Consider the following 54,554-nt stretch of genomic DNA (forward strand, 5'->3'; position numbering starts at 1 on the left):
GAATCAGACACGCTTTCTGCTACTTAGCCCCGGTTTTCTCTTTGCCTTGTAACGCAGACGCTCTACGATTCGTCGCTGTCACCGGTGTCACTGGCGTCGCCGGTGTCCTCGAGTTCGTCAAGCTCGTCGAGGGTGGAAAGCCATACGCGGATATCCGCGCGTACCTTTTCGGCAGTAGGAAGCGGCGGAGTCTGCGTTCCGTTGCCGTCTGTTCGGCTTGTCTCGGCTGCGACATAGACGGTGGACGAGTAGCCAGAAGGAAGGTACTCGTTGGGGCAGTCGAGCCAGTCAACACTGCGGTGGGTCGCGCTGACCGTGGCGCGGAAGTGGTAACCGTCCACGCTCAGCTCGTACGTTTTCCGCTGCAGTGACATGCCGGGGCTCTCCTAGAGCCGGATGGGGTAGTCGCGCTGCTCGATCTGCGGATCGATGCGGTGCTCGACGAAGATGCCGTGCCAGATCATAAACGCCACGACGGTCCAGATGCGGCGCGAGTGATCGGAGACGCCATCGCGGTGCTCCTTGAGCATCTCGAGGACTTCCTTCTTATTGAAGATGTCCTCGGTCTGGGACTCGTTGATGACATCCTGGGCCCAGCCATAGAGTTCATCGCCGGCGAGCCAGTGACGCATGGGCACCGGGAAGCCGAGCTTCTTGCGGTGAAGGACGTGCGCCGGAACGATCTGCTCCATGGCCTTGCGCAGCGCGTACTTCGTGGTGCCGTGTGAAATCTTCATGTCATACGGGATGGTTTCCGCGACCTTGAAGACCTCCTTATCGAGGAAAGGCACGCGCAGCTCGAGCGAGTTCGCCATATTCATCTTGTCAGCCTTGACCAGGATGTCGCCGCGCATCCACGTGAACAGGTCAAGGTGCTGCATGCGGGCGACTGGGTCGAAGCCCTGCGACTGGGCGTAGATGGGTGCCGTGATTTCTTTGTGGTCCCACTCGCGCTTGGCCCACGGGATAACGCGCTGCATCTGCTCAAAGTTAAAGGAGCGTGCGTTGCCGTAGTAGCGCTCCTCCATCGTCATGGAACCGCGGTTGAGCAGCGACTTGCCCTTCATGCCCTCGGGCAAGATCTGGGAGAGCTTGCCTAGGCCGCGACGCAGCGGATCCGGGATCTTCTCGAATGGGGCTAGGGAGAGTGGTTCCTTATAAATGGTGTAGCCGCCGAAGAGCTCGTCTGCGCCCTCGCCGGAGAGCACGACCTTGACGTGCTTGCGGGCCTCCTGTGCCACGAAGTAGAGCGGCACGAGCGAGGGGTCTGCAACCGGGTTGTCGAGGTACCACATGATCTTCGGCACGGCGTCCGCGTATTCCTCGGGGGAGACGATTTTGACGATGTGCTCGACGCCGATGGCCTCCGCAGACTCTGCAGCAACGTCAACCTCGGAGTAGCCCTCGCGCTCGAAGCCAGTGGTGAAAGTGAGCAGGTTCGGGTTGTGGCGCTTGGCCAGCGCCGCGATGGCCGTGGAGTCGATACCGCCGGAAAGAAAGGAGCCGACGGTGACGTCAGCGCGCATGTGCTTTTCCACGGAATCTTCGAGGGCACGGGCGATGCGGTCGAAGAGCTGCTGCTCTTGGCCAGCCGGCACCTGCTGCACCGGGAACTGGGGCTTGAAGTAGCGAGTGTTGAGGACCTCGCCGCCGGGAGTGAGCGTGACAGTAGAGCCCGACTCGACGCGGCGGATATTCGCATGCAGGGACTCCGGCTCCGGGACGTACTGGAGGTCGACGTAGTGTTCGATGGCGCGCGTATCAAGGCTGAGTCCTAGACCGAGGTCCTCGGCCATCTCCAGGATGCACTTCATCTCGGAGGCAAATACGGTGCCCGCCGGAGTGGTGGCGTAGTAGAGCGGCTTGATGCCGAACTGGTCGCGGGCCGCGAACATGGTCTTCGTTTTGGTGTCCCAAATAACGAAGCCGAACATGCCGCGCAGGTGCTCGACGACGTCAGCACCCCAGTGGTGGTAGCCAACGACGATGGGCTCGCCGTCGCCCTCAGTATTAAAGGTGTAACCCAGTTCCTTGAGTTCTGCACGCAGCTCGACGTAGTTGTATATCTCGCCGTTGAACGTGAGGGCGTAGCGGTTCTCCTCGCCCTCCGGGCCCCAACGCAGCGGCTGGTGCGAGTGCTCAATATCGATGATGGACAGACGGTTGAAGCCGAACGCCGCGTCGTCATCGTGCCAGGTGCCGGCGGCATCGGGGCCGCGGTGATGCATGCAGGGCAGAGCGCGCTCGACTGCGTCGACGTAGTCGCCAGCGTTTCCCGAGGCCGATAGCAGGGCCAAAAGTCCGCACATGTAGTGATTGCTCCTTTAATATGGCGAAAACGAAAATATCTGTCCCACAGCTTACGGCCCCGCGTGCTGAGCCGGTGTTTCAGACGCGCGGAAACGACCCGGTGTACAGGTCGCTGCGGGTCGCGGAGGGGTGGGAGAGGGCCGCCTGAGAACCTTCGAATGCGCAGCGTCCCCTTTAGGGTGCAAACTTTCGGATGGTGTAGCGCGGGCTGCTTTGTGAATTAAGGCACACGGCATACTGGACCTGTGGGGGTGGTGGGGAGAGATTGTCGTGGTCGACCTGTAATATCCCTTCCGGACATACTCCTTATGTGTATATACGAGTTTCCTGTCAGCCTCGAACAGGGCTTATGGGGCCTGTCTATGCACTATCCTGTGTTGATAGGAATGCTCTGGGAGTATTCGAGAAGTTTTGTGTGGACAGAAAGGCAGAACACACGTGGGACAGCGTAAGCAGCGCAACTTCGCCCGTAAGGCGGGCCTAGCTGGCGCAATTGCCCTGGGCGGTTTGGCACTGGCGGCCTGTGATGTACAGGCGCCTTCGGCCGTTGAAAACCTCCTGGGATTTGGTTGGCCGAAGGGCATTACGCCTGAGGCTGAGGGAATGTACAACTTCTGGATCTGGGTCTGGGTTGTTGCATGGTTCATCGGTTTCGTCATGTGGGGCCTGTTCCTCACTGCAATCTTCCGTTGGAGCGCAAAGCGCGCCAAGAAGGAAGGCAAGGGCGAGTTCCCGAAGCAGTTACAGTACAACGTGCCGCTCGAGATGGTGCTTACCATCGTCCCGATCCTCATCATCATGGGCCTGTTCTTCTTCACGGTTCAGGCACAGCAGAAGGTTGTCGCCCTTGATAAGGACCCACAGGTAACGGTCGACGTGACGGCTTACCAGTGGAACTGGAAGTTCGGTTATGCCGGCGTTAAGGGTGAGCTTTCCCCGACCGGCTCCGACTATGACGGCACCGACGAGGAGCGCAACAAGCTCGCCGAGGAATCCTCCGTTGACCCGGAGGGTGTGAAGAACCCGAACCCGATTCACGGCAAGTCCATGGGTGACCTTTCCTACCTCAACTACAACGACATCGAGACCGTCGGCACCACCGAAGAGGTTCCGGTTCTGGTTCTCCCGTCGCACACCGCGATTGAGTTCCGTCTCGCTTCCGGTGACGTCTCGCACGCCTTCTGGGTTCCGGAGTTCCTCTTTAAGCGCGACGTGTACGCGCACCCGGAGAACAACCAGCAGGAGCGTCGTTTCCAGATCGAGGAGATCACCAAGGAAGGCGCGTTCGTTGGTCGCTGTGCTGAGATGTGCGGTACCTACCACTCGATGATGAACTTCGAGCTGCGCGTTGTGACCCCAGAGAAGTTCGCGGACTACATGAAGTTCCGCAACGACAACCCGGACGCTCCGAACTCTGAGGCTCTCGCCTCCATCGGTGAGGATCCGTACGCGGTCACCACTCAGCCGTTCAACAGCGTTCGCGACACCAAGACCGGCGACAACTTCGTCGACGAGAACGCCTAAAGGAGAAATACAATGCGCGCAGGTTCTAACGTCTTCTACGCCATCGCGGCATATCTCATCGTCTCCGAGATTGTCTACGTCTTCGGCGTCAACTTCACTCGCGACGACGGCTACCTTTACGGTCCGGAGTGGATCGGTATCGTCGCCATGGCTCTCGCGGCCGTCATGTGTATCATGCTCGCCGTCTACCTTCAGTTCACCGATAACCGCACGGACGTTTCTCCGAGCGATTGGGAAGAGGCTGAAACTGAAGACGGCGCTGGCATCCTCGGCTTCTTCTCGCCGGGCTCCATCTACCCGTTTGCAATGACCATGTCTATCGCCGTTATGGGTCTGGGCATCATCTTCCTGTACTTCTGGATGATTGCTCTCGGCGCCGCCATGCTGGTGTACTTCACCTTCCGTCTGTCGCTGCAGTACGGCATCCCGAAGGAGAAGCACTAAGCTTCCTCGGATGGCCGCCGGCCGCCACGGCCCGCGACTGTCCCCGCCCCACACTTCTCGTGCCCCTGTGCGTAGCTTCCCGCTACGTACAGGGGCATTTGGCGATCGTCGGACCTGACACAAAATAGTTCCCTGGAGTTCCATGATTTTTGCGAAGCCGGGAAATTTGCGCATAGTTTGCGGGCCTAGGGGGAGTTGCTCGCGTGCGCCAGCGACTGTGCTTGGAAAGAAAACTGCACGTGAAGGCCATTTTGAACCGGGGGTCAACCGAAAGTTGCAACCCTGGGAAAAACGCGCCGACATGTAAGTGATTTATCTCTCAGCGAAACTCTAGAAATATTCGTGTATTTCGTTTCAATGTGAACCAGCGGCCAGCTATTAAAACTGGCGGTAGGGGGGATGCCTCCTTTTTGGGCGCTTCTACCTGCAGAGATGCGGCGTCGTATGGGAGCGGAAAAAGTTCCCAACTATTTTTCGACGTTTTTAAGTCGCGAACGGCTGGAAGAAACCTGGCTAAAACCTTGGACGAGCCGGAAAGAAGTGGGGGGTCTCGGGTGACTTATGCCTGTTAAAAGGTCATAATTGACTGCGTGACGAGCACAGTTTCAAATCAAGGTATGACAGCACCACGTGTTGCTGCGCTGAACCGACCGAACATGGTCAGCGTTGGCACCATCGTGTTCCTGTCTCAGGAATTAATGTTCTTCGCCGGACTGTTTGCGATGTGGTTTACTTCGCGAGCTAATGGTCAGGACGGCGACTGGGCGCACTGGACCGAGCACATCAACGTACCGATGGGCTTTGTCATCACTGCGGTCCTGGTCTTGTCTTCCGTGACCTCGCAATTCGGCGTCTTCGCAGCTGAAAGGGGTGACGTATACAAGCTTCGACTGTGGTACTCCGCGACGATCGCACTGGCTGTGGTCTTCATTGGCATCCTCGCCTATGAGTGGACCCACCTGATCATCCACGGCGTGACCATTCAGTCCAGCGTCTTCGGATCGGTCTTCTACATCCTGACCGGTTTCCACGCGGCGCACGTGACGGCAGGCCTTCTGGCCTTCATCGCGATTCTGCTCCGTACGGCTAAGTCGAAGTTCACGCCGGCACAGGCAACCGCCGCAATGGCAGTGTCCTACTACTGGCACTTCGTTGACGTCGTGTGGATCGGCGTCTTCGTCGTTATCTACATCATTCAGTAGGCCGTAGGACACCGAGACAACAATCGGTCCACCGCCATTCATTTCCGAACTCCAGTAACTCAAAGGAAAATGATGGATACCAATCCAATGAACGCCGCACAGGCAGCAGGGGAGACCCCTGATACTGCTGCGGCAACAAAGACGCGTCGCGGCCGCAAGGTCAAGCGCACGCTCGCGGGTGCCTTTGCCCTCACCATCGGTCTTACCGGTGCTGGCGTCCTGGCCTCCGCCCTCTCTCCCGACGCTCAGGTGGCGACGGCGCAGAAGGATGACGCTGCCCTCGTGCAAGAAGGCAAGGACATCTACGACACCGCCTGCATCACCTGCCACGGTGCGAACCTCCAGGGCATCCAGGACCGCGGTCCTTCCCTGGTGGGTATCGGTGCCGGCTCCGTATACTTCCAGGTGCACTCTGGCCGCATGCCGATGATGTCGAACGACGCCCAAGCTGAGCGCAAGACCCCGCGCTACACCGAGCAGCAGACGCTCGCGCTTGCCGCATTCGTCGCTGCCAACGGTGGCGGCCCGGACATCGTGTACAACGAGGACGGCTCCGTCGCACAGGAGTCGCTCCGCGGCGCCAACTACGACGGCAACATCCAGGCAGAAGATGTCGCGAAGGGCTCCGAGCTCTTCCGTATGAACTGCGCATCGTGCCACAACTTCACCGGCCAGGGCGGCGCACTGTCCTCCGGTAAGTACGCACCGCCGCTGGCTCCTGCTTCCGAGCAGGAGATCTACCAGGCGATGCTCACCGGCCCGCAGAACATGCCGAAGTTCTCTGACCGCCAGCTCACTGCTGACGAGAAGAAGGACATCATCGCTTACATCAAGTCCGCGAAGGAGACCCCGTCTCCGGCTGGTTGGGACCTGGGCGGACTTGGCCCGGTCTCTGAAGGCCTTGCAATGTGGATCATCGGCATCACCGCACTGTGTGCTGCCGCTATGTGGATTGGATCGCGCCACTAATGAGCAACGTAAACAAGAACTACACCGAAGCCGAGCTCAAGAACATGTCTGATGCTGAGCTCACCGCCCTGGGTGCTGAGATGGACGGCGTCACCGTGGCGTTCCGCAAGGAGCGTTTCCCGGTCGCTGGCGATCCTGCAGAAAAGCGCGCTGCCGTCAACGTCGGCGTGTGGGCTGCACTGGCCATCGTTATGGGTCTGGCATTCCTTGCCATTTACCTGTTCTGGCCGTGGCACTACAAGTCCCTCGGCGAAGAGGGCCTTGCATGGCACACCCTGTACACCCCGCTGCTGGGTCTTACGTCTGGCCTGTCCATCCTTTCGCTGGGCATCGCCATCGTGCAGTACGTCAAGCGCATTCTGCCGGAGGAAATTTCCGTGCAGCGTCGCCACGACGGTCCGTCGGACGAGATTGATCGCCGCACGCTGACCGCGCTCCTCAACGACTCGTGGAAGACCTCCACCCTTGGTCGCCGCAAGACCCTCCAGGGCCTGCTCGGCGGTGCCGCCGTTCTCTTCGGTCTCACCGTCGTTGCCCCGCTGGGTGGCGCCATCAAGAACCCGTGGAAGGTTCGCCACGAGCTCAACTACGCCGGCGACGGCACGATGTGGACCTCCGGTTGGACGCTGCATGAGAAGGGCGTCAAGCTCTACCTCGCACGCGATACCGGCACGATCGCCGAGCAGCACGAAGGCGAGTCCGGCACGCACTACACGACGCAGGGTGTTACTCGCCTCGTCCGCGTGCGCCCAGAGGACCTGGCCGCCGGCGGCATGGAGACTGTCTTCCCGCTCGCAGAGTCCGACGTCAACGACGGCGATCTCTACGATCCGCAGAAGGATGTCTACGAGAACCACATGCACTCCATCCACGGCAACCGCAACGCGGTCATGCTCATCCGTCTGCGTAACTCTGACGCGCAGAAGGTCATTGAGCGTGAGGGCCAGGAGGACTTCCACTACGGCGATTACTACGCCTTCTCTAAGATTTGTACCCACATTGGTTGCCCGACCTCGCTGTACGAGGCTCAGACCAACCGTATTCTCTGCCCGTGCCACCAGTCGCAGTTCGACGCTCTGCAGTACGGAAAGCCGGTCTTCGGCCCGGCCGCCCGTGCGCTGCCGCAGCTGCCGGTCACGATTGATGAGGACGGCTACCTGGTCGCCAAGGGCAACTTCATTGAGCCTGTCGGCCCGGCATACTGGGAGCGTAAGTCATAATGAGCAATAAACTCGCAAAGATTGGCAACAACGTTGACAGCCGTTTCACGCTGTCCGGTGCGGTTCGCCCGCAGTTGAACAAGGTTTTCCCGACCCACTGGTCCTTCATGCTCGGTGAGATGGCGCTCTACAGCTTCATCATCCTGCTGCTGACTGGTATCTACCTGGCCCTCTTCTTCGACCCGTCGATTACGAAGGTCATCTACGACGGCACCTACGCACCGCTCAACGGTGTCGAGATGTCTTCCGCATACGCATCCGCCCTGGACCTCTCCTTCGAGGTTCGCGGTGGCCTCTTTGTCCGCCAGATGCACCACTGGGCAGCCCTGCTGTTCATGATGTCCATGGTCGCGCACATGCTGCGTATCTTCTTCACGGGTGCGTTCCGCCGCCCGCGTGAGGCTAACTGGATCATCGGTTGCACGCTTATCCTCCTGGGCATGGTCGAGGGCTTCCTCGGCTACTCCCTCCCGGATGACCTGCTCTCCGGTGTCGGCCTCCGTATTATGTCGGCCATCATCCTGACCATCCCGGTCATCGGTACCTGGCTGCACTGGGCCATCTTCGATGGTGACTTCCCGTCCGACCTCATGCTGGATCGTTTCTACATCCTCCACGTGCTGGTTATCCCGGGCATCATCCTCGCCCTCATCGCTGCTCACGTTCTCATCGTCTGGTTCCAGAAGCACACGCAGTTCCCGGGACCGGGCCGCGCAGAGAACAACGTTGTCGGCGTCCGTATTATGCCGGTCTTCGCTACGAAGGCTATCGGCATGGGCCTCATGGTCGCTGGCGTGCTGGCGCTCATGTCGGGTCTGCTCACCATCAACGCCATCTGGCTGCTGGGCCCGTACAACCCGTCGCAGGTCTCCGCTGGTTCCCAGCCTGATATCTACATGCTGTGGACTGACGGTCTCGCCCGTGTCATGCCGGCGTGGGAGCTCTACCTCGGTAAGTACACCATCCCGGGTGCATTCTGGGTCGTCGTGGTCGCCATGATCATGGTTATCCTGCTTATCGCTTACCCGTTCATCGAGAAGAAGATGACTGGCGACGACGCTCACCACAACCTGCTGCAGCGTCCGCGCGACGTGCCGGTGCGTTCCGGCCTCGGCGCGATGGCTATCTCCTTCTTCGTTCTGGTTACCATTTCCGGTGGTAACGACCACGTGGCTCACTTCTTCCAGATTTCGCTGAACGCGATGACCTGGGTTGGTCGAATCGGTCTCATCGTGGTTCCGCCGATTGCTTACTTCCTTACGTACAAGATCTGCGTTGGTCTCCAGCGCTCCGACCGTGAGGTTCTCGAGCACGGTATCGAGACCGGTGTTCTGAAGCAGCTGCCGAACGGTGCCTTCATCGAGGTTCACCAGCCGCTCGGCCCGGTCGACGAGCACGGCCACCCGGTTCCGCTTGAGTACGCCGGTGCGTACGTCCCGAAGCAGCTCAACCACCTTGGTCTGGCTGACTCCGAGACCCAGGGTATCTTTGCCCCGGACGACGAGGGCCTGATGCGCAAGGTTCACGAAATCCACGCAGAGAACGCCGCCGAGGAGGCGGACATGTACCGCGCCCTCAACGAGGCCAATCGCCGCGACGACGAAGAAAACGGCCGCATCTAGCGCCTTCCTTCCTTCGAAACTGTCACCAACCCGCCACAGCCTGGAGCAGGCTGCGGCGGGTTCGTCAGTTTTTCACTCCCTATATATAAGGAAGCGCCCAAGCGCGGAATACTGCGAGATGAAGCCAATAGAAGCGGGAGAGGGTCCCTGAGACGTGGACAGGGGCTGCCACCGCAGACATGAATCACTCGGCGTTCGAGAGTCACCGTTACGCACGTGAATCGGGGTGCGTGCATGGGGTGTGTGGGCGACGCTCACGGTGAAGCCGCGCGGCAACCGTAGCTGAGTCTGCCGGTAGGCCGCTGCGCTTCGCAGCAGGGATTCGTGGGGTGCCTCAGGGCGCCGGTCTTGAGAGACCTTCAGGCGCCCATATGACTGCGTCTTAGAGCCGGCGGCAACGGGCAACGCTACAAGCCGTGGCGGCAGCCTACACGCAGGCGTGGCTGCCGCCTGTGAGCCGACGCAAACGGGGGAGTGCATCGGAATCCCCACGGTGCTGACACAACGAGGGGTGCGGCGCCGCATTCGGGGTCACGATGCGACCAAAACCCGGTAACAGACGCTGTGCACCATGTGCTGTGTGGGGTAAATGCGCCCAATGTTACATGCATGTGACGAAGGTCACGATAGCACTTTGTTTGCGTAGATTTTAGGGTTTAATGCAGAACTTAATAGTTTGTTAAGTTCGGAAATGGTGCAGGTTGTGCAACTGTTTTGGAGTGCTATTGCGCTCGACATTCGGATTAAACCCTGAGAAACCGAAGTTTGATAACGGGACGATAACGGCCTTGTAACGAGCGGATAGTGGCGTTGCGGCTAGACAATTCTCGTAATGGTTTCGTAACCTTATCGAGACATTGCAGCGCTCCCCATGAGTGCTCAATCGAAAAATGAACACTAGCGCCGTATCTGGCCCACTCTCGACAGGGTGAGCCGAGCGGAGGCGCGGGATACAGGAACGCCCGCGCCAACGAACGTTAGGCCCCCACTGGGCCAGAGCTTCCACGCTTCCACATCATCACAGTCCACCGTCACGGTGGTCGGGTGGAACGCGGCCGAAGACGGGACTCGTAGAAGACGAGAAACGCTTTGGCCCGCCGCGGAGGTAGGCGCGACTGAAGATTTGGAGATTTATTCGTGGCTAAGCACCGTCGTCAGGGCACTAACACCACCCGCCGTATCGCGGGCACCGCAGCTCTCGCTGCAACCGCAACCGTGGCGGTTCCGGGTGTTGCCCAGGCAGCCGAGGTTGTCATTCCGAACACCAACTACTCGGTGAACGTCAATGGCATCGAGAACATCCCGGGTATCAAGGATGTCCCGAACATCGGCCAGTACGTGCCGTCCTTCAACCAGGTTCAGGCGCAGGCCAAGACCTACAACGCAACGGCTACTGTCCCGCAGACTGCCGCTGCTCCGGCTCCGGCCCCGCAGCAGTCCACCGGTGACAAGGTCGTCGCCGCTGCCCGCAGCGCCATCGGTTCCCCGTACGGCTGGGGCTCCGCCGGCCCGAGCAGCTTCGACTGCTCTGGTCTGACCTCCTGGGCTTACGCACAGGCTGGTAAGTCCATCCCGCGTACCTCCCAGGCACAGGCTGCCCAGGGCCAGCAGGTGTCCATGTCGGACATCCAGCCGGGCGACATTGTTGTGTACTACGGTGGCGCATCCCACGTCGCCATCTACGCCGGTAACGGCGTCATGATTGACTCGCTCAATTCCGGCACCACCGTGGCCGAGCGTCCGCTCAACTACATGCCGATCCACTCCATCGTGCGTTTCTAGTCTGCACGCCGGTCTCGGCTTACCCCGTCTCGACCCTTGTCGAGATGGGGTTTTTCCTTTTTCGTATGACGATGCTGAGATTGTCCTTAAGTTCTTCTATAGTAGGTGTATTCACTTGCAATTTTTGAGGGGTTCTTCCGTGCGTCTTCCTTACCGCATCAACCTGGCGCTGGTCAGTGTTGCTTTCGCTTCCACCGCCGTCCCGGCTATCGCGCAGGAGCTGCCGGCCGAAGAGTCGGTGCAGGCGCCGGAGAATACTGATATGCAAGCGCTCGTCGACGAGGTCGGTGAGGTCGCCCAGAAGGTCTCCGCGAAGAACGAGGAAGTCAAGCAGCTCGAGGATGACCTCGCCGCCCAGCAGGCGAAGGCCGATGACCTCGCTGCCCAAGCCCAGGCCGCCGCCCAGGCTGCCGATGCCGCCCGCGGCGCCGTCGGCTCCCAGCAGGCCGCCATCAACGGCTTGGCACAGTCCCGTTACCGCGGGGCGCACCGTTCCGCCGCGACGACCGCGCTTGAGTCTGCCAACCCGCAGGAGGCCGTCGAGCGCCTGGGCTACCTCAGCGCCCTGTCGCGTGACGCCCACCGCGAACTCAGCACGATGACGCAGGCCTCGCAGGACGCTGACACTGCCCATGCGAAGGCCGTCGAGACCGCGGATGCTGCCCGCGCGGAGCAGACCCGCCTCGAAGAGCAGCGTGCTCGTGTTGTCAAGGAGAAGGAGGCCCTCGAGGCGCAGCAGCGCGACATCGAGGCGCGTGTCGACGCACTCAACGAGGAGCAGCGCGCGCAGTGGGAGGCTCAGTTCGGTGGTGTGACCCGCGAGATCGATCCGGAGCTGCTCGCACGCCTCGCCGAGTCGGGCGTCGGTGGCAAGGCCGTCGCTGCAGCACTCACCAAGCAGGGAGCTCCCTATGGCTGGGGCGCGACCGGCCCGGATCGCTTCGACTGCTCCGGTCTGATGGTGTGGGCCTACGCGCAGGAGGGCAAGTCCATCCCGCGTACCTCGCAGGCACAGCTGGCTGGCGGCACGCCCGTGCCCATGGATCAGCTCGAGCCGGGCGACGTCATCGGCTACTACCCGGGTGTGACCCACGTGGGCATGTATATCGGCGACGGCCAGGTCGTCCATGCCTCGACGTATGGCGTGCCGGTCCAGGTTGTCCCGGTCGACTCCATGCCGGTACAGGGAGCCGTCCGCTTCTAGACGCGCGCACGCGGTAGGCTCACAGCCATGCCTCGCATTCTGCTTGTGACTAATGATTTCCCGCCGACCATCGGTGGGATTCAGTCGTATTTGCGCGATTTTCTTGCGACCCTGGACCCTGCCGACGTCCTCGTCTTCGCCTCAACCCAGGACGCCGAAGCCGCAGCCGCCTTTGATGCGCAGCTGCCTTACGAGGTCATCCGGTGGCCGCGGCGCATGATGTTGCCCACTCCGGCCACGCGCCGCGAGATGCAGCGCATCATCGCCGAGCGCGGCATCGAGATCGTTTGGTTCGGCGCCGCAGCACCGCTTGCGCTCATGGGCGGCGCCGCCAAGGCCGCCGGCGCCAGGAAAGTGGTGGCCACGACCCATGGCCACGAGGTGGGCTGGTCCATGCTGCCGGGCGCGCGCCAGGCGCTGCGGGGCATCGGCAAGCATGCGGACGTCATCACCTACATCGCGGCCTATACGCTGCGCCGCCTGCGCCCCGCCTTCGGCCCCGGCCCCGAGTGGGTACACTTGCCCAGCGGCGTCAACACGGACATGTTTGAGCCTTACAGCGAGTTGGCTATGCGCCACGGCGAGATTTTTTATGAGCTCGAAGATGCCGATCCTGTCATCGTCTGCGTCTCTCGTTTCGTTCCACGCAAGGGGCAAGACCAGCTGCTGCGGGTCATGCCGCGCATTCGGGAGCGCTATCCTAAGGCGCGCCTGCTGCTCATCGGCCGCGGGCGCTACCGGGCGGCGCTCGAGCAGCTCGCGGAGATGTACGCGCCGGAGACGATTCTCCACGAAGCCGCGGACGAGGAGGAGATTGCCATGGCGCTGGCCGCCGCGGATATCTTCGCCATGCCCGCCCGCACGCGCGGCGGCGGCCTCGACGTCGAGGGCCTGGGCATCGTCTACCTCGAGGCCCAAGCCGCAGGTTTGCCCGTCATTGCGGGCGACTCGGGCGGCGCGCCGGAGACGGTGACGCCAGAGACGGGCATCGTCGTGCGCGGCAACTCGCAGGACGAGCTCGCCCAGGCGATCCTTACGCTGCTTGATGACCCGAAGCGCGCGTGCGCGATGGGCCGAGCCGGCCGGCGCCATGTCGAGGAGAACTGGACGTGGGAGATTATGGGCGCTCGTCTGCGCGCGATTATGGCCTAGCGTGGCCCGCATGATGTGACGCGGACGGGGGAGGGGTATATCCTACTTGCATGCAAAAATTCTCCCCCTCTGACAATCTCACCGTGGGATTCGACATCGGCGGCACCAATCTTCGCGCCGGTGTCGTCACCGCCGAGGGGGAGATCATCGACTCGCGTTCGCTCCCTACGCCCGCGACGGGGGAGGAACTTGACGCTGCCATCCTCGCGCTCATCGCCGAGCTGCGCGCAGAGTATCCGGTGCAGGCTGTGGGCCTAGCGATTGCTGGATTCATCGATCCGGACCGCGAGTTGGTCCGCTTTGCTCCGCACCTGCCGTGGCGTGATGCCGCCGTGCGCGCCAGCCTGCAGGCCCACCTTGACATCCCCGTTGTCATCGAGCATGACGCGAACTCTGCGGCGTGGGGCGAGTGGCGCTTTGGCGCTGGCCGCGGCGCCCACGATTGGGTCTTCTTCGCCGTGGGCACGGGCATCGGCGCGACGCTCATGACGGGCGACGAGATCTTCCGCGGCGCGTTTGGCACCGCCCCTGAATTCGGCCACATCGTGGTCATGCCGGGCGGACGCGAGTGCTCCTGCGGCAAGCGCGGCTGCCTCGAGCGCTACGCCTCGGGCACGGCGCTTCCGGACACGGTGCGCGAACTGCGTGGCTCCTACGAGACCACGCTCCCGGACAACCCCTCCGGCGTGGCCATCGCGCAGGCTGCGCGCGACGGCGACCCGCTGGGCGTTGCGGTCATGGAGGACTTCGCACGCTGGCTCGGCCAGGGCCTGTCCATCGTCGCGGACATCCTCGACCCGGAGCTCATCGTCCTCGGCGGCGGCGTAGCGGGCGACGCGGACGTCTACCTTGATACCGCGCGCGAGACGATGGCGCAGTCCATCGTCGGCGCGGGGCACCGCCCGCTGGCCCGTGTGGCGACGGCGGCTCTGGGCTCGGCCGCGGGTATGATCGGCGTGGCCGATATCGCGCGCCAGGCGCTTACTCGCGCCTAGAATTTTCCGACGAGGGCAGGATAGCAATGCACAACAAGTGGTACTGGGCGTTTAAGCACATCTTCTTCGGTCCCGCCCTGCGTGTGTGGAACCGCCCGTGGTCCGAGGGCATGGACAATATCCCGGCCGAAGGCCCCGCCATCGTGGCGTCCAACCACCAGGCCGTCATGGATTCGTTCTTCTTCCCGCTCATGTGCCCGCGCCAGATCATTTTCCTGGCGAAGTCCGAGTACTTCACAACCCCCGGCCCCGTGGGACGCGCGCAGGCGTGGTTCTTCAGCTCCGTGGGGCAGGTTCCCGTCGTGCGCACCTCGGAGTCCGCGGCGGACGATATGGCAGCCACGGCGAAGGAAATCCTCGACCGTGGCGATGTCTTCGGCATTTATCCCGAGGGCACGCGCTCGCCGGACGGTCGCATCTACAAGGGGCGCACCGGCATGGCGCGTGTCGCCATGGAGACCGGCTATCCCGTCGTCCCCATCGCGATGGTGGGCACACGCGACGCCAACCCCATCGGCACGTGGATTCCGCGCCCAGTGAAGGTGGGCATGCGCGTGGGCGAGCCCATCGATCCCCATGCGTGGGCGGCCGAGCGCGGTCTCGACCCCGCCGAGCATGCCACCCAGCGCGCCTTTACGGACGACTTCATGCACACCCTCGCGCGCCTCGCGGGCAAGCCCTACGTTGATGTCTACGCCTCGGACGTCAAGGCCTCGCTCGCCGCTGGTCACGGCTACCCGGACGGCGCGCAGCCCGGAAAGTCCCAGTAGCGCCCGCTCAAGCATTAGAATCGCGGGATAGACTCTATTTCCCGTGTAAGGACGTGCTTACTATCTCTGCCCCGCATTCGGTACCCGCCGCCCCTCAGAAGCAACGTCTCGCCTGGCCGGATGTCGCTCGCGGCGTGTCGATCCTGGGCGTCGTCCTGCTGCACGTGCGTCTCGCCGTACCCGAGGGCGAGCACACGCTTGCCGCCCAGGCGAATGAGCTCATCGACCCGCTGCGATTGCCCCTGTTCTTCGTCATCTCCGGCTTCTTCTCGCAGAAGGTCCTGAACTTCCGCTTCGGCGAACTCTTCCGCAAGCGCCTGTGGTTTCTGCTCATTCCGTATCTCATATGGTCCCTCGTCGAGCTGCGCATGAGCACGTGGGACTTCCACTATGCCTTCGACACGCCACTCGATACCTGGCGCGAGAGCCTGCACACCGTCATGCTCGGCCACTCCATGGGCTGGTTCCTCCACTCGCTCGTGGTCTACAACATCTTCCTGTGGGCCGTGCGCAAGCTGCCGCCGTGGGCGGGCCTCGCCGCGAGCTTTAGCCCGCTGCTGCTCCTTGGCTACACGCAGGAGTACTTCGTGGTGGGCAAAGCCATCATGTTCCTGCCCGTCTTCATGGCCGGCGTGTACTTACGCCCCGCAATCACCACGTTTGCCGAGTCCATTGACTCGCTGCGCCACCCCACGCGCGCGACGTGGTGGGCCCTGGCACTCACCGTTGCCACGTATGCGGCGAGTGTGACGCTGCGCGGCCGTTTCGACGAGCGCGTCGAACCCATCGACGTTGCCTGGCCACTGCCGGGCGCAGGGAACCTTGGCTTTGAAGAAGCGAAGCTCCTGGTGCGCTTCGCCGAGCAGTCCCTGCAGCTGCCCGCCGGCATCGCGGCCGCAGTCCTGCTGGCCCACGTGCCCTTCGTCTCCGGCTTCTTCCGGTTCATTGGCAGCCACACGCTGCCTATCTACTTAGGCCACCACCTCGGCATCATCGCGCTTTTTGGCTTCCCGAAGACCTACTTCGAGTGGGACATTACGAAGGCCGGCGAGTGGCCGCTCGAGTCCACCGACTTTTGGATTTGGGGCTGTTTTGCCGCCGCGGCCGTGGGCAGCCTAGCGCTGTGGCTCGTGGAGAAGATCCCGGTGCTGCGTTGGACCATGGTCCCGCCGCGCCTGCCGTCGCTCAAAGAACTGTGGAGCCAGCGCCGCGCACAGTGCGAGCACGCCACCCCACGCTAGATAGTCGTTGCCCGGCAGCATCTGCCACCAGGACCACCCGTATTCGAAGTCGTGCGCATGCGGCACGAGCCAGTGCCCGCGCGCGAAGAGCACGATCCACGTTGGCACCGCGAGCCACCAGTTCTGCCGCGCCGTAAAGAAGACCGCGAGGAGTACACACCACACGAAGTGGTGCGACCACGACACCGGCGAGCCCAGCAGGGCCGCGAGCGACGTGACGAGAACGAGCGCCGCTGGCTCGCGCAGCCGGATAAAGAGCGCGACTGCGAGCACAACGCCTAGAACCGCGACCCCCATGAGCCACCAGCCCTCGCCGAGGCCTAGCCGCTCCACGAATCCCCGCAGAGACTGATTGCCCGCATACGCCAAGGCACCAATCCTTTCCGAGTCGCGCAGCGTCGCGGTCCAATACTCCACCGAGTTCTCTGGACGCGGCAGCAGTCCCACCACCGAGCACGCCACGAAGCTTCCGATGCCCCCAGCCACGCCGCGCCAGTCGCGCCTGGCAAAGAAGTAGGCGAGGAAGACCGCCGGAGTGAGCTTGATGGCCATCGCCACGCCGGTGAGCCACCCGCGCCACCGTGCGACGCTGGGGGAGGGATGGACGGAGATAAAGAGGGCATCGGAAAGCACGAGCGCGGCGAGGAACACATTGATCTGCGCGAAGGAGAGGTTCTCGGTGAGTGGCTCGGTCCACGCGGCGGCCGCGGTGAGCAGGAGAGCGGTGCGTGGGTCGCGGACGAGGAGACGAATGCACCACCACAGCGCTGCGAGAGTCGCTGCATTCCACGCCAACGCGGCGAGCTGCCACGGCAGCGGCGCGAGGGGTGTGAAGACAAGCGCGGCGAATGGGGGATAGGTAAACGGCAGCTGCGTGCCGTCCACGGCGAAGACCTGGTCGTAGTAGGTCTCGCCGCTCAGGGCCGCGTGCCCGCCTGCCTGGTAGACGAGGAGATCGATGTGGTGGTGCCACGCGAGGCCCTCGCCGCGCAGCAGCGCCCCGGCGTCGACGGTGGCGAAGAGAAGAGCTGCAGCGAGCGCCAGCCAGGCGAGGACTATCATGAATGGGAATCTTAGCCCCAACGCGGGCGCGGCCGAATTCGCAGGCTAGAGTGGCTAGCGTGCGATACTTCTACGACACCGAGTTTATCGAGGACGGCCAGACCATCGAGTTGGTCTCCATCGGCATCGTGGCCGAGGACGGCCGCGAATACTACGCGGTGTCGACAGACTTTGATCCGGCGCGCGCTAACCCGTGGGTGCGCGAGCACGTGCTGGACAAGCTGCCCAGCCCCTCGGACAAGGTGTGGCGCTCGGCGGCACGCATCCGTGAGGAGGTTCTCGAGTTCCTCACCAGCGCGCCCACCCCGCCGCAGCTGTGGGCGTGGGTGGGCGACTACGACCACGTGCTCGTGGCCCAGCTCTGGGGCGATATGGCGGCGCTGCCGCGCGAGATTCCGCGCTATACCCGCGAGCTCAAGCAGTACTGGGAATTCGCCGGACGCCCCGCGCTGCCGCCGGTACCGGACGGCAACCACGACGCACTCGTGGACGCGCGCCACAACCTCGCGAAGTTCCACGCCTGCATGGAGGCGCTGCCGCTGTCGCCTGGCAACCGCGTGCTCTAGCGAATGTAACTGCCAGTTTATAGTTTCTATTTCCGCACCATGTGTCATAATGGCGGGGTGAGTTGGACAGTAGATATCCCTAAAGAAGCCCTGCCAGATCTCCCGCCGTTGCCTGATGGTATCGAGGAGGCCTTCCAGGACGTCATCTCCCGCGACGCGAAGCAACAGCCCAGCTGGGACCAGGCCCAGGCGGACAACGTCCGCAAGATCCTTGAGTCTGTGCCGCCCATCGTCGTGGCCCCTGAGATCGAAAACCTGAAGAAGCAATTGGCCGATGTCGCCTTGGGCAAGGCCTTCCTGCTCCAGGGCGGCGACTGCGCCGAGACTTTCGAGTCCAACACCGAGCCGCACATCCGCGGCAACATCAAGACCCTGCTGCAGATGGCCGTCGTGCTCACCTACGGCGCCTCGACCCCGGTGGTCAAGCTCGGCCGTATTGCTGGCCAGTACGCGAAGCCGCGTTCCTCGGACATCGACGGCGAGGGCCTGCTCAGCTACCGCGGCGACATCGTCAACGGCGTGGAGAACAACGAAGAGGCCCGCAAGCACGATCCGGCCCGCATGATTCGTGCCTACGCAAACTCCTCGGCCGCGATGAACCTCATCCGCGCGCTCACGTCCTCCGGCACGGCGGATCTCTACCGCCTGCACGAGTGGAACCGCGAGTTCGTCGCCAATTCCTCCGCCGGTGCGCGCTACCAGCAGCTGGCCAACGAGATTGAAAACGGCCTTAACTTCATGACGGCCTGCGGCGTGGACGACACGGTCCTGCGTGCAGCGGACATCTACTGCTCGCACGAGGCGCTCCTGCGCGACTACGAGCGCTCCATGCTGCGCCTGGGCAAGGACGCCAATGGCCAGACCAAGCTCTACGATCTCTCGGCTCACCAGGTTTGGATTGGCGAGCGCACCCGCGGTATCGACGACTTCCACGTTAACTTCGCCGCGCTTATTGGCAACCCAGTCGGCATCAAGCTCGGCCCGGGTGTTACCCCGGAGCAGGCCGTCGACTACGCGGAGAAGCTCGATCCGCTGCGCGAGCCCGGCCGCCTTACGATGATCGTGCGCATGGGCTACGACAAGATTCGTACCGTCCTGCCGCCCGTTGTCAAGGCCGTCGAAGAATCCGGCCACAAGGTCGTCTGGCAGTCCGACCCGATGCACGGCAACACCTTCACCGCCTCCAACGGCTACAAGACGCGCCACTTCGACAAGATCATCGACGAGGTCCAGGGCTTCTTCGAGGTCCACCGCCAGCTGGGCACCCACCCGGGCGGCATCCACCTCGAGTTCACCGGCGAGGACGTCACCGAGTGCCTCGGCGGAGCTGAGGACATCACCGAGGTCGATCTGCCGGGCCGCTACCAGTCCTTCGTGGACCCGCGCCTGAACACGCAGCAGTCCCTCGAGCTCGCCTTCCTCGTCGCGGAGATGCTCCGCCACCAGTAACGGCGCTGTGTGAGCCGGATTTCACGACAACGAAGCACCCAAAACCTGCCAGTTTTGGGTGCTTCGTTGTTCTGAAATCCGGTCCGGTTGCCGACCCCACCAGGCTGGGATAGCGTTGGCTTCATCATTCGGAGGGATCTCATGGGGGAGATATGTTGGAGCCACTATCGGGGTATGACACGAAAGAACTCGTGGGCATGGTCAACTGGGGAGAGGCCATTCGCGTCATGCGCGGGCTTTATCTTCGCGACGAGCCGAGGCCTTATGACCTTGCGGAACTCCTGTGCTTCCGTGACGAGAGGCTGGCGCTCGACGGCTACAGCACGGCACAGCTGTACCTGGGAAGCCCATTGACTTTTCCGCTGCGAGTCATGCGCGCATCCGCGGTAGGGGCGAGTCCCTACTACGAGGCGCGCCGCGCACGACCCAACGCGGCCTTTTCTCTGGGATACGTCCGTGCCTGCAACCCGCTCCAGGCGCTCGAAATTATGCCCGTGGAGCATGGCGTTGACTTTGTGGAGCGATTTTTCCGCGGACGTTCTGCGCGCGAGAACCTCGCGATGTGGGAGCGCTGCCTTGGCCGCATGCCAGCGCGCACACGGGATATCCTTGCCCACGCGTTCATCGGCACGGATAGCGTTCCAGAAAAGCGGCTCACGCAGGGACTACGCGATGCTGGACTGAAGGTCCTCAACAACGTGGATATCGGCCCCTATCGGTGGGATCTCGTGCTCGAGGCCGAGAGGATCGCCATCGAAGTCGACGGCTATCAGTATCACAAGGGCGTGGGCGTGCAGCGCTTCGAGATCGACCGACAGAAGCTCAACGACGCGGTCCACCGCGGTTGGCGCGCGCTGCACTTCACCGCGGCCACTATCGAACACCACTTAAACGTTGCGGTCAATCAAGTGAAGGCCATCGTCGAAGATAAACGCAACTATGTCCCCGGCCCGTGGAAGTGGCACCGCTATTTTCAGAATGATTAGCTGGATTTCAGAACAACGAAGCACCCAAAACCGCGCAGTTTTGGGTGCTTCGTTGTTCTGAAATCCGCTAAGCCAGAGGAGACGTTACATCGGCCACCAGAACACGGGGATGGTGCCGTAGTCGCCGGAGCCAAACCACCATCCGCCGACGCCCACGGCCAGCGCTGCGAGCGCGACCGCAGCGAGCCACAACCCGAACACGACTCCAGAGCGGTTCGAGTAGACCTGCGGCGCGGGTTCTTCCACGGCGGTGGCGACTTCTTCGGGCTCGTGGCGGGCAGTCGCCTCATAGGAGGGCGCGGGTGCGGGCGTGTTAAACGTGGGCTGGGGTAGCGGTGCTTCAACTGGAGCAGCGACCGAGTGCTGCGTGGGCATGTCGAGCTTGGTCTCGAAGCTCAAGCGCGGGTGCTCGTCCTCGGGCAGGGGCTCTGGGGCCATGACCGTCGTGGGATCCTCGGCTGGATTTCCTAGTACTTCGGTCGTGTCAGCAGGCAGGGTGCGGGTTGGCTCGAAGACATCGTCGCTGCGCACGCCCGTGAAGTCCGTGGGCTGCGCCGCCGTGCGCGCCGCCGCCGAGTTCTGGGGGACCGGAACTGTAAAGGCCGGCAACTCCAAGGACGCGGCGACATCGTCGAGTGCGGCGAGGAACTCTGCAGCGTCGGTGAACCGCTCCTCGGGCGCGCGGGCGGTGGCGCTGGCGACGAGGGCATCGAAGAGCGGGGGAATGCCGTCGATACGCGACGACGGCGCCGGGACGTCCGCGTTGAGACGCGAGGTCGCATGCGCGATAGGAGTGTCGCCGGAGAAAGGAACGTCGCCGGTAAGCAGCTCATATGCGACGATGCCGGTGGAGTAGACGTCCGTGGCTGGCGTGATATCTTCGCCCGTCACCTGCTCCGGCGCGAGGTAGGAGACGGTGCCCACGATGTGGTCGTTCGTCGCTTGCGCGTTGGAGGAACGTACTAAGCCGAAGTCGCCGAGTTTTACGCGGTGATCGGCATTAATGAGCACGTTATCAGGCTTGATGTCACGGTGGACGAGCCCGCGCGCATGGACGGCGGACAGCCCCGTGAGGACGGCGCGCAGCACGGCCGTGGCAGCGTGCGGGGGCATGGGGCCACGCTCGGCGAGGAGCTCGCGCAAGGTACCGCCGGTGATGAGCTCCATGATGAGGAAGACAGGATCGCCGTCCGCGGAGAAGTCGTGAATCGCCACGAGGTTGGGGTGAGACAGCTGCGCCATCGCGCGGGCCTCACGGCGGAAACGCTGCTGGAAAATCGGGTCACCAGCAAGGTGCTCGTGCATGACTTTGGCGGCCACCGCACGACCGAGGCGGAGGTCGACGCAGCGGTACACGGTGGACATGCCGCCGCGCGCGATGGGACGGTCAATGCGATAGCGTCCGTCCAGAATGTCGCCTACGGCCAAAGTACTCATGCGTTCCAGTATGGCCGATGTCCCTGCGAACAGTCGAACGCGTTAAGGTAGAGCGCGTGACTAATGACGCAAATTCTCAGCTCGCCGCCCTGCTGGCGGACGAAAAACTGCTCACCATGCCCGAGGTCGCGGACAAGCTTGGCATCGCCGTCACGCGCGTCCATGACCTGCTGCACGCGCACAAGCTTCTGGCGTACCGCGACGCCGAAGGCAAGCGCTGGGTTCCGGAGGCTTTCTTCAATGAGAAGGACGCAGTATCCAAGTACGTTTCGGGCTGCATTACGGTGCTCGCGGACGGTGGCTACACGGATGACGAGATTCTCGTCCACCTCTTCACCGAGGACGAGTCCCTGCCGGGCCGTCCCATCGATGGCCTCCACGGCCACCTTGCGCGCGAAGTCATTCGCCGCGCGCAGGCCTCGGCGTTCTAGCTTGCCGATGCCGCCGGTTCCGGTGCCGCTGTCAGCGCTGCGCCGCGGGGCGTGTCCTGGAAGATCCACTCTGCGCACCACCAGGCCGCGATGGCGGCAGCGATGACCCACCACCAGTTGTAGAGCTGGTGGTTGCCGTCGCCGGAGAAGGACACGGCGACGAAGAAGCTGGCGGCCGTGGCGAGTTTCATCATCCAGCGCGGGGGACGCGCGACGCCGGCTACGGAGATGACGGACGCGTAATACCACGGCAGCGTCACCGAGTTGAAGACGAAGGCCACGCAGTAGGCGGCGGCCATGCCGAGCACGGCCGCGCGGCGGTCCTTGTAGGACAGACACCACACCACGACGAGCCCGAGAAGCATGAGCGCCATGGAGATGGTGCGCGCGACGCCGAGGACCCCGTTGTAGGTGACATCGGGGCTGAAGACCTGCATGATGGGCACGAGGATGTCTGTTGCCAGGGTGGGGGCGGCGAGCGGGTTGATGACCTTTGAGTTGCCGGTGATTTCGGACAGCCAGCCCCATGAGGAACCGGAGGCCCACGTGATGGCGGCGACGACGGCGATGGACTCGACGACGATGAGTACGCCGCCACCGAGGATTGCCGCGATGGGCTTTAACCAGTTGTCACGGGGTCGCGGGGCGAACGCGTGGATGAAGATCCACAGGATGAACGGCATGGCGAAGAACGCCGTGACCTTGAGAGCCGTGGCGCCGGCGACGAGCGCGATGGCCGCGAGGAAGCGCTTGCGCAGCGCGAGGACGAGGCCGACGCTCACGAGGCCCACCATGACGGACTCGTTGTGCATGCCGCCGATGAGGTGGATGAGCATGACGGGATTGGCCACACCCAGCCACAGGGCGAGTGCTGGATTGCCGCCGAGTGCGCGGGCGATGTGAGGGACGGCCCAGGCAATGAGCGCGAAGCCGAGGACGGAGACGACCTTGTAGGCGATGACGCCAGCCGCCACGTTGTCGCCGACGACGGAGGTAATGATGTCGCCGGTCCACAGGTGCAGCGGGCCGTAGGGCGTGGTGGTGTTGCGCCAGTCGTGGGAGACCTCCAGCAAATACGGGCCGGGGTTGGCGGCGGCGCCCTGCTCGTACGGGTTGAAGCCGTCGCGGACCATGGCGCCCTGCATGAGATACGAGTACACGTCGCGTGAGGCGAGGGGCCCGGCGAAGAGAAGCGGGATGACCCAGCACCACAGCAGGCGCTGGACGCGGGGAACGACAGGCTCGGCAAGCTGGCGGTCCTGGGCGCGCAAGGTCGGTGCGACGAGGTGCCGCCCGGCAAGGACCCAGGCGTAGACGAGCGCGAAGATGCCTACCCAGAACAGAAGCATCGAAAGGTTGCGCCCGTGGCCGAACGCGATAAACGACAGGCCGAGGGCCTCGAGCGCGCCGCCGCGACTGCGCACGGCACCGCCGCCGAAGGACGCGGCCCACAGGATGACGGTGGCGGCGATGCCAACCCACAAAGGATTACGCCACCACGGCTGAGATGCGCCGTCGGACGCAGGCATGGGTTCTGCGGCGGACGCGTGTGCGACGCTCATGCGAGGAGACCGCCCTTAGCTCTTACGAGCCGTGGACTTGTGCGCGAGGCGCTCGAGTATCTCGGTGACCTCGGGCGCGACATTCGCCGACTGCAGGTGCTGAAGGCCGGAAGCCGTGAGCCGCGTGATGCGTTCTTCCAGCTGCTCGCGTGCGCCGGAGTCTGCGATGATCTGGGCCATGCGGGCGATATCGTCAGGATCGTCGGTCTGGCCGACGAGGCGGCGGAGGGTGGCTGCGGCGGTGGGATCGGCGGCATCGGCATGCTGGAGCGCGAGCGCGAGGAGGACGGTGCGCTTGCCTTCGCGCAGGTCGTCGCCGGCGGGTTTGCCGGTGACCTTCGGATCACCAAAGACGCCGAGCTCGTCGTCGCGGAGCTGGTACGCGATGCCGATGTCGCGGCCGTAACCGCGGAAAGCGGCGATGAGCTTGTTTGTGGCGCCGGCGATGGCCGCGCCGAGGTGGAGCGGGCGCTCGATGGTATACGCCGCCGTCTTGAAGCGGTTGACGTTTTCGGCAAGCTCGATGGACTCGCTGTTCGTGGCCTCCAAGTTGATGTCGAGGAGCTGGCCACCGATGACCTCGGTGCGCATGCCGCGCCACGGGGCGCGGGCGCGCTGAAGGGCCGCGGCGGAAAGGCCAGAGTCCGTCAACATGTCTTCGGCCCATACGAGCGCCATGTCGCCGGCGAGGATGGCTGCGGACTCGCCGTAGCGCGCGGAGTCGCCGCGCCAGTTGTGGTCGCGGTGCAGCTTCTCCAGCGAGCGGTGGACGGTGGGATTGCCGCGCCGGGTATCGGAGGCGTCCACGATGTCGTCGTGGATGAGCGCGCACGCCTGAATGAACTCGAGGGAGCTCGCCGCGCGCAGCATGGCGGCAGGATCCTCCTCGGCCTTGTCGAGGCCGCCCGCGCCGACAAAGCCAGCCCAGGCGTAGAGCGGGCGAATGCGCTTGCCGCCGTCGAGCACGAAAGACTCGAGGAAGGAGACGGCGTCGACGACCGGCTGGCCGATGGCCGCGATGTCGCTACGGCGACTGGTTAAGAAGGCATCGAGCGCGCCGCGGACGTCATCCGGGACCGATTCGAAAGACGGCGTGGCCGTGCCGCGGCCTGCGCCGTGCGGGGAAGCTGGAGTGGCATGTGCTGCGTTATTCACAGTGAACACCCTACCGTGTGGCCAAGGCCGAATTGGCGATAGTGGCCTAGCGGGCGGGCGCGTCCGGTTCGGGGCCGTCTGTGTTGGTCCCGGGATAGGTCTCGGGCGCTCCCTCGAGCGGGAGCCGGGCAGCGAGGATGGCAAAGGGACGGTCGTCGCCGGGGTAGTGGAAGTTGCGCATGACGTCGTAGAAACCGGCGGCACGGTAGAGCCCGAACGCGCGGTTGGCCTCATCCGGAACCTCGGGCGTGGACAGCAGCGCGTAGCGTGCGGAGACGTCGCGGACGAGTTCATTGAGCATCGTGCGGCCTAATCCTTGACCTTGAGCAGCGGGAAGCACATGGATCTCGGCGACCTCGAAGTAGTGGCGCACGAGGTCCCAATCGTCGTCCGTGAGATCACGCTGGCTTTGCAGCCCCATGCGCAACTGGCGGTCCCACCACGTGCTCGAGTTGCCGAGGAAGCCGTAGGCGAGGCCTACGATAGCGTCCTCGTCTTCTGCGATGACGGCGGTAAAGCCGGGCTGGATGCAGTCGCGCCGCCACGCATCGATGCGATAGGGCATGACGGAGTCGGGGTAGCCCATGGCCTCGACATGGATATTGACGAGTACGGGCACGTATAACGCGAATTCCGTGGCACGCAGACGGCGGATGGTAAAGGTCACGTCTCTATGGAATCAAACTTCCCGCGACGGAGTGAACAAGGGGTGCGGCGGTTCGTCCGCACGGTCGCTGCCGCGGCGGTGTCGCGAGTCCCCAGAATTTCGAACATCGGCGAGCCTAATTCGAAAGTGGCCAGTGGAAACCCTTGATCCATTCGAACATGTGCACTAAAATGTGGAGTAGATGTTCGGACGGTTCGTAGAGTGTGCGTCATACAAGCCCGGATGGTTCGAATGTGGAGAACCGAATAATCAGAAATATCCACGGCGCGTAAGAAAGAGAGGAAGTCGTATCATGGCACAGATCATCTCCGCCGCTACGAGGTTTGCGGATGCTGGAAAGGCTGGTAAGCGTGTGCGCTTCCTGGCCCAGGGCTATGACTTGCTTGACCGTGCCCGTGTCGAGGCTTCCGCCGGAAAGTACGAGGAGGCGCTCGAATTCGTCTATCAGGCGGCACTGCGTACCGCTGGCGCGTGGGTTGCAAGTTCGCGCGTGGCCAAGCGCAAGCGTCTGCCGTCGAGCGCGTGGGAGCGTCTGGCGCTCGTGGGCGAGGATGCTCAGGAGTGGGCGGACAAGCTGAAGGCCTACTCGCGCACACGCTCGCGCGTCATCTCGGGTCTCGATGACTCGGTGGAGCCGGAGGTCGTGCTGGAGCTTATGGCTCTGGTGGGCGAGTTCCTCGCCGTGGTGGATGGAAACGACGCGCTGCCGTTCGCAGCCTAAGGTTGTGTTGCCTGCTGCACGCTCTGTTGAGTTGCGTGGCGGGCGGTCGGGTGCACGTATTATTGCGGTGCCTGACGCTCCATCCTGTGGCGTGGGTGTGAGCTGCTAAACGGAAATGGGGTTTCGGGAACTAACCCGATACTCTGGACGTTGGACTAGGTAGAAACCCACTTTTGGCCCCTAATTTGATCCGCAGGAGGAAGCTGTGTCTCTGTCTGAACAGGAAATGCGCACACTTCGTGAAATCGAGCAGTCGTTGATGGCTGATGATCCAAAGTTTAGTGCTGCAGTCACGGAGGCCTCCGCTACCGAAGGGGCGACGGGCCACGTCACGTTGCGTGGCGTCGCGCTCGTCGTAGTGGGCCTTGTTCTTCTTGTTGGCGGTGTGGCGCTGGCGCAGATGTCGTTGTGGTTCGTCGCGCTGTCTATCGTTGGCTTCCTCGTCATGTTCGGTGCGGGTGTGTGGATGCTCCGCGGCGACGCGAACGTGAGCTCGGTGGCAAAGACCTCGGCGCGCGGCGCATGGCAGAAGGCGCCAAAGCGGAATCCTCAGTCTGGCGGCATGGAAGATAAGTTCCGCAGCCGCTTCGAGCGCTAGTTCCCGCTTCTGGACTTTTCGCCCGGCCCCATCACTTCTGGTGAGGGGCCGGGATTTTTTATGCCGTTTTGTGGTCGGGGCAGGGGGCGGAGGCCACGACGCCCCACTTTCACCCACTGCGCCCCCTGGTGACCACCATTCTCCACTTTGCCCCACCCAGGCCCGTGCACGGCGGAAACTCTATGTGGCGGTGCGCTGTAGAGACGTCGGCGCTGTAGTGAGAGAACAGGAAAGGCGCAGGTGGAGTGGGGGACGGGTGGTATCGGGAAGCTAGTGGGCAAGGTGGTGTGCATGGGGCGTGGGGGAGAGAAGTGGGGGCGATGTGGGTGGGGCACGGGAATTTGCCCCACCGAAAAATTTGCCGTCTGCCTGGGGTTTTTATAATTACAACGATGAAACACGGGGCTTGCGGTGTTGATGGTGGGGGAAAGTGGGGTAGAGTGGGGCGCAGCGGTGGAACGGAGGGTCGCGCACACGGCCTGAAGGACCATCACGAGAGGAACCGGAGTTCTCGAGAATTAGGAAGGTGGGCCCGGGATGTTTCTGGGAACCTACACTCCGAAGCTCGATGACAAAGGGCGGCTCACGCTCCCGGCGAAGTTCCGCGAGGACTTGGCTGGCGGGCTCATGGTGACGAAGGGGCAGGATCACTCTTTGGCGGTCTATCCGCGGGAAGAGTTCGCACAGCGGGCTCGGAAGGCGGCAGCTGTTTCGCGCACCAACCCGGAGGCACGTGCCTTCATTCGTAATCTCGCTGCGAGTGCGGATGAACAGCGTCCCGATGGAAACGGTCGCATCACCCTTTCGGCGGCACATCGCGACTATGCAGGCCTGACCAAGGAATGCGTCGTGATTGGCTCCGTGGATTTCCTTGAGATCTGGGACGCAGCCAAGTGGGCTGAGTATCAGGCCGCAACTGAAGATGCCTACTCGGCAGGCGACGCGGACGATGTCCTTGCTGGCTTGTTGTAAGGCGGATTGCAGAACTTCACAGTGCGTGTAAGGACTCTGCCCGAGGTGGATGCTCTGGTGTACTTCCCCGATATCAGAAACCTGCCTCGGACAGGGCTCTATACGCACTTTCTTTATAACGTCTACAGCTTAAAAATTTCACACAATCTTTTAAGCGGGCTGACGGTCCACACGTCACACGAGACGACGCGGTAGGAAAGGGGGCACGGCCCGAAATGACCGAGAACTACGACATCCTGGCTAATCACGGCCATGTCCCAGTCATGCGCGAACGCATGGCGCAGCTCATCGCGCCGGCTGTCGAAGCCGCGGGGGAGACCGCCGTACTTGTCGACGGCACCCTGGGTGCTGGCGGACACACGGAGTATTTCCTGAAGACGTTCCCGCAGCTGCGCGTTGTGGGCGTCGACCGCGACTCGGCTTCTTTGGCGGCGGCACGGGAGCGGCTGGCCGGTTTCGGCGAGCGTTTCGTGGGCGTGAATGCCCGCTTCGATGACTTGGGCGCGGCCATTGCGGCAGGCGAGGGGCCTGTCTTTGAGACGGCGCGTGAGCACGGTTTGGCGGCCGGCTTTTTTGATCTGGGCGTCTCGTCTATGCAGCTCGACCAGGTGGAGCGCGGCTTTGCGTACCGTACGGACGCACCGCTGGACATGCGCATGGATCCGTCCCAGCCCGTGACGGCCGCGGACGTGCTCAACACGTACTCGCATGGCGAGTTGGCGCGTATTCTCAAGACCTACGGCGACGAGCGCTTCGCTGGCAAGATTGCCTCGGCGGTCCTGCGCGAGCGCGAGAAGGAACCATTCACCACGTCCGCGCGCCTGGTGGAGCTGCTCTACGCCACCATCCCGGCGGCGACGCGTCGCACCGGTGGGCACCCGGCGAAGCGCACGTTCCAGGCGCTGCGCGTGGAGGTCAACCGAGAGCTGGAGGCCATCGAGCAGGTTATTCCCGTCGTGACGGATGCCCTGCGCGTGGGCGGGCGTGCGGTCTTCATGAGCTACCAGTCCCTCGAGGACCGGATTGTGAAGGCAGCGTTCAAGGAGCTGTCCACGTCCACCACGCCGCCGGGGCTGCCCATGGATCTGCCGGGCACCGCGGCCCACTTCACCGTCATCACGCGTGGGTCGGAGAAGGCGAGCGAAGCGGAGATTGCTGAGAACTCCCGCGCAGCTTCCGTCCGCGTGCGGGCGCTGGAACGCCTCGACGGCGAACTTTCCTTCCACGGGCCGGAACCCGTCCGCGAGGGAGGGCGGCGATGAGCCGGACAGACCGACTGCACACCACCGAGACCAACCACATGACCACGAGCACGAGAAAGGCACCGCAGACCATGGGCGCGAGCAGGGACTACACTGCAGCCAACGACCAGCGCTGGGGTCAGACCGCGACCCTGGTTGAAGATCGTGGCGTCTCCACGCGCAGCGAATCCCCGCGGCGCCGTGGTGGCCGCGCGCGTTCTTTGCGCTTCGAGCGCGGAATGACCACTGCGCCGCAACGCACCGAGCGTTTGTCCGCGGAAGATGGCGGTGCGAAGACTGCACTGCTTCCTTCGCGAACGTCGCCGGCGCCGCGCGTGCGCAAGGGCCGTCCGCAGCGCGTGGGCTCCCAGCAGGTGCTCACGCACCGCGGCCGCCGCATTGGCACCGTCCAGCGCGTCAGCCCCTTTGCGAAGACCTCGTTCTACGCGCTCGCGCTGCTGCTCGGCGGCGTGTTTATCGCCATGGGGCTCTCCGGCCTGTCCACAGCGCAGACCTTCAAGATTCAGCAGCTTTCCGTCCAAGAGAACACGCTGGACAATCAACTTGAGACCCTCAATCGTGACCTCGAGGACGTGCGTTCCTCGGCGGACGTGGCGCGCCGCGCCGCGGAAGATTCCATGGGTGTTCCGGCCCAGGCGGGAATCGTTGAGGTCCAAGAAAACGGCGACATTGCCGAGCGCCGCCCGGCAGAACCGGAAACGGACTCTATTATCGATGTCAACGGTGCGCCGGTTCGACCGGGCCAGGCATCGAGCGACCCGAACGAGACCGAGGATGTCAACGGCAACCTCAACGCGGTCCCGCAAGGAACGCAGTCCGTGCAGGCTCCGCAAGGCCAGCAGGCTTACCAGGCGCCCTACGCGGCGCGTCGGACCAACTAATCCGGTTGGCTTAAGGCACGCTAATGCGCGGGTGCATGCCCGCGCGTTTTCTGTATTTACCAAGCAGAACAACGCGGCGCAGACGTTAATGGCAGTTCAGTGATAGACAGGTGGCGAAAGAAACTGGTGACTCCGTCGAATTCGTCGAATTCCCGCGGCGGCGCGGGCCGCGGGTCCCGCCGTACACGCGGTGGACGCCCGTCTGCGCAGCACACCTCGCGCGGTGGTGCGGCACAGCATAGGCCACAACAGGTGCCACAGGGACGTCGCGAGTTTCAACAGGCCCAGTCCCGCCGCGATGCGGCGCGGAGGAAAGCGAATGTCCGCAAGGACCAAGCCACCCTTATGCGCCACCGCGTGCGCCAGGTCATGGCCGTGCTCATTCTCGCCGCGGTGGTTATTGGTGGACGCTTGGGCTGGGTGCAGCTCAAGTGGGGCCCAGCGCTTGCGGATCAGGCAGTCGCGCAGCGCCAGCGCGTGTACATCGATCCTGCCCGGCGTGGCACCATCACGGATCACGAGGGCCAGATGCTCGCGTACACCATGCAAGCCCGGTCGTTGACCGTCTCGCCCACGCGCTTGCGTGAGGAGCTTGCTCAGCAAGAAGAAAACACCATGTACCAGGACGGCTCTGCTGACGGCCTGGACGAGAAGGCGCTGAAGGACAAGGTCGATGACCGCGTCGCTGCGCGCCTGCAGGACATGGCCTCCGGCATTCCGCAGAAGATTAAGGACGCCGGCCGCGAGATTGAGGGCGTCGACGCCAAGGACATTCTGAAAAAGCTCAAGGCGGATACGCAGTATGAGGTCCTCGTGCGCAACGTGGACCCGGACGTTGCCGTTGAGATTGCCAACACGTACCACGGCGTCGCCGCGGACCACCAAGCCATCCGTCAGTACCCGAACGGCTCCATCGCAGAAAACGTGGTGGGCAAGGTGTCCATGGACGGCACCGGCCAGTTTGGTCTGGAGGCTTCGAGCGACGGCAAGCTGGCCGGCCGTGATGGCCGCTCGACGGAGGACGTCTCCGCGGACGGCCAGGCCATCCCGGGCACGTTGCGTGACCAGACGGAGGCGCAGGACGGCATGAGCATCGAGCTCACCCTCGACCTGGACCTTCAGACCTTCGTCCAGCAAAAGCTGGAGAAGGCCGTGGGCAACTCCAAGGCGAAGGGCGGTCAAGCCGTCGTCCTGGATTCGGCGACGGGCGAGGTCCTCGCCATGGCGAATACCGGCACCATCGACCCGAATAAGGACATCGATAAGCAGCTCGAAGAGGGCAAGGACTTTGAAAACAAGTCCATCTCTTACCCCTTCGAGCCGGGGTCGGTAGCCAAGATCATTACCGCCGCGGCCGCCATCCAGGAAAGCCTCACGACCCCGGAGGAAGTCCACCAGGTCCCGGGCAGCATCGACATGGCTGGCGTCACGGTTGCCGACGCGTGGCAGCACGGCGTCGAGCCGTACACCACGACGGGCATCTTCGGTAAGTCCTCCAACGTGGGCACGCTCATGCTCGCGGAGAAGCTCGGCCAGAAAAAATTCGCCGAGTACCTCGAGGCCTTCGGCCTGGGACAGGTCACCGGCGTCGAGCTGCCTAATGAGTCTGCGGGCATCGTCCCAGACCAATCCCAGTGGTCTGGCGGCACCTTCGCCAACCTGCCGATCGGCCAGGGCATGTCGTGGACGGCGCTCCAGCTCGCGAGCGTCTACCAGACCCTCGCGAACGGCGGCGAGCGCATCGAGCCACGCATCGTGGCGAAGATGACCACCGCCGAGGGCGATGAGATCAAGCAAGACGAGCCGAAGCATACGCAGGTCGTGAGCCCGGAGACCGCCAAGACCGTCGTGGACATGTTCCGCGCCGTGTTCCAGTCGGACCCGCAGGGCTACCAAAACGGCACAGCCCAGGGCAATGACATTGAGGGCTACCAGCTCTCCGGCAAGACGGGCACGGCCCAGCAGGTCGACGAGGAGACCGGTGCGTACTCCAATTCGAATTACTGGATTACGTTTGCTGGCATAGCGCCTGCGGATGAGCCGCGCTTCGTCGTGTCCATCATGCTCGACCGCCCGCAGTCGGGCGTCAACGACAACGGCTCGGGCGGACAGTCCGCCGCGCCGGTGTTCAAGGACATCGCCGAGTGGCTCATCGCGCGCGACAATATCCCGCCGTCACCGGAGGCCAAGCCGCTTGTGCTCCGCCAGCAGTAAAGGCAGTACTACAGGCAGCAGGCACGGCAGCGTTTGACGCTGGACGCGACACGCGGCAGGGCCCCGGATGGGGCAGAAAGAGAAGGTACCGTAGGAGTTATGAGCGTTACTGTAGAGCAGCTTTTGGCGCTGCCAGGCCTGGAGAAGGCCACCTTGGAAGGCGACGGCACGACCGTCATTGACTCCGTGAGCCTCGACTCGAGTGCCGTCACCGCTGGCGGTCTCTTCGCCGCGCTGCCGGGCACCCGCACCCATGGAGCCCAGTACGCCGCGCAGGCGCAGGCGTCCGCCATTCTTTCCGATGCCGCCGGTCGCGACATCCTGCAGGCCGCAGGGGAGTCCCGCCCGCTGCTCATCGTCGACGACATCCGTGCTGTCCTCGGCACCATTGCTGCGGAGGTCTACGGACATCCCACGGACGAGCTCACTGTCATCGGTATTACGGGTACCTCGGGAAAGACGACCACGAGCTACCTGCTGGAGACGGGCCTGCTGCATGCGGGCTACTCGGTAGGGCTCATTGGCACGACGGGCACGCGGATTAATCGCGAGTCGGTGCCCACGAAGCTCACCACGCCGGAGGCACCGAAGCTCCAGGAGCTCTTCGCGCTTATGCGCGACAAGGGCGTGACGCACGTCGTCATGGAGGTCTCCTCCCACGCGCTGTCCCTGGGCCGCGTCCAGGGCACGCGCTTTGCGGCAGCTGGCTTTAGCAACCTGAGCCAGGATCACCTCGACTTTCACCCGACGATGGAGGACTACTTCGACGCGAAGGCGCTCCTCTTCGACGGCCCAGGTGCGGCGGAACGCGCCGTCATCTGCGTCGACGACTCGTGGGGTGAGCGCATGGCTGAACGCGCCCGTGCGCACCGTCTGCCCACGGATACGGTGACGACCAAGCAGGCGGGCGAGGAGACCTCGGAAATCACCGCGCGCCAGCTTGGCGTCGAGCCCACGGGCGCACAGCAGGTCCGTTTCGACTTCGCAGCGGGGCTGCGCGAGCGCGCCGACCGTGAGAGCCTCGAGTTCTGCCTGCCCATGCCGGGCGAGTTCAATATCGCCAACGCGGCGCTGGCCACGGGGCTTGCTGCTGCGGTGGGCGTCGAGGTTCCGGCGTTCGTCGAGGGCATGAGCGAGGTTGCCGTGCCAGGGCGCATGGAACGCATCGACCGCGGACAGGACTTCATCGCCGTCGTCGACTACGCCCACAAGCCAGCGGCCATCGCGGCGGTGCTCGACACGCTGCGCACGCAGCTGGGCGAGACCGGCCGCATCGGCGTCGTGGTCGGCGCCGGCGGCGACCGCGACTCAGCCAAGCGCCCCATTATGGGCCGCAACGCCGCTGAGCGCGCGGACCTCGTTGTCGTCACGGACGATAATCCGCGCACCGAAGACCCCGCCATCATCCGCGCGGCGGTGCTCGACGGCGCACGCGAAGGCGCGAATGCTGCCTCGCGCGCGGTCGACGTCCGCGAGGAAGGCTCCCGTGCCGCAGCTATCGACGTTGCCGTTGCGTGGGCCGGACCGGGCGACGCCGTCATCGTCGTAGGCAAGGGCCACGAGGTCGGCCAGATCATCGGGACCGAGACCCACCACTTTGACGACCGCGAGGAGCTCGCACGCGCCCTCGAGGAGAAACAAGCAGGCACGCTCGGAGCTTAAACTATGCAGACGCAGGCACCGCAGAAATTCAGCAGCCACACAGCAGAAGCAGTGAGATCTTGAAAGTCAAGGAAGAGGGACAGAAGTGAGTACGAGGACTGTGACAGCATGATTGAACTAACACTGCAGGAGATCGCGGATATTACGGGCGGACGGCTTGACCGCGTCGAGGATCCGCAGGCCAAGGTCACTGGTTTCGTGGAATTCGACTCGCGCAAGGTTGCCCCAGGCGGGCTCTTCCTTGCCTTCCCCGGCGCCCGCGTGGACGGCCATGACTTTGCCGAGAAAGCCCTTGCCCAAGGCGCCGTCGCGGTGCTCGGCGCACGTCCCGTGGGCGTGCCCGCCATCGTCGTCGAGCCGCATGGCCGCAAGCAGGGCGACGGCGCGAACGCCGATATCTACGCCCATGACGAGGACGGCTCCGCGGCCGCCGTCGTCGAGGCGCTCTCGGCGCTCGCCCGCGCGGTGACGCGTCGCCTCCAGTCGGAAACTGGGCTCACCATCGTGGGTATTACCGGCTCTGCTGGCAAGACCTCCACGAAGGACCTCATCGCCACCGTGCTGCGCGCCGATGGCCCCACCATCGCGCCGCCCGGTTCCTTCAACAATGAGATCGGCCACCCATACACCGCGCTGCGCTGCGATCCACAGACGCAGTACCTCGTTGCGGAGATGTCCGCGCGCGGCATCGGACACATCGCGCATCTGGCCACCATCGCGACGCCGAAGATCGGCGTCGTCCTCAACGTGGGCACCGCGCACCTGGGCGAGTTCGGCTCGCGTGAGAATATCGCGAAGGCCAAGGGCGAACTCGTCGAGTCCCTGCCTGCGGCAGCCGACGGGGGCGTTGCCGTCCTCAACGCGGACGATGACTTCGTGGCGGGCATGGCCCCGCGCACGCAGGCCCGCGTCGTGACCTACTCGGCCGCGACCCCGCCCGCCCCAGGCGCGGACTACGTGGCGACGGATATCGTGCTCGACGACATCGCGCGTCCGACCTTTACACTCCATGCACCGGGTATCGAACCGCGCCGCATTACCCTCCAGGTCTTCGGCCGCCACCAGGTCTCTAACGCGCTCGCGGCCGTCGCCGCGGCCCAAGCCGCCGGCATGGAGATCGAGGACATCGCCTGCGCGCTCGAAGGCCACCGCAACGCCTCGGCCCACCGCATGGACGTGCGCACCCGAGCCGACGGCGTCACCATCATCGACGACGCGTACAACGCGAATCCGGATTCCATGTCCGCCGCCATCGCGGCGCTGGGGTACACGACCTCCTCACGCCCGGACGCCCGTTCCATCGCTGTGCTCGGCGAGATGGGCGAGCTGGGGGAAGAAGCCGAGGCCGCACACAGGGGCATCGTCAGCGATCTGGCCAAGTACCACATTGACCACCTCGTGGTCGTGGGGGAGAGCGCCAACTGCCGGGCGATGGCGGACGCCGCGCGTGAGCAGGGTATAAATACTACTGTGGTCGGTGAAATTGATGAGGCGATCACCGTGGTCGACGCCATCCTGCGCCGCGCGCCCCAGGGCGCGGTGGACTGGGCGGCCCGTACCGCAAAGGATGTGGTCTTGGCCAAGGCCTCCAACGCGCAGGCGTTGTGGCGCGTGGCCGACGGACTGCTTGCCTAACCCCTAGATCCGCCTCATCCTCCGGAAAACGCGGCGTTTCCCTCGCCGCGTGGCGCGAGTCCGCTTGCGCCGCTGTGCCCCTCGCACCGATGCTATTCGTTTGAACAACTAGAAGGACCCCAGAAGACGTGACTCAGATAATGATCGCGGGAGTAGTCAGCTTTCTCGTGGCGATTTTCCTAACGCCGCAGCTGATCCGCTACTTCTCGAATGCGGGCAAGGGACAAGAAATTCGCGAGGACGGCCCCAAGTCGCACCTGCGCAAGCGCGGCACGCCGACGATGGGCGGCATCGCCATCATCGCGGGCATCGTCTTGGGCTACCTCGCCGCGGGCGCCTACGGTGTGGCCACCGGCCATGCTGGTTTCACGGCCTCGGGCCTGCTCGTCCTCGGCCTCACGCTCGGCCTGGGCGCCCTCGGTTTTGCCGATGACTTCATCAAGCTCTTCCAACACCGCAATCTGGGCCTCAATAAGACAGCCAAGCTCGTGGGCCAGGCTGCCCTCGCTCTCGCTTTCGGTCTGTTGGTCCTGCAGTTCCCGGATTCCCACGGCCTCACCCCGGGCTCGACGCACCTGTCGTTCATCCGCGACATCGATACGATCGACGTCGCCTTCGGCCCTGTCATCGTGGGCACCATCATCTTCCTGCTGTTCATGTACATCCTTATTGCCGCGTGGTCGAACGCGGTGAACCTTACGGATGGTCTCGACGGCCTCGCCGCTGGTTCCACCGCGCTGGTCATGGGTGCCTACACCGTCATCACGTTCTGGCAGTTCCGTAACTCCTGCAGCGCCAACTTCACGGCGGGCTGCTATGAGGTCCGTGACCCGCTCGACCTCGCCGTACTCGCCGCCGCGGGCCTGGGCGGCTGCCTGGGCTTCCTGTGGTGGAACGCCGCTCCCGCCAAGATCTTCATGGGGGACACCGGCTCGCTGGCCCTCGGCGGTCTCGTCGCTGGCCTGTCCGTCACCTCAAAGACGGAGCTGCTCATGATCATCATCGGTGCCCTTTTCGTCATTGAGGTCGCCTCCGTGGCCATCCAGATCATCGTCTTCCACTCCACGGGCAAGCGCTTCTTCCGCATGGCGCCTATCCACCACCACTTCGAAAACGGTGGCTGGCCGGAGACTGCCGTGGTCGTGCGCTTCTGGTTGCTCGCCGCCATGGCCGCGATGGCCGGCGTCGGTATCTTCTACGGCGATTGGCTTGTCAAGGCCGGAATGGGCCTCTAACTACTCCTAGACTGAAAAGCACCGCTCGCGCGGTGCTTTTTATGTATCCCCAGAAAGGTTGTCGTTTCTTCATGCTTCCCTCCGAACTCCAAGGCCGCGTCCTCATTGCCGGCGCGGGCGTGTCCGGCCTGGGCTGCGCGCGCTTGCTTCACACTCTGGGCGCCCAGCTCACGGTCGCCGACGACAACGCGGAGCACCTCGCGCAACTGCCTGATGGCGTGGCATCTGTCTCGGTCGCGCAGGCCACGGAGACTGTCGCGGACTTTGACATCGTGGTGACCTCCCCGGGCTGGCGCCCGGACTCGCCACTGCTCGTCGCGGCGGCAGCAGCTGGCCGCGAGGTCATCGGCGACGTAGAGCTGGCCTACCGCCTTGACCATGCGCAGGTCTTTGGCCCGGCCCGCACGTGGCTCGTCGTCACCGGCACCAATGGCAAGACGACGACCACGGGCATGCTCGCTGCCATCATGGCGGCGGACGCCACGCGCACCGGCCACCGCGCCGTCGCCGTGGGCAATATCGGAGTCTCCGTCTTTGACGCGCTCGCGGACGAGGAGCGCGTGGACGTGCTCTGCGCCGAGCTTTCCTCCTTCCAGCTTCATTGGTCGAGCCAACTCACCCCGGACGTGGGCGTTCTCCTTAACCTCGCCGATGATCACCTCGACTGGCACGGTGGCTTCGAGGATTACGCGCTGAGCAAAGCCAAGGTGCTCACCGGCCCCATCGGCGTCGTGGGCCGCGAGGACGCCACCGTCCTCGACTACGCGCAGCGCCTGCGTGCCGAGGGCCGCCTCGCCGAGCGTGTTCTCGCGTTTAGCACAGGCGAGCCCTCGCTCGAGGAGGTTGGCATTCTCGATGGCCGCCTCGTCTCCACGCTCGGTGGGGCACAGGTCGACGTCGCTACCGCAGACGGCATCGAGCCGGCCGGTCATGCAGGGCTTGCCGATGCCGCCGCTGCCGCCGCCGTCGCACTCGCCGCCGGTGCCGCACCCGAGTCCGTCGCCGAGGGCTTGGCCAGCTACCACGTCGCGGGCCACCGCGGCGCCGTCGTGCACTCCGCGGGTGGTATCGACTTCATCGATAACTCGAAGGCGACGAACCCGCATGCGGCCGACGCCGCGCTCGCCGGGCTCGATCACGTCGTGTGGGTCGCTGGCGGCCAGCTCAAAGGCGCTGATATCCACCAGCTCATCCGCGACCACGGCGCGCAGCTCAAGGCGGCGGTGCTCCTCGGCATCGACCGCGCCGAGATCGCTGCGGCCCTGGCCGAGCTTGCCCCGCACGTCACGGTCGACGTCATCGACAAGACCGAGCCTCAGGCCGCGATGCATGCGGCCGTCGCCGCCGCCGTTGCTCGCGCGGAAGTAGGGGACACGGTGCTCCTCGCGCCGGCCGCGGCCTCGCTCGATATGTATGAAGGCATGGGCCAACGCGGCGATATGTTCGCCGCCGCCGCGCGGGAGTTGGCGCTTCCCTGATTTTTGCCGCGCGTAGGGCACAATAGGAACAACAATCACAGCGGGAACTTCAGGCACACCACCGATGTGTCCCTCGCACTCGCCATCAATGCGCCATCGCGGCGGCGCGTGGGGCGCGAGGCCGACACCTGCGACGAAGGAGCACAAGGTATGAGCCGACCAACGGGCGCGACAAATAAGGCACAGGCACGCGGCACGCGCCGCGGCGGACAGGCCAGCGCGACACCCGCCGCCACTCAATCTGCTACTCGGACCGCCGAGCGTCCCCACACCACCGAGCAGCCGCCTCGCACCGCGGCGCAGCCCACCGGCATGCGCGCGGCAATAGGCCGCTGGTTTTCCGCCGCGGGTGCGCGCCCGGGCCTGGACTACCTCATGTTGCGCATCTGCGTGCTCACGCTCGTGGGCATCGGCATGCTCATGGCCTACTCCGCGTCCATGGCAACCTCCGTGGCCGAAGACGGCGTCGTGTGGCAGCAGGCCCTGCGCCAGGCGGTCATGGTCATCGCCGGCCTCTTCTGCTTCTGGTTAGGCCTGCGCATCCCGCCGCGCAAGTGGCGCTCCGCGACGGTGTGGCTGCTCTTGCTCGCCATCGCGCTGCTCCTCCTCGTGTTGACCCCCGTCGGCACTGGCCGCGAGGAGGTTGGCTCTCAGTCGTGGATCGTCGTCGCCGGCATTTCTATCCAGCCTTCGGAAATTGCCCGTATCGCCATCGCCCTCTTCGGCGCGAATCTGCTCGCTGACAAGCGCTTTGGCATGTACCACCCGCGCACCATCTGGGACTACTTCAAGGATCCCTTCGTCCAATACACCGTCGTCGCGCTCGGCATGTTCGGCCTCATTATCGCCCAGGGCGATATGGGCATGGGCATGTCCTTTGCCCTCGTTGCAATTTTCACGCTCTTCTTCGCGGGCATGCACAAGTCGATGTTCGTCTTCATCCTCGTCCTCGCGATCGTCGGCGTGGCGGTGCTCTTTACCGGCGGCGGCTATCGCTCGAACCGTTTCCATACATACTTCGATGCTCTCGTGGGCAATATCCAGGACACGCAGGGCACTGGCTTCCAGACTTACCAAGGCTTCCTCTCGCTTGCGGACGGCGGGCTCACGGGTGTGGGACTGGGCCAGTCGCGCGCCAAGTGGTTCTACCTGCCGGAGGCACGCAACGACTTTGTCTTCGCCATCGTCGGCGAAGAGATGGGCCTGTGGGGCGGTCTCCTCGTCATCACGTTGTTCTTCTTCCTCGGCTTCTTCGGCTTCCGCACCGCCATGCGCGCGCAGAACCAGTTCCAAGGCCTTGCCGCCGGCACGCTCACCGCGGCCGTTGTTTCCCAGGCCTTTTTCAATATCTCGTATGTCATCGGCCTGCTGCCGGTGACCGGTATCCAGCTGCCCATGATTTCCGCCGGCGGTACGGCCGCCATCATTACCATCGGTTCCATGGGCCTGCTGTGCAATATTGCGCGCCACGAGCCGGCGCAGGTCTCCGCTATGCAGAACTACGGCCGCCCGCTCTTTGACCGTCTGCTGTGGATACCGGAGCCCGAGCCATCCGATGCCGCCCCGCGCACCGGCGGCCGCCGCCGCGCCGATGGCTCCGGCGCCCCCCGCGACGCCCGTCCCGAGCGCCCTGCCGTACCCGCTGGCGCCCACGAGCGCCCCGCTCGCGCCCGCGAGCGTGAGCAGTCCCACCGCGCGCGCTTCGGTGCCCCGGTCACGAGCCGCACAACGAGCCGCCGCGCCGGCGAGCAGCCCACCGCACGCGGCGGACGCGGTGCCCGCACCGGTGGCCCCGACGGCCGTGATTCTCGCCGCGGCACGCGCCGCCGCTAGAGACCGGCCCGCGCCCACGCTGGTAGCCTGTAGGACATGAATTCGCAGTCCATTTCCGTAGTTATCGCAGGTGGCGGCACTGCCGGTCACATCGAACCGGCGTTGGCCGTCGGCGAGGCGCTCGCCACCGAGCACGGCGCCCGCATTACCGCCCTCGGCACGGAGAAAGGCCTCGAGCGAGATATCGTGCCCGCCCGCGGCGTGGATCTGCGCATGATTACCCCGGTGCCTATCCCACGCAAGCCCAACGCGGACTTGGCCAAGCTGCCCTTCAAGATCATCAAGGCCGTCGCCCAGACCCGCAAGGTCCTCAAGGACGTCCACGCGGACGCTGTCTTTGGCACCGGCGGCTACGTCGCCGCCCCGGCCTACCTCGCCGCGAAGTCACTCGGCATTCCCTTCTACGTGCTGGAGACCAACGCCCTAGCCGGCATCGCCAACAAGCTGGGTGTGAAACTCGGCGGCATCGGCCTCAACGCGACCGCCGGCTCCGGCATGCCCGGCGAGGTCGTCGGCATCCCCGTGCGCCCCTCACTTGCCGTCGACCGCGAAGGCGCCGCGGCCCTTGCTGCCCGCGCGAAGTGGAACCTCACCGCGGAGAAGCCGGTCATCCTCGTCACCGGTGGCTCCCAGGGCGCAGCGTCTATTAATGCCGCTGTTGAGGGCGCCATCGCGGACCTCACCCAGGATTTCCAGGTGCTTCACGCCTACGGCAAGAAGAACGCCGCGCCCGCCGCGCACGACGGCTACACCGCACTGCCGTATATCGAAGACATGGCCGGGGCGCTCGCCGTCGCCGACCTCGTCATCTGCCGCTCCGGCGCCATGACTGTCGCGGAGGTCTCCGCGGCGCACCTGCCCGCCATCTACATTCCGCTCCCACACGGCAACGGCGAGCAGGCACTCAACTCGCGCCACCTCGTCGACGCCGGCGCCGCCGTGCAGATCGCGGACGCGGATCTCAGCCCCGAGCTCCTCGTGCACCACGTGCGCGAGATTCTCGAGGACCCCATTCGCCTCGACGCCATGCGCACCGCCGTGGCTTCCAACTCCGCGGGCGACGTCGCCCGCACCATCGCTCGCCGCATCGCCGAACAGATCACCGCCGCTGAGGCTTCTGCAGAAAAGGACGTATAAGACCGTGACCACTTCCCAGACTTCCTCCGCGGCTCCGCTCGGTGCGGATCTCTCCCGTGTCCACATGGTGGGCATCGGCGGCTCCGGCATGTCCGGCCTCGCCCGCATTCTCGTCGAGCGCGGCAGCGTCGTCACCGGCTCCGACATGAAGGACTCCACGCCCGTGGAGGTCCTGCGCACCCTCGGTGCACATATCGCGATCGGCCATGCCGCGGAGAACCTCACCCTCGCAGGCTCGCTGCCCACCGTCGTCGTCACCTCGTTCGCGGCCATCCCGCAGGACAACCCGGAGCTCGCCGGTGCGCGTGAACACGGCATCCCCGTCATCCGCCGCTCCGACCTCCTCGCCGAGCTCATGGTGGGCTACGACCAGGTGCTCCTCGCCGGCACCCATGGCAAGACCTCCACGACCTCCATGACCGTCGCCGCGCTGCAGACCGCGGGCCTCGACCCGTCCTTTGCCATCGGCGGCCAGCTCAACCGCGCGGGCACCAACGCCCACCAGGGCACCGGCCAGGCCTTCGTCGCCGAGGCCGACGAGTCCGACGCCTCGCTGCTGCGCTACTCGCCTAAGGTCGCCGTCATTACCAATATCGAGCCGGACCACCTCGACTTCTTCCACACTCCGGAGGCTTACTACCAGGTCTTCGACGACTTCGCCGACCGCGTCGGCGCTGATGGACATCTCGTTGTGTGCCTCGACGACGAACGTGCGGCACAGACCGGACAGCGCGCCGCCGAGCGCGGCATTTCCGTGTTGGGCTACGGCTCCCACGGCGCGGGCGAGACTTACCCGGGCATCACCCAGGCTGCGGAGATTCTCTCCGAGGACATGTCCGGCGAGAACACCGTCGTTCGTACCCGTCTCGAGCTGCCGGGGGAGGAGCCCTTTGAGGCCACCTACGGCCTCCAGATTCCGGGCCACCACATGGTGCTCAACTCGCTCGCCGCGCTCATCGCCGGCCACCTCGTGGGCGGCGACACCGCCAAGCTGGCCGAGGGGCTCAGCGACTTCACCGGCGTGCGCCGCCGCTTCGAGTACCGTGGCGCGCGCGTCATGGCACCGGGGACCAGTCCCGTGCGTGTCTACGACGACTACGCGCACCACCCCACGGAGGTCCGTGCCGTGCTCACCGCCGCCCGCGCCAAGGCGGAGGCTGAGGGCAATGGCGCGCGCGTCATTGCGTGCTTCCAGCCGCACCTTTATTCGCGCACCATGGAATTCCAGGAGGAATTCGCGGACGCTCTCTCGCTTGCCGATGCCGCCGTGGTCCTCGACATCTACGGCGCCCGCGAGCAGCCGGTGGAGGGCATTACCTCCCGCATCATCACCGAGAAGATGGAGGAGGGCCGCGGCGTTTTCGAGCCGGATTTCTCGGCGGCCCCGCGCACTGTGGTCGAGCTTGCGCAGCCGGGCGACATCATCCTCACCGTCGGTGCGGGCTCAGTGACCATGCTCGCCGCGGAAATCCTCGATGAACTCGGTGCTGGCGCGTCGAGCGGTGAGACTACGGGCTCCGGGGAGAGCGCCGGTGAGTAAGAAGGCCATCGCCGTCACCGTCGGCGCCGTGCTCGCTATCCTGGCTATCGCCGTGGGCGTCATCTACGCCACACCGGTGTTCAAGGTGCAGCAGTTCGCCGTCGAGGGGCAGAACCACACGAGCGTCGAAGACATCGAGGCAGCTACGGGCGTGGCGCTCGAGTCGAACCTCGTGCGCGTCGACCCGCAGACGGCGGCCTCCGGCGTCGTCGCGCTGCCGTGGGTGAAGTCCGCGACCGTGGCGCGCCACCTGCCTTCGACGCTCCAGGTCACCGTCGTCGAGCGCGAGGCCGTCGCCTACACCGACGCGCACGACGGTCCGCACCTCATCGACGAGGACGGCGAGGAATTCGTTATCGAAATGCCGCCGCGGGAGGCCGTGAAGATCACCGGCGGCGAGTCCGGCTCGCGCAACTGGGCGGGCGCCGTCGCCGTCATCGCCTCCGTGCCCGCCGAGCTGCGCGTCGAGGCCGACTCCGTCGACGCCGCCGACCCGTTCAACTACGTCTTCCACATGAAGGACGGCCGCACGGTGACGTGGGGTGCGAACAACGGGGACGCGGACAACGCGAACAAGGCGCGCGCCTTTGCCTCCGTGCTCAAGATGGACGGCCAGAACTGGAATATCTCCAACCCGGAGCTCGTGACGAGTTCCTAGCCTGCCACGACTCCCACGCCCTCGCCGCACAGCCGCGGTGAGGGCGAATTTTTTCGAATTCACACCCGTCACACCGAGGCGCCGAAGTGGTGCATGAGCGGGACAAAAGCGCACGTCAGCAACCCTAAAGTAGAGGTTGAGGGTACCGACACGCGGCGAAATCAACACGCAATTACGAGCGTCGTCACCGAAGATGGAAAGCGACTCGCCGCGCATGCACGTTTTACTCGGCGACACCTCGTTAGACATGATCCTGGCGGCCACGCGCGCGTGGCCGCGCTACTTATCCGGTGAAAGGCAAAAACACCTCTCATGACCACCCCGAGCAACAACAACTTGGCAGACATCAAGGTCGTCGGCGTCGGCGGCGGCGGCGTCAACGCCGTCAATCGCATGATTGAAGAAGGCATCAAGGGCGTCGAGTTCGTCGCCATCAACACCGATGCCCAGGCGCTTATCCTGTGCGACGCGGATTCCAAGCTCGACATCGGCCGCGACGCCACCCGTGGCCTCGGCGCCGGCGCTAACCCGGAGGTCGGCCGCCAGGCTGCCGAGGATTCCAAGAGCGAGCTCGAGGAGTACCTGCGCGGCGCAGACATGGTCTTCGTCACCGCCGGCGAGGGCGGCGGCACAGGCACGGGTGCTGCCCCGGTTGTGGCGTCCATCGCGAAGAAGCAGGGATCGCTGACCGTCGGCGTTGTCACCAAGCCGTTCAAGTTCGAGGGCCCGCGCCGCACCCGCCAGGCCGAGGAGGGCATCGCCACCCTCGCCGAGGTCTGCGACACGCTTATCGTTATTCCGAACGACCGCCTGCTCCAGCTCTCCGAGGAAGAGCTGCCCATCGTCGAGGCCTTCCGCCTCGCCGACGAGGTGCTCCACAACGGTGTTCAGGGCATTACGAACCTGATCACCACCCCGGGCATGATCAACGTCGACTTTGCCGACGTCCGCTCCGTCATGACCGACGCCGGTTCTGCTCTCATGGGCATCGGCAACGCCCGCGGCGAGAACCGATCCCTCGTCGCGACCGAGCAGGCCATCAACTCGCCGCTGCTCGAGTCCACCATGCACGGCGCCAAGGGCATCCTGCTCTCTATCGCCGGTGGCTCGGACCTCGGCCTCCACGAGATCAACCAGGCTGCCTCCCTCGTCACCGATTACGCCGACGAGGACGCGAACATCATCTTCGGTACCATCATCGACGACTCGCTCGGTGACGAAATCCGCGTGACCATCATCGCCACCGGCTTCGATGCAGAGAAGAACCGCCACGCAGATGCGCACGACGGCACCATCTCCCACAACGACCCGGCCCCGGCCAAGCAGGTTCCGGCCCAGTCCCAGTCCGCACCGGTCCAGGACCGCGCCTCTCTCTTCGAGGATCGCTCGGCCCCGGCTCGCGAGGAGCGCGAGGCCTACCAGCCGCGCCACGAGTTCCGCGTCGGCGAAGACCGCGCTCCCCGCCAGCCGGAGCGCACCGAGCGTGTCGAGCGCCACGACGACGGCGGCCTGTTTACCACCCGCCAGCGTGCCGAGGAGCGTCCGAACTACGGCCGCGACTCCCGTGAGACCCGCGTCAACGACGATGATGACGACCTCGATGTCCCGGACTTCCTCCGCTAGGAGCCTCTGAGCCAGAAGCCCCACCGAGCCTCCCCGCCGCCTAAGCACGGCCCGCGCTCAGCCCGCGCGCCCCGGCCCGGGCGAGGGGAGTGGGCGCGGTAGTCTGGAGTGCATGCCAGTCAACCCGTCTCAGCCGCAGGCTTCCTCTAACGAGGCCACCTCCGCGACCACGCCAGACGTGCGTCGCCGCCCCGTCCGCATGGTATTTACCTCCCGTGCCGGCGGGGTTTCCTCGTCCCCGTACGGTTCCTTCAATCTAGGCACCCACGTGGGCGATAGCCCCGAGGACGTCGCCGCGAACCGCGCGCGGCTCACCCGAGTTCTGGATCTCCCAGACATCGTCTACATGGAGCAGCTCCACACCAATACCGTCACCGTCATCGACGGACCGCAGGACGGCCCCGTCGAGGCCACCGATGCACTCGTGACCACCACGCCGAACCTCGGACTCGCCGTCCTCGTCGCGGACTGCGTCCCCGTGCTGCTCTCGGACCACGCCGCCGGCGTCGTTGCCGCGGCTCACGCCGGCCGCATGGGTGCCCGCAACGGTATCGTCCGCAACACCGTCTCGACAATGGTCGAGCTTGGCGCTACGCCCGCGAACATTCAGGTCCTCCTTGGCCCCGCCGCGTCGGGCCGGCACTACGAGGTTCCTGCCGATATGGCCGCCGACGTCGAGGCCCACCTGCCCGGCTCCCGCACGAAGACCACGAAGGGCACGCCCGGCATCGACGTGCGCGCCGGCCTCGTGCGTCAGCTCCTCTCGCTCGGCGTCACCAACATCGAGGCAGACCCGCGCTGCACTATCGAGGACGAGGCCTTCTTCTCCTATCGCCGCGAAGGCACTACCGGCCGCCAGGCCGGTGTCATCTGGCTCAACCACCCCAAGGAGTCTTAATCCATGACCGACCGCAAAGCCGAACTTTCCGCCAATCTCGACAAGGTCCGCGCCCAGATCGCCCAGCTTGCCGATGCCGCCTCCCGCCCCGCCCCGCAGCTCCTCCCCGTCACCAAGTTCCACCCAGTCGAGGATGTAGCACTCCTCGCTGAGCTGGGCATCACCGACGTCGCGGAAAACCGCGAGCAGGAAGCCCGCGCCAAGCACGCCGCGCTCGGCACCGTCCGCTTCCATATGATTGGCCAGATTCAGACGAAGAAGGCCAATCATGTCGCGCGCTGGGCGGCGAGCGTCCACTCGCTCGACTCGCTGAAGCTCGCGGCGGCCCTCGATCGCGGCATGGGCAACGCACTCGCGGCGGGGGAGCGCGCCGGATTGCCCGACACGCTGCCGGTTTTTATTCAGATCTCCGCGGACGGCGATGAACACCGCGGCGGGACGCAACTGAGTGACCCAGAGGGCATCGGCAAGCTCGTGGCCGCGGTCGAAGAATCCGAGCATCTTGAGCTTGCCGGTTTTATGGTCGTGCCCCCACTCGATGCCGACGCCGGCGAGGTCTTCCGCGCCGTCCGCGCGCTCACGAATGAGTGGTCCGCGACGCTCGGCCGTGAGCTCAAGCTTTCGGCGGGTATGAGTGCCGATCTGAAGGATGCAATTTCGGCGGGCACGGATATTGTGCGTGTCGGAACCGGGATTATGGGGCCGCGGCCGATAGTTTGAGTAACAACGCAAATGCGCATTTCACAGCGTGGATCTGAAGTCTAAATCAACACTTTAGACCCGCGTGTCCATAGACCACTTCATTGAAGGTTAGAGGGAGACCAACAATGTCTTTTATTGATCGAACCAAGGAGTTCTTCGGCCTGGCCCCGATGGACATCGACGCCGACGACGCGTACTACGCCGACGAGCGTGAGCCTGCCCAGCCGGCGTACGCCACCAACGGCTCCGCGGCGTACGCGCCGCGCACGGCGCCGGCCGCGCACGAATACGAGCCGGCTTCGTCCGTCCCGACGCGTGCCCCGCATGCGTCCTACCAGCCGACCATCGTTCCGGTCTCCCTGGTGAGCTACCGCGAGGCCACCAAGGTCGGTGCTCCGTTCCGCGATGGCGACGCGGTCGTCTTCGAGGTCACCGACGCCAAGCCGGGGCACGACAAGCGACTCATCGACTTCGCCGCTGGCCTGGTCTACGCCTTCGAGGGCTCCCGCATGCTCAAGCTCACCTCGGGCATGGACACTGACCGCCTGGTCTTCGTCATCATCCCGCCGGAGGTCGACATCGACCGCTCCGAGCTCGAGCGCATCGCTGGCCTACGTTAAGCCTTTTCCTCGCCGCACCCGTAAGCGGGCGGCGTACGCCCTGCGCGAACTCACCCCGTGAGTTCGGCGGGGCTTTTCTCATGCTCGGTGTTCCTCGTCTAGGCTCGATGGGCGTGAGTGAAATCGGCATCATCCTGTACGCGCTAATCCGACTGTTTTCTTTCGCGCTTATTATCCGCATCATTGTGGAAATGGTCGCGTCGTTCTCTCGGAATTTCCGCCCGCCGCGGTGGTTTACCCTCGTGGCCGAACCCCTCTTCGCGGTCACTGACCCGCCTGTGAAGGGGCTGCGCAAGATTATCCCGCCGTTGCGCTTGGGAAACGTCTCGCTCGACGTGTCCATTATCGTGCTTTTCCTGCTGCTGGGCTTGCTGTCCACGGTGGTTGTCCGCACCTTGGTCTAGGCCTTTGACCCCTCCTGCGGTGTCGTGTCGTGGGGGTGGATCGCATGGTCGCTATTAGTCTGAACGTGTAGTTAATGTTCACGAACGCGCCCATTTGGCTACAATGAGTGAGACAGTCCGCTTTGTGGACTTATGATTGTTTAAAATAATAGTTTGTAAGGAACCGCGTCGGTTCCTCGTCGCAGTCGTTTCAGGCGGCGCGCGGCGAGCTCGGGCGTAGGCCTGTCACATCTCCGCACTGCCTCGGAACCTCCGGGGCGCACCGACTTGAAGGGGAAGAGAAGTCAATGCCGCTGACACCCGCTGATGTACACAACGTCGCTTTCAGCAAGCCGCCGATTGGCAAGCGTGGCTACAACGAGGACGAGGTCGATCAGTTCCTCGACCTCGTAGAGGACACTCTTGCCCAGCTGCAGGACGAAAACGATGACCTCGCCGCACAGGTTGAGGATCTGAAGTCCGCGGGCTCTGCCGCAGGTGCGGCTGGTGCCAAGGGCGTCGACGAGGCCGCTCTGCGCAAGGAGATTGAGGCCAAGCTCAAGGCTGATTACGAGTCCAAGCTCAAGTCCGCGCAGGACGAGGCTTCTGCTGCCAAGTCCGAGGCCGCCAAGGCCAAGGAAGAGTCCACCAAGGCCGCTGCGGACCTCAAGGCTGCCCGCGCCGAGGCCGAGAAGGCCGCGCACGCTGGCGAGTCCAACAAGGCTGCTGGCGCCGCTGCTGCTTCCGCTGAGCTCAAGGCTGCCCAGGAGCAGGCTGCTAAGGCCAAGTCCGAGGCCGAGTCCCTGAAGAAGGAACTCGAGGCCGCCAAGCGCGACAACGAGCAGCTGAAGAAGTCCGCTGCGAATAGCACGCAGAAGTCCGGCGTTGCCGCCGCGGGTGCTGGCGCTGCCGGTGCCGCCGCAGGCGCTGGCCTGGCCACCGCTGACACGCACATGCAGGCCGCCAAGGTCCTGGGCCTGGCGCAGGAGATGGCAGACCGCCTCACCTCCGAGGCGAAGGCAGAGTCCGAGTCCCTGCTTTCCGAGGCCCGCTCGGCCGCCGAGAAACAGCTCACCGACGCGGACACCCGTTCCAAGTCCCAGCTGGCTGAGGCTCAGAAGAAGTACGACGCTCAGCTGCTCGACGCAGACACCCGCTCCAAGAAACTCGTGTCCGACGCCGAGGCCAAGGCTCAGCAGACCGAGGCCGACGCCAATTCCCGCGCTGAGGCTCAGATTCGCCAGGCCGAGGAGAAGGCTGCAGCCCTGCAGGCTGACGCTGAGAAGAAGCACACCGACATCATGAACACGGTGAAGCAGCAGCAGGCCGCCCTCGAGACGCGCATCGCCGAGCTGCGCACCTTCGAGCGCGAGTACCGCACTCGCCTGAAGACCCTGCTCGAGTCCCAGCTCGAGGAGCTCGAGGCCCGCGGCTCCGCTGCCCCGAACGGCGAGGCTGGCAACAACTAAGCCTGACCCGCTTCCAACCCCCGTCCCTCAGCGCCCACGCGGTGCTGGCGGCGGGGGTTTCGCGTTGTGCGCGGTAGGCTAGAGGCCAATCTGTTCTTACTTTCCGGGAGTGTTCTTTCATGCTCATCGCCGCCCTTGTTTTGGCGCTCGTTGCCTTCGTGGCGCTCGTTTATTACATCTCGACCGGTACGCTGGCGGCGCTCGTCGGTCTCTTCGTTGCAGCAGGCCTGGGGCTCATCCTTTTTACGGCGGACTGGGTGAAGAAACACCGCCAAGACCGCGTACGCATCGTGGACCACGCGGAGCCCACCGCGCGCGACGTCGCCGAAGGGGATAAGTAGCCGCCGTGACGGATTCCGGTGATTTCCTGGGTCTCGAGGAATGGGACGTGCCCACGCATTCCCTTCTGCTCGTCGAGCCCGACCGCGACGCGGATGGCTTCATCCCCGCCGACTCGCTGCCCGTCGCTCAAGCGGCGATCGAGCGTCTTGCGCGACCCATCGGTTCGACGCACACGCTGGAAAACCTGCTTCAGGCCACGGTCCACCGGTATCCACTCGCGCGTGTGGCCGGCGACCGCGTCCTCGTTATCGAGACCGACGGCGCCCATATGGAGCGCCTTCTGCGCGACATGGAACCCGCCGTCGCGCGCTTCGGTTTGCAGATGGTCGCCCAGCCCGGCGCCGTGCCACTTGCCTTCGGCGACGAGACCCGCGACTTCCGCACCCGCACCCTCGACTATGAGGTCCGCTTCGCCTCCCGCCGCGGCGTACCTCAGCTCCTGCGGCGTATGGCTCGTGCACAGGAGACGCTCGACGCACAGGCCGGCACCGGCGGCTCGGGCATGCTGGCGGAGTTCCTCCACATCGCATCCGCCGCAACACCCGGCGTGCAGTACATCCAAAGCCTCTACGACTCCGCCGCGGGTGGCTTCGAAGTCGAGGTGCGTGACGGCGGACCCGAGCGCCATTTCCGTGCAGTTGAACTCGATATCGCCGCGGCAGGGGAGTGCTTCCTTGCCTGGATGGACGGCCACAGGGACTTCTTCGGCGACTGGGAGCGCATGGAGTTCTAACTCCGCTTGACATTCAAGCTATAGTTATTAGATACATGCACTGATCCGGCCATCACCGGGGAGCATTTCGGAAGAACGGCCTTGGGCTCAGTAGAACCGAACGGGTGGGACCGACATCTCCTTCACGAATCAAGCGGGGCCGGGCAACCGGTCCAAGCAGGGTGGTACCGCGAGCCGCGAGGCGCGTCCCTGCAGCAGTCAACGACAGCGTGAAGGATGAATCAATGAGCGACAGCGTAGGCAACGTCTACCCCAAGGTCGATATGACCGGCGGTTCCAGCCGCTTCCCGGACATGGAAGAAATCGTCCAGAAGTACTGGGCCCAGGACGACACGTTTAAGGCAAGCCTTGAACAAACCGAAGGATGCCCCGAGTACGTTTTCTACGACGGCCCGCCGTTTGCCAACGGTCTGCCGCACTACGGCCACCTGCTCACCGGCTACGTCAAGGACATCGTTCCGCGCTACCGCACGATGGCCGGCTTCCACGTCCCGCGCGTCTTCGGTTGGGACACTCACGGCCTGCCGGCCGAGCTCGAGGCCGAGAAGCAGCTGGGCATCACGGACAAGGGCCAGATCGAAGAGATGGGCCTGGAGAAGTTCAACGAGTACTGCGCCAAGTCCGTCCTCGAGTACACGGACGAGTGGGAAGCCTACGTCAACCGCCAGGCTCGCTGGGTCGATTTTGAAAACGGCTACAAGACCATGGACATCGACTACATGGAGTCGGTCATGTGGGCGTTCAAGGAGCTCTACGACAAGGGCCTTATCTACCAGGGCTTCCGCGTCCTGCCGTATTCCTGGGCCGAGCACACCTCGCTGTCTAACCAAGAGACCCGTCTCGACGACTCCTACAAGATGCGCCAGGATCCGACGCTCACCGTGACCTTCCCGGTCACCGGCGCGCGCGAGGGCACCGCGGCCGAGCAGACCCTCGCCGCGCATCCCGAGCTTTCCGATGCCGCCTTCCTCGCCTGGACGACCACCCCCTGGACCCTGCCGTCCAACTCGGCTCTCGCTGTGAACCCGGAGGTCACCTACGCACTCATCAAGGCCACGGACGGCGACTTTGCTGGCCAGACCTTCATCATGGCGCAGGCGCTCACCGGCACCCTGGCTAAAGAGCTGGGCGAGGTTGAGGAGCTGGCGACGTTCAGCGGCGCCGAACTCGCGGGCTTTACGTATCAGCCGATCTTTGACTTCTTCAAGGACCTGCGCAACGGCTTCCAGGTAATCCTGGCGGACTACGTCACCACCGAGGACGGCACCGGCGTCGTCCACCAAGCCCCGGCTTTCGGTGAAGACGATATGAATACGTGCAACAAGTACGACATCGAGCTCGTCATCCCCGTCGACGAGGACGGCGAGTTCACCTCGCAGGTCCCGCCGTACGAGGGCCAGCTCGTCTTCGACGCGAACAAGAGCATCATCAAGGACTTGAAGGCCGCAGGCCGCGTCGTGCGCCACGTGACCATCGAGCACTCCTACCCGCACTCCTGGCGCTCGGGCGAGCCGCTCATCTACAAGGCTCTCCCGGCCTGGTTCGTCAAGGTCACCGAGTTCCGCGACCGCATGGTCGAGCTCAACCACAACGAGATCGAGTGGCTGCCGCAGCACATCCGTGATGGCCAGTTCGGCAAGTGGCTCGAGGGCGCCCGCGACTGGAACATCTCGCGTACCCGTTACTGGGGCGCGCCGATCCCGGCCTGGGTCTCTGACAACCCGGAGTACCCGCGCGTGGACGTCTACGGCTCCCTCGACGAGCTCGAGGCCGACTTCGGCGTGCGCCCGACCAGCCTGCACCGCCCGTACATCGACGAGCTCACCCGCCCGAACCCGGACGACCCGACCGGCAAGTCCATGATGGTCCGCGTCCCGGACGTCCTCGACTGCTGGTTCGAGTCCGGTTCCATGCCGTTCGCGCAGAAGCATTACCCGTTCGAGAACAAGGATTGGTTCGAGACTCACTCGCCGTCCGACTTCATCGTCGAGTACTCCGGCCAGACCCGCGGCTGGTTCTACGTCATGCACGTCCTCTCCGTCGCGCTCTTCGATCGCCCGGCGTACAAGAAGGTCGTCGCCCACGGCATTGTGCTAGGTAACGACGGGTTGAAGATGTCCAAGTCCAAGGGCAACTACCCGAACGTCAACGAGGTCTTCGACCGCGACGGTTCTGATGCCATGCGCTGGTTCCTCATGTCCAGCCCCATCCTGCGTGGCGGCAACCTCATCGTCACCGAGCAAGGCATCCGCGAGGGCGTGCGCCAGGCCATCCTGCCAATCTGGAACGCGTACACCTTCCTCCAGCTCTACGCCGGCCAGGAAGCGAAGTTCGACACCTCGTCGACCAACGTCCTGGACCGCTACATCCTGGCGAAGACCCACGACCTGGTCGCGGGCGTGGCCGATGCCCTCGATAACACGGATATCGCGGCGGCCACCGAGCACGTGCGCCTGTTCGCCGATGCCCTCACCAACTGGTACGTGCGCCGCTCCCGCGACCGTTTCTGGGCCGGCGAGGCTGAGCACCCCGAGGCTTTCAACACCCTCTACACGGTGCTCGAGACCGTCACCCGCGTCGTCGCCCCGCTGCTCCCGCACGTCGCCGAGGTCATCTACCGCGGCCTCACCGGCGAGCGCTCTGTCCACCTCGCGGACTTCCCGAAGGCCGCGGACTACCCGGCGGATGCCGACCTCGTGGCCTCCATGGACGCGACGCGCGCGGTGGCATCGGCAGCAAGCTCGGTGCGCAAGTCCAACAAGCTGCGCAACCGCCTGCCGCTGCCGGGCCTGACTGTCGCGATGAGCAACTCCGCTCAGCTGGCCGACTTCAAGGACATCATCCGCGACGAGGTCAACGTCAAGGAAGTCACGCTCACTGACGACGTCGACTCGGTTGGTACCTTCCAGGTTGTCTGCAACGCCAAGGTCGCCGGCCCGCGCCTGGGCCGCGACGTTCAGCGCGCCATCAAGAACCTGAAGGCCGGCAACTACGAGCGCCAGGGCGAGAATGTTCTCGTCGACGGCGATATCGAGCTGACGCCGGACGAGTACACGGAGCGCCTGCAGGCGGCCAACCCGGAGTCGACGGCGCGCATCGATGGGCTCGACGGCCTCGTCGTCCTCGACACGAACGTCACCGAGGAGCTCGAGGCCGAGGGCTGGGCCGCCGACGTTATCCGCGGCCTCCAGGATGCCCGCAAGGCCTCCGGCTTCGAGGTCTCGGACCGCATCACCGCCGTCCTGTCCGTGCCCGCGGACAAGGAGGAGTGGGCAAACCGCCACAAGGATCACATCGCAGACGAGGTCCTCGCGACCGACTTCACGGTGACCACCGAGCCGCTCACCGGCGACGTCCATGAGGTCGTCAAGGGCGCGACCGCCACCGTGGCAAAGAACGCCTAAAACCCCGCTGTAGGGCCCGAGGTTCTCCTCGGGCCCTTTCGCGTACTCTGGGCTGCATGCCACGCATTGACCACGCAGCGATGTACGTCCGCGACCTCGAGGCCGCCCGCGCGTTCTTCATCGAGTATTTCGACGCGACCTCGAATGAGTAGTACCACAACCCGCGCACGGGTCTGCGCACGTACTTCCTGTCTTTCGAGGACTCCACGCGCCTAGAAATCATGTCCCGCCCCGGTCACGAGTCGGCCTCGCTTTCCGATGCCGCCGGATGGAACCACGTTGCCTTCTCCCTCGGATCCCAGGACGCCGTCGATGCCATGGCCAAGCGCTTGCGCGAGGGCGGGTTCGAGATCCTCTCCGGACCGCGCACCACGGGCGACGGTTACTATGAGTGCGCGTTCCTCGATGCCGAGGGCAACCAGATCGAGGTCACGGCCTAGACCTCCGTCACGCGCCCCGTCTGCTCGTCGAAGAGCAGCGCGTGGCCCATGCCCGCCCAGCCGATGAATGGGTCGTCGCTCTCGGTGATGCGTCGGTGCACGTGGCCCATCACCCACGCGTCGTAGCCCACGCTCGCGAGCTCCGCGACTGAGGCCGGCAGGCACTCTGAGCGGCTGTACTCGCCGTGGACAGAGGAGTGGATGAATCCGAGGTTCGCCCCGCCAGCAACCGGCGCTGGGTAGTCCTGCCACACGACGCGCGGGTCGGGGTCGGTGACCACGGAGCACGCGTGGACCGCCGTGCCATCAGGGAATCGGAACGTCGCGGGCTCCGCTGGCAAGCCGCTCACGGATCAGATTGGCG

At 64.5% G+C, this 54,554-nt stretch carries 47 protein-coding genes and 1 pseudogene; 40 read left to right on the top strand and 8 right to left on the bottom strand.

All coding sequences use genetic code 11. The annotated features are described in order from the left end of the window. Positions 1 to 62 precede the first annotated feature (62 nt). Together HMPREF2559_RS09310 and asnB are read right to left on the bottom strand one after the other, a co-directional pair. Positions 63 to 374: a hypothetical protein gene (locus HMPREF2559_RS09310; protein ID WP_066491973.1), complete on the bottom strand. Its 312-nt coding sequence runs from the start codon at positions 372 to 374 to the stop codon at positions 63 to 65. A 12-nt stretch (positions 375 to 386) separates the two neighbouring features. Continuing rightward, the gene (asnB, locus tag HMPREF2559_RS09315; RefSeq protein ID WP_070540477.1) at positions 387 to 2,309 is read right to left on the bottom strand and encodes an asparagine synthase (glutamine-hydrolyzing); all 1,923 of its coding nucleotides are present in this window, start codon (positions 2,307 to 2,309) and stop codon (positions 387 to 389) included. A 439-nt stretch (positions 2,310 to 2,748) separates the two neighbouring features. On the opposite strand from asnB, the gene HMPREF2559_RS09320 reads away from it, so the two are divergent. The 12 genes from HMPREF2559_RS09320 to HMPREF2559_RS09375 all read left to right on the top strand — a co-directional run bounded on the left by HMPREF2559_RS09320 (position 2,749) and on the right by HMPREF2559_RS09375 (position 16,435). Next, the gene (locus HMPREF2559_RS09320; RefSeq protein ID WP_066491976.1) at positions 2,749 to 3,834 is read left to right on the top strand and encodes an aa3-type cytochrome oxidase subunit II; all 1,086 of its coding nucleotides are present in this window, start codon (positions 2,749 to 2,751) and stop codon (positions 3,832 to 3,834) included. A gap of 12 nt (positions 3,835 to 3,846) precedes the next feature. After that, positions 3,847 to 4,278, top strand: a complete 432-nt coding sequence (locus HMPREF2559_RS09325; protein WP_066511902.1) for an aa3-type cytochrome oxidase subunit IV — start codon at positions 3,847 to 3,849, stop codon at positions 4,276 to 4,278. Between the two features lie 617 nt (positions 4,279 to 4,895). Next, positions 4,896 to 5,480, top strand: coding sequence for an aa3-type cytochrome oxidase subunit III (locus HMPREF2559_RS09330; protein WP_196131214.1), 585 nt, complete (start codon positions 4,896 to 4,898; stop codon positions 5,478 to 5,480). 69 nt (positions 5,481 to 5,549) lie between these two features. After that, the gene (locus tag HMPREF2559_RS09335) at positions 5,550 to 6,449 is read left to right on the top strand and encodes a cytochrome bc1 complex diheme cytochrome c subunit (RefSeq protein ID WP_066491982.1); all 900 of its coding nucleotides are present in this window, start codon (positions 5,550 to 5,552) and stop codon (positions 6,447 to 6,449) included. Beyond that, the gene (locus HMPREF2559_RS09340) at positions 6,449 to 7,669 is read left to right on the top strand and encodes a cytochrome bc1 complex Rieske iron-sulfur subunit (RefSeq protein ID WP_066491985.1); all 1,221 of its coding nucleotides are present in this window, start codon (positions 6,449 to 6,451) and stop codon (positions 7,667 to 7,669) included. The genes HMPREF2559_RS09335 and HMPREF2559_RS09340 overlap by 1 nt, the downstream gene beginning before the upstream one ends. Beyond that, positions 7,669 to 9,291 (top strand): cytochrome bc1 complex cytochrome b subunit, encoded by a 1,623-nt coding sequence (locus HMPREF2559_RS09345; protein WP_066511899.1) that lies wholly within the window; start codon positions 7,669 to 7,671, stop codon positions 9,289 to 9,291. The genes HMPREF2559_RS09340 and HMPREF2559_RS09345 overlap by 1 nt, the downstream gene beginning before the upstream one ends. A 1,137-nt stretch (positions 9,292 to 10,428) precedes the next feature. Next, the gene (locus HMPREF2559_RS09350) at positions 10,429 to 11,073 is read left to right on the top strand and encodes a C40 family peptidase (RefSeq protein ID WP_066492001.1); all 645 of its coding nucleotides are present in this window, start codon (positions 10,429 to 10,431) and stop codon (positions 11,071 to 11,073) included. Between the two features lie 139 nt (positions 11,074 to 11,212). Continuing rightward, positions 11,213 to 12,277, top strand: a complete 1,065-nt coding sequence (locus tag HMPREF2559_RS09355; RefSeq protein WP_066492003.1) for a C40 family peptidase — start codon at positions 11,213 to 11,215, stop codon at positions 12,275 to 12,277. A gap of 27 nt (positions 12,278 to 12,304) precedes the next feature. Then, positions 12,305 to 13,429: a glycosyltransferase family 4 protein gene (locus HMPREF2559_RS09360; RefSeq protein ID WP_066492005.1), complete on the top strand. Its 1,125-nt coding sequence runs from the start codon at positions 12,305 to 12,307 to the stop codon at positions 13,427 to 13,429. 50 nt (positions 13,430 to 13,479) lie between these two features. Continuing rightward, positions 13,480 to 14,424: an ROK family protein gene (locus HMPREF2559_RS09365; protein WP_070540480.1), complete on the top strand. Its 945-nt coding sequence runs from the start codon at positions 13,480 to 13,482 to the stop codon at positions 14,422 to 14,424. A 26-nt stretch (positions 14,425 to 14,450) separates the two neighbouring features. After that, a complete protein-coding gene (locus HMPREF2559_RS09370; RefSeq protein ID WP_070540482.1) occupies positions 14,451 to 15,194 on the top strand; it encodes a lysophospholipid acyltransferase family protein in 744 nt (247 codons plus the stop codon). 53 nt (positions 15,195 to 15,247) lie between these two features. After that, positions 15,248 to 16,435 carry an acyltransferase family protein gene (locus HMPREF2559_RS09375; RefSeq protein WP_083297820.1) on the top strand — a complete coding sequence of 396 codons (1,188 nt, stop codon included), beginning with the start codon at positions 15,248 to 15,250 and terminating at the stop codon, positions 16,433 to 16,435. 198 nt (positions 16,436 to 16,633) lie between these two features. Here the strand turns inward: HMPREF2559_RS09375 and HMPREF2559_RS13305 are convergent. After that, positions 16,634 to 17,497, bottom strand: a pseudogene (locus HMPREF2559_RS13305) (glycosyltransferase 87 family protein); the annotation flags it as partial. A 59-nt stretch (positions 17,498 to 17,556) separates the two neighbouring features. On the opposite strand from HMPREF2559_RS13305, the gene HMPREF2559_RS09385 reads away from it, so the two are divergent. The 3 genes from HMPREF2559_RS09385 to HMPREF2559_RS09395 all read left to right on the top strand — a co-directional run bounded on the left by HMPREF2559_RS09385 (position 17,557) and on the right by HMPREF2559_RS09395 (position 20,498). Continuing rightward, positions 17,557 to 18,063 (top strand): polyadenylate-specific 3'-exoribonuclease AS, encoded by a 507-nt coding sequence (locus tag HMPREF2559_RS09385; protein ID WP_066492014.1) that lies wholly within the window; start codon positions 17,557 to 17,559, stop codon positions 18,061 to 18,063. Between the two features lie 57 nt (positions 18,064 to 18,120). Then, complete coding sequence (locus HMPREF2559_RS09390; protein WP_066492015.1) at positions 18,121 to 19,512, top strand: class II 3-deoxy-7-phosphoheptulonate synthase; 1,392 nt, start codon at positions 18,121 to 18,123, stop codon at positions 19,510 to 19,512. Positions 19,513 to 19,709: 197 nt separating this feature from the next. Continuing rightward, positions 19,710 to 20,498, top strand: a complete 789-nt coding sequence (locus tag HMPREF2559_RS09395) for an endonuclease domain-containing protein (RefSeq protein WP_070540489.1) — start codon at positions 19,710 to 19,712, stop codon at positions 20,496 to 20,498. 84 nt (positions 20,499 to 20,582) lie between these two features. Here the strand turns inward: HMPREF2559_RS09395 and HMPREF2559_RS09400 are convergent, their stop codons facing one another. Beyond that, the gene (locus HMPREF2559_RS09400; RefSeq protein ID WP_070540494.1) at positions 20,583 to 21,935 is read right to left on the bottom strand and encodes a protein kinase domain-containing protein; all 1,353 of its coding nucleotides are present in this window, start codon (positions 21,933 to 21,935) and stop codon (positions 20,583 to 20,585) included. 17 nt (positions 21,936 to 21,952) lie between these two features. On the opposite strand from HMPREF2559_RS09400, the gene HMPREF2559_RS09405 reads away from it, so the two are divergent. Beyond that, the gene (locus HMPREF2559_RS09405) at positions 21,953 to 22,366 is read left to right on the top strand and encodes an Rv2175c family DNA-binding protein (RefSeq protein ID WP_066492020.1); all 414 of its coding nucleotides are present in this window, start codon (positions 21,953 to 21,955) and stop codon (positions 22,364 to 22,366) included. Here HMPREF2559_RS09405 and HMPREF2559_RS09410 read toward each other — a convergent pair. The 3 genes from HMPREF2559_RS09410 to HMPREF2559_RS09420 are packed head-to-tail and all read right to left on the bottom strand — an operon-like array spanning position 22,363 to position 25,750. After that, positions 22,363 to 23,895, bottom strand: a complete 1,533-nt coding sequence (locus HMPREF2559_RS09410; RefSeq protein ID WP_070540513.1) for an alpha-(1->6)-mannopyranosyltransferase A — start codon at positions 23,893 to 23,895, stop codon at positions 22,363 to 22,365. The genes HMPREF2559_RS09405 and HMPREF2559_RS09410 overlap by 4 nt on opposite strands. A gap of 48 nt (positions 23,896 to 23,943) precedes the next feature. Then, complete coding sequence (locus tag HMPREF2559_RS09415) at positions 23,944 to 25,083, bottom strand: polyprenyl synthetase family protein (RefSeq protein ID WP_066492025.1); 1,140 nt, start codon at positions 25,081 to 25,083, stop codon at positions 23,944 to 23,946. A gap of 46 nt (positions 25,084 to 25,129) precedes the next feature. Then, on the bottom strand, positions 25,130 to 25,750 hold the full coding sequence (locus HMPREF2559_RS09420) for a GNAT family N-acetyltransferase (protein ID WP_068801921.1): 621 nt from the start codon (positions 25,748 to 25,750) through the stop codon (positions 25,130 to 25,132). Between the two features lie 292 nt (positions 25,751 to 26,042). Between HMPREF2559_RS09420 and HMPREF2559_RS09425 the strand changes: the two genes are divergently transcribed. The 24 genes from HMPREF2559_RS09425 (at position 26,043) to HMPREF2559_RS13315 (ending at position 54,190) form a co-directional block, all read left to right on the top strand. Next, complete coding sequence (locus tag HMPREF2559_RS09425; RefSeq protein WP_066492028.1) at positions 26,043 to 26,471, top strand: SAV_6107 family HEPN domain-containing protein; 429 nt, start codon at positions 26,043 to 26,045, stop codon at positions 26,469 to 26,471. A gap of 205 nt (positions 26,472 to 26,676) precedes the next feature. Further along, positions 26,677 to 27,069 (top strand): DUF3040 domain-containing protein, encoded by a 393-nt coding sequence (locus tag HMPREF2559_RS09430; protein WP_066492030.1) that lies wholly within the window; start codon positions 26,677 to 26,679, stop codon positions 27,067 to 27,069. A gap of 537 nt (positions 27,070 to 27,606) precedes the next feature. Beyond that, positions 27,607 to 28,041, top strand: coding sequence for a division/cell wall cluster transcriptional repressor MraZ (gene mraZ, locus HMPREF2559_RS09435; RefSeq protein ID WP_066492033.1), 435 nt, complete (start codon positions 27,607 to 27,609; stop codon positions 28,039 to 28,041). A 215-nt stretch (positions 28,042 to 28,256) separates the two neighbouring features. After that, positions 28,257 to 29,303 (top strand): 16S rRNA (cytosine(1402)-N(4))-methyltransferase RsmH, encoded by a 1,047-nt coding sequence (rsmH, locus tag HMPREF2559_RS09440; protein WP_066492044.1) that lies wholly within the window; start codon positions 28,257 to 28,259, stop codon positions 29,301 to 29,303. After that, entirely contained in the window at positions 29,300 to 30,184 is an 885-nt protein-coding gene (locus HMPREF2559_RS13310; protein ID WP_230384055.1) for a cell division protein FtsL, read from the top strand. Before rsmH ends, HMPREF2559_RS13310 begins: the two co-directional genes overlap by 4 nt. 345 nt (positions 30,185 to 30,529) lie before the next feature. Then, on the top strand, positions 30,530 to 32,398 hold the full coding sequence (locus tag HMPREF2559_RS09450; RefSeq protein WP_066492046.1) for a peptidoglycan D,D-transpeptidase FtsI family protein: 1,869 nt from the start codon (positions 30,530 to 30,532) through the stop codon (positions 32,396 to 32,398). A 99-nt stretch (positions 32,399 to 32,497) separates the two neighbouring features. After that, positions 32,498 to 34,060 (top strand): UDP-N-acetylmuramoyl-L-alanyl-D-glutamate--2,6-diaminopimelate ligase, encoded by a 1,563-nt coding sequence (locus HMPREF2559_RS09455; RefSeq protein ID WP_066492048.1) that lies wholly within the window; start codon positions 32,498 to 32,500, stop codon positions 34,058 to 34,060. A 108-nt stretch (positions 34,061 to 34,168) separates the two neighbouring features. Next, complete coding sequence (gene murF, locus HMPREF2559_RS09460; protein ID WP_066492054.1) at positions 34,169 to 35,695, top strand: UDP-N-acetylmuramoyl-tripeptide--D-alanyl-D-alanine ligase; 1,527 nt, start codon at positions 34,169 to 34,171, stop codon at positions 35,693 to 35,695. 128 nt (positions 35,696 to 35,823) lie between these two features. Further along, positions 35,824 to 36,930, top strand: coding sequence for a phospho-N-acetylmuramoyl-pentapeptide-transferase (gene mraY / locus HMPREF2559_RS09465; RefSeq protein ID WP_066492060.1), 1,107 nt, complete (start codon positions 35,824 to 35,826; stop codon positions 36,928 to 36,930). 71 nt (positions 36,931 to 37,001) lie between these two features. Continuing rightward, entirely contained in the window at positions 37,002 to 38,408 is a 1,407-nt protein-coding gene (gene murD / locus HMPREF2559_RS09470; protein WP_066512304.1) for a UDP-N-acetylmuramoyl-L-alanine--D-glutamate ligase, read from the top strand. A gap of 312 nt (positions 38,409 to 38,720) precedes the next feature. Continuing rightward, positions 38,721 to 40,241 carry a peptidoglycan glycosyltransferase FtsW gene (locus HMPREF2559_RS09475; protein ID WP_082723305.1) on the top strand — a complete coding sequence of 507 codons (1,521 nt, stop codon included), beginning with the start codon at positions 38,721 to 38,723 and terminating at the stop codon, positions 40,239 to 40,241. 36 nt (positions 40,242 to 40,277) lie between these two features. Further along, positions 40,278 to 41,378, top strand: a complete 1,101-nt coding sequence (gene murG, locus HMPREF2559_RS09480; RefSeq protein WP_066512312.1) for an undecaprenyldiphospho-muramoylpentapeptide beta-N-acetylglucosaminyltransferase — start codon at positions 40,278 to 40,280, stop codon at positions 41,376 to 41,378. A 64-nt stretch (positions 41,379 to 41,442) separates the two neighbouring features. Then, positions 41,443 to 42,918, top strand: a complete 1,476-nt coding sequence (gene murC, locus HMPREF2559_RS09485; RefSeq protein ID WP_070540515.1) for a UDP-N-acetylmuramate--L-alanine ligase — start codon at positions 41,443 to 41,445, stop codon at positions 42,916 to 42,918. Beyond that, complete coding sequence (locus tag HMPREF2559_RS09490; RefSeq protein ID WP_066492066.1) at positions 42,911 to 43,576, top strand: cell division protein FtsQ/DivIB; 666 nt, start codon at positions 42,911 to 42,913, stop codon at positions 43,574 to 43,576. Before murC ends, HMPREF2559_RS09490 begins: the two co-directional genes overlap by 8 nt. A gap of 312 nt (positions 43,577 to 43,888) precedes the next feature. Continuing rightward, complete coding sequence (gene ftsZ, locus HMPREF2559_RS09495) at positions 43,889 to 45,199, top strand: cell division protein FtsZ (protein ID WP_066492076.1); 1,311 nt, start codon at positions 43,889 to 43,891, stop codon at positions 45,197 to 45,199. Positions 45,200 to 45,398: 199 nt separating this feature from the next. Further along, positions 45,399 to 46,097, top strand: coding sequence for a peptidoglycan editing factor PgeF (gene pgeF, locus HMPREF2559_RS09500; RefSeq protein ID WP_070540518.1), 699 nt, complete (start codon positions 45,399 to 45,401; stop codon positions 46,095 to 46,097). A gap of 3 nt (positions 46,098 to 46,100) precedes the next feature. After that, positions 46,101 to 46,817 (top strand): YggS family pyridoxal phosphate-dependent enzyme, encoded by a 717-nt coding sequence (locus tag HMPREF2559_RS09505; protein ID WP_066492078.1) that lies wholly within the window; start codon positions 46,101 to 46,103, stop codon positions 46,815 to 46,817. Between the two features lie 107 nt (positions 46,818 to 46,924). After that, positions 46,925 to 47,419: a cell division protein SepF gene (locus HMPREF2559_RS09510; protein WP_066492080.1), complete on the top strand. Its 495-nt coding sequence runs from the start codon at positions 46,925 to 46,927 to the stop codon at positions 47,417 to 47,419. Between the two features lie 113 nt (positions 47,420 to 47,532). Continuing rightward, positions 47,533 to 47,823, top strand: coding sequence for a YggT family protein (locus HMPREF2559_RS09515; RefSeq protein ID WP_181734557.1), 291 nt, complete (start codon positions 47,533 to 47,535; stop codon positions 47,821 to 47,823). Between the two features lie 287 nt (positions 47,824 to 48,110). Next, the gene (locus tag HMPREF2559_RS09520) at positions 48,111 to 49,271 is read left to right on the top strand and encodes a DivIVA domain-containing protein (RefSeq protein WP_066492092.1); all 1,161 of its coding nucleotides are present in this window, start codon (positions 48,111 to 48,113) and stop codon (positions 49,269 to 49,271) included. 119 nt (positions 49,272 to 49,390) lie between these two features. Beyond that, positions 49,391 to 49,612, top strand: a complete 222-nt coding sequence (locus HMPREF2559_RS09525) for a hypothetical protein (RefSeq protein WP_066492103.1) — start codon at positions 49,391 to 49,393, stop codon at positions 49,610 to 49,612. Between the two features lie 5 nt (positions 49,613 to 49,617). Further along, positions 49,618 to 50,346 (top strand): hypothetical protein, encoded by a 729-nt coding sequence (locus tag HMPREF2559_RS09530; RefSeq protein ID WP_066492109.1) that lies wholly within the window; start codon positions 49,618 to 49,620, stop codon positions 50,344 to 50,346. Positions 50,347 to 50,570: 224 nt separating this feature from the next. Further along, a complete protein-coding gene (ileS, locus tag HMPREF2559_RS09535; RefSeq protein ID WP_066492118.1) occupies positions 50,571 to 53,750 on the top strand; it encodes an isoleucine--tRNA ligase in 3,180 nt (1,059 codons plus the stop codon). A 173-nt stretch (positions 53,751 to 53,923) separates the two neighbouring features. Next, complete coding sequence (locus HMPREF2559_RS13315; protein ID WP_329601879.1) at positions 53,924 to 54,190, top strand: VOC family protein; 267 nt, start codon at positions 53,924 to 53,926, stop codon at positions 54,188 to 54,190. On the opposite strand, the gene HMPREF2559_RS09545 is transcribed toward HMPREF2559_RS13315, so the two are convergent. Beyond that, a complete protein-coding gene (locus HMPREF2559_RS09545) occupies positions 54,187 to 54,540 on the bottom strand; it encodes a metallophosphoesterase family protein (protein WP_066512329.1) in 354 nt (117 codons plus the stop codon). The two genes, HMPREF2559_RS13315 and HMPREF2559_RS09545, sit on opposite strands and share 4 nt — an antisense overlap. Between the last annotated feature and the right edge of the window lie 14 nt (positions 54,541 to 54,554).

This window comes from Corynebacterium sp. HMSC072G08 (assembly GCF_001809185.1).
Taxonomy (GTDB): Bacteria; Actinomycetota; Actinomycetes; order Mycobacteriales; family Mycobacteriaceae; genus Corynebacterium; species Corynebacterium phoceense.

Bases quoted from the DNA above. Each gene is read 5' to 3' on its own strand.
- HMPREF2559_RS09310 (WP_066491973.1), bottom strand. From the start codon at position 374: ATGTCACTGCAGCGGAAAACGTACGAGCTGAGCGTGGACGGTTACCAC.
- asnB (WP_070540477.1), bottom strand. From the start codon at position 2,309: ATGTGCGGACTTTTGGCCCTGCTATCGGCCTCGGGAAACGCTGGCGAC.
- HMPREF2559_RS09325 (WP_066511902.1), top strand. From the start codon at position 3,847: ATGCGCGCAGGTTCTAACGTCTTCTACGCCATCGCGGCATATCTCATC.
- HMPREF2559_RS09330 (WP_196131214.1), top strand. From the start codon at position 4,896: ATGACAGCACCACGTGTTGCTGCGCTGAACCGACCGAACATGGTCAGC.
- HMPREF2559_RS09335 (WP_066491982.1), top strand. From the start codon at position 5,550: ATGATGGATACCAATCCAATGAACGCCGCACAGGCAGCAGGGGAGACC.
- HMPREF2559_RS09340 (WP_066491985.1), top strand. From the start codon at position 6,449: ATGAGCAACGTAAACAAGAACTACACCGAAGCCGAGCTCAAGAACATG.
- HMPREF2559_RS09345 (WP_066511899.1), top strand. From the start codon at position 7,669: ATGAGCAATAAACTCGCAAAGATTGGCAACAACGTTGACAGCCGTTTC.
- HMPREF2559_RS09360 (WP_066492005.1), top strand. From the start codon at position 12,305: ATGCCTCGCATTCTGCTTGTGACTAATGATTTCCCGCCGACCATCGGT.
- HMPREF2559_RS09365 (WP_070540480.1), top strand. From the start codon at position 13,480: ATGCAAAAATTCTCCCCCTCTGACAATCTCACCGTGGGATTCGACATC.
- HMPREF2559_RS09370 (WP_070540482.1), top strand. From the start codon at position 14,451: ATGCACAACAAGTGGTACTGGGCGTTTAAGCACATCTTCTTCGGTCCC.
- HMPREF2559_RS09395 (WP_070540489.1), top strand. From the start codon at position 19,710: ATGGTCAACTGGGGAGAGGCCATTCGCGTCATGCGCGGGCTTTATCTT.
- HMPREF2559_RS09400 (WP_070540494.1), bottom strand. From the start codon at position 21,935: ATGAGTACTTTGGCCGTAGGCGACATTCTGGACGGACGCTATCGCATT.
- HMPREF2559_RS09405 (WP_066492020.1), top strand. From the start codon at position 21,953: ATGTCCCTGCGAACAGTCGAACGCGTTAAGGTAGAGCGCGTGACTAAT.
- HMPREF2559_RS09410 (WP_070540513.1), bottom strand. From the start codon at position 23,895: ATGCCTGCGTCCGACGGCGCATCTCAGCCGTGGTGGCGTAATCCTTTG.
- HMPREF2559_RS09425 (WP_066492028.1), top strand. From the start codon at position 26,043: ATGGCACAGATCATCTCCGCCGCTACGAGGTTTGCGGATGCTGGAAAG.
- mraZ (WP_066492033.1), top strand. From the start codon at position 27,607: ATGTTTCTGGGAACCTACACTCCGAAGCTCGATGACAAAGGGCGGCTC.
- rsmH (WP_066492044.1), top strand. From the start codon at position 28,257: ATGACCGAGAACTACGACATCCTGGCTAATCACGGCCATGTCCCAGTC.
- HMPREF2559_RS13310 (WP_230384055.1), top strand. From the start codon at position 29,300: ATGAGCCGGACAGACCGACTGCACACCACCGAGACCAACCACATGACC.
- HMPREF2559_RS09450 (WP_066492046.1), top strand. From the start codon at position 30,530: ATGCGCCACCGCGTGCGCCAGGTCATGGCCGTGCTCATTCTCGCCGCG.
- HMPREF2559_RS09455 (WP_066492048.1), top strand. From the start codon at position 32,498: ATGAGCGTTACTGTAGAGCAGCTTTTGGCGCTGCCAGGCCTGGAGAAG.
- murF (WP_066492054.1), top strand. From the start codon at position 34,169: ATGATTGAACTAACACTGCAGGAGATCGCGGATATTACGGGCGGACGG.
- murD (WP_066512304.1), top strand. From the start codon at position 37,002: ATGCTTCCCTCCGAACTCCAAGGCCGCGTCCTCATTGCCGGCGCGGGC.
- HMPREF2559_RS09475 (WP_082723305.1), top strand. From the start codon at position 38,721: ATGCGCGCGGCAATAGGCCGCTGGTTTTCCGCCGCGGGTGCGCGCCCG.
- murG (WP_066512312.1), top strand. From the start codon at position 40,278: ATGAATTCGCAGTCCATTTCCGTAGTTATCGCAGGTGGCGGCACTGCC.
- murC (WP_070540515.1), top strand. From the start codon at position 41,443: ATGGTGGGCATCGGCGGCTCCGGCATGTCCGGCCTCGCCCGCATTCTC.
- ftsZ (WP_066492076.1), top strand. From the start codon at position 43,889: ATGACCACCCCGAGCAACAACAACTTGGCAGACATCAAGGTCGTCGGC.
- pgeF (WP_070540518.1), top strand. From the start codon at position 45,399: ATGGTATTTACCTCCCGTGCCGGCGGGGTTTCCTCGTCCCCGTACGGT.
- HMPREF2559_RS09505 (WP_066492078.1), top strand. From the start codon at position 46,101: ATGACCGACCGCAAAGCCGAACTTTCCGCCAATCTCGACAAGGTCCGC.
- HMPREF2559_RS09510 (WP_066492080.1), top strand. From the start codon at position 46,925: ATGTCTTTTATTGATCGAACCAAGGAGTTCTTCGGCCTGGCCCCGATG.
- HMPREF2559_RS09520 (WP_066492092.1), top strand. From the start codon at position 48,111: ATGCCGCTGACACCCGCTGATGTACACAACGTCGCTTTCAGCAAGCCG.
- HMPREF2559_RS09525 (WP_066492103.1), top strand. From the start codon at position 49,391: ATGCTCATCGCCGCCCTTGTTTTGGCGCTCGTTGCCTTCGTGGCGCTC.
- ileS (WP_066492118.1), top strand. From the start codon at position 50,571: ATGAGCGACAGCGTAGGCAACGTCTACCCCAAGGTCGATATGACCGGC.